Source organism: uncultured Porphyromonas sp. (assembly GCF_938039215.1).
Taxonomy (GTDB): domain Bacteria; phylum Bacteroidota; class Bacteroidia; order Bacteroidales; family Porphyromonadaceae; genus Porphyromonas.
Genome location: NZ_CALHVI010000024.1, coordinates 1 through 44641, shown reverse-complemented (window position 1 = coordinate 44641; position 44641 = coordinate 1). Strand labels below are relative to the sequence as shown.

25 protein-coding genes, 1 tRNA gene and 1 other RNA gene are annotated in these 44641 nt (G+C 57.6%); 16 read left to right on the top strand and 11 right to left on the bottom strand.

What is annotated here, in order from left to right:
- Positions 1–149: 149 nt before the first annotated feature.
- Complete coding sequence (locus Q0336_RS03280; RefSeq protein WP_298525663.1) at positions 150–959, bottom strand: Cof-type HAD-IIB family hydrolase; 810 nt, start codon at positions 957–959, stop codon at positions 150–152.
- A 468-nt stretch (positions 960–1427) separates the two neighbouring features.
- On the opposite strand from Q0336_RS03280, the gene hemL reads away from it, so the two are divergent.
- The 3 genes from hemL to pafA all read left to right on the top strand — a co-directional run bounded on the left by hemL (position 1428) and on the right by pafA (position 5352).
- On the top strand, positions 1428–2723 hold the full coding sequence (gene hemL, locus Q0336_RS03275) for a glutamate-1-semialdehyde 2,1-aminomutase (RefSeq protein WP_298525661.1): 1296 nt from the start codon (positions 1428–1430) through the stop codon (positions 2721–2723).
- Positions 2724–2745: 22 nt separating this feature from the next.
- A complete protein-coding gene (gene prmA, locus Q0336_RS03270; protein ID WP_298525660.1) occupies positions 2746–3618 on the top strand; it encodes a 50S ribosomal protein L11 methyltransferase in 873 nt (290 codons plus the stop codon).
- A 75-nt stretch (positions 3619–3693) separates the two neighbouring features.
- Positions 3694–5352 carry an alkaline phosphatase PafA gene (pafA, locus tag Q0336_RS03265; protein ID WP_298525666.1) on the top strand — a complete coding sequence of 553 codons (1659 nt, stop codon included), beginning with the start codon at positions 3694–3696 and terminating at the stop codon, positions 5350–5352.
- Positions 5353–5604: 252 nt separating this feature from the next.
- Here the strand turns inward: pafA and Q0336_RS03260 are convergent, their stop codons facing one another.
- The 5 genes from Q0336_RS03260 to Q0336_RS03240 all read right to left on the bottom strand — a co-directional run bounded on the left by Q0336_RS03260 (position 5605) and on the right by Q0336_RS03240 (position 16785).
- Positions 5605–8214, bottom strand: a complete 2610-nt coding sequence (locus tag Q0336_RS03260) for a glycoside hydrolase family 2 protein (protein ID WP_298525657.1) — start codon at positions 8212–8214, stop codon at positions 5605–5607.
- Between the two features lie 127 nt (positions 8215–8341).
- Positions 8342–8751, bottom strand: a transfer-messenger RNA (tmRNA) gene (ssrA, locus tag Q0336_RS03255).
- A gap of 370 nt (positions 8752–9121) precedes the next feature.
- Entirely contained in the window at positions 9122–9442 is a 321-nt protein-coding gene (locus Q0336_RS03250; protein ID WP_298525655.1) for a helix-turn-helix transcriptional regulator, read from the bottom strand.
- Between the two features lie 408 nt (positions 9443–9850).
- Positions 9851–15640: an MG2 domain-containing protein gene (locus Q0336_RS03245; protein ID WP_298525652.1), complete on the bottom strand. Its 5790-nt coding sequence runs from the start codon at positions 15638–15640 to the stop codon at positions 9851–9853.
- 83 nt (positions 15641–15723) lie between these two features.
- Entirely contained in the window at positions 15724–16785 is a 1062-nt protein-coding gene (locus tag Q0336_RS03240; RefSeq protein WP_298525649.1) for a hypothetical protein, read from the bottom strand.
- Positions 16786–17130: 345 nt separating this feature from the next.
- On the opposite strand from Q0336_RS03240, the gene hflX reads away from it, so the two are divergent.
- From hflX to nagB, 8 genes are all read left to right on the top strand, one after another.
- The gene (hflX, locus tag Q0336_RS03235; RefSeq protein ID WP_298525646.1) at positions 17131–18360 is read left to right on the top strand and encodes a GTPase HflX; all 1230 of its coding nucleotides are present in this window, start codon (positions 17131–17133) and stop codon (positions 18358–18360) included.
- Between the two features lie 29 nt (positions 18361–18389).
- A complete protein-coding gene (gene hemH, locus Q0336_RS03230; protein WP_298525643.1) occupies positions 18390–19511 on the top strand; it encodes a ferrochelatase in 1122 nt (373 codons plus the stop codon).
- Positions 19512–19517: 6 nt separating this feature from the next.
- A complete protein-coding gene (locus Q0336_RS03225; RefSeq protein ID WP_298525641.1) occupies positions 19518–21590 on the top strand; it encodes an alpha-L-fucosidase in 2073 nt (690 codons plus the stop codon).
- A gap of 9 nt (positions 21591–21599) precedes the next feature.
- On the top strand, positions 21600–22103 hold the full coding sequence (locus Q0336_RS03220; RefSeq protein WP_298525638.1) for a low molecular weight protein-tyrosine-phosphatase: 504 nt from the start codon (positions 21600–21602) through the stop codon (positions 22101–22103).
- 414 nt (positions 22104–22517) lie between these two features.
- Positions 22518–23423 (top strand): diaminopimelate dehydrogenase, encoded by a 906-nt coding sequence (locus tag Q0336_RS03215; protein ID WP_298525635.1) that lies wholly within the window; start codon positions 22518–22520, stop codon positions 23421–23423.
- Between the two features lie 42 nt (positions 23424–23465).
- Positions 23466–24341 carry a prolipoprotein diacylglyceryl transferase gene (lgt, locus tag Q0336_RS03210; protein ID WP_298525632.1) on the top strand — a complete coding sequence of 292 codons (876 nt, stop codon included), beginning with the start codon at positions 23466–23468 and terminating at the stop codon, positions 24339–24341.
- 84 nt (positions 24342–24425) lie between these two features.
- Positions 24426–25628 (top strand): FprA family A-type flavoprotein, encoded by a 1203-nt coding sequence (locus Q0336_RS03205; protein ID WP_298525630.1) that lies wholly within the window; start codon positions 24426–24428, stop codon positions 25626–25628.
- A gap of 41 nt (positions 25629–25669) precedes the next feature.
- Complete coding sequence (gene nagB, locus Q0336_RS03200) at positions 25670–26455, top strand: glucosamine-6-phosphate deaminase (protein WP_298525627.1); 786 nt, start codon at positions 25670–25672, stop codon at positions 26453–26455.
- Between the two features lie 196 nt (positions 26456–26651).
- Here the strand turns inward: nagB and Q0336_RS03195 are convergent, their stop codons facing one another.
- The 5 genes from Q0336_RS03195 to Q0336_RS03175 all read right to left on the bottom strand — a co-directional run bounded on the left by Q0336_RS03195 (position 26652) and on the right by Q0336_RS03175 (position 35993).
- Positions 26652–27914: a class I SAM-dependent methyltransferase gene (locus Q0336_RS03195; protein WP_298525625.1), complete on the bottom strand. Its 1263-nt coding sequence runs from the start codon at positions 27912–27914 to the stop codon at positions 26652–26654.
- A gap of 10 nt (positions 27915–27924) precedes the next feature.
- On the bottom strand, positions 27925–30423 hold the full coding sequence (locus Q0336_RS03190; protein WP_298525620.1) for a DUF4982 domain-containing protein: 2499 nt from the start codon (positions 30421–30423) through the stop codon (positions 27925–27927).
- 395 nt (positions 30424–30818) lie between these two features.
- A tRNA-Cys gene (locus Q0336_RS03185) sits at positions 30819–30889 on the bottom strand.
- 180 nt (positions 30890–31069) lie between these two features.
- Entirely contained in the window at positions 31070–34783 is a 3714-nt protein-coding gene (purL, locus tag Q0336_RS03180) for a phosphoribosylformylglycinamidine synthase (RefSeq protein WP_298525617.1), read from the bottom strand.
- Positions 34784–34979: 196 nt separating this feature from the next.
- Positions 34980–35993: a peptidoglycan DD-metalloendopeptidase family protein gene (locus tag Q0336_RS03175; RefSeq protein WP_298525614.1), complete on the bottom strand. Its 1014-nt coding sequence runs from the start codon at positions 35991–35993 to the stop codon at positions 34980–34982.
- Positions 35994–36590: 597 nt separating this feature from the next.
- On the opposite strand from Q0336_RS03175, the gene Q0336_RS03170 reads away from it, so the two are divergent.
- The 5 genes from Q0336_RS03170 to miaB all read left to right on the top strand — a co-directional run bounded on the left by Q0336_RS03170 (position 36591) and on the right by miaB (position 44470).
- Positions 36591–37184 carry an outer membrane beta-barrel protein gene (locus Q0336_RS03170; RefSeq protein ID WP_298525611.1) on the top strand — a complete coding sequence of 198 codons (594 nt, stop codon included), beginning with the start codon at positions 36591–36593 and terminating at the stop codon, positions 37182–37184.
- Between the two features lie 123 nt (positions 37185–37307).
- On the top strand, positions 37308–38378 hold the full coding sequence (locus Q0336_RS03165) for an aminoglycoside phosphotransferase family protein (protein WP_298525608.1): 1071 nt from the start codon (positions 37308–37310) through the stop codon (positions 38376–38378).
- 522 nt (positions 38379–38900) lie between these two features.
- The gene (locus Q0336_RS03160; RefSeq protein WP_298525605.1) at positions 38901–42206 is read left to right on the top strand and encodes a DUF2723 domain-containing protein; all 3306 of its coding nucleotides are present in this window, start codon (positions 38901–38903) and stop codon (positions 42204–42206) included.
- Positions 42207–42214: 8 nt separating this feature from the next.
- Positions 42215–42847, top strand: coding sequence for a polysaccharide deacetylase family protein (locus Q0336_RS03155; protein WP_298525602.1), 633 nt, complete (start codon positions 42215–42217; stop codon positions 42845–42847).
- 225 nt (positions 42848–43072) lie between these two features.
- Positions 43073–44470, top strand: a complete 1398-nt coding sequence (gene miaB / locus Q0336_RS03150; RefSeq protein ID WP_298525599.1) for a tRNA (N6-isopentenyl adenosine(37)-C2)-methylthiotransferase MiaB — start codon at positions 43073–43075, stop codon at positions 44468–44470.
- Positions 44471–44641: the final 171 nt, after the last annotated feature.

The following is a 44641-nucleotide window of genomic DNA, read 5'->3' as shown; positions in this document are numbered from 1 at the left end:
GAGAGAAAGCTTTATTAGGAGTGGTCAAGGGGGATATATCTTTGGGATATTAGCTAGAGCGGCTATTCGACTCGTGTAGAAATAGCCCGGGCTCAGCGTCTCGATAGAGAGGCTGAGCCCGGGCGGTGTCTTGGGGGAGGGGATGGCAGTTACTTGTCGAAGAAGAGGCGGTCGAGGGCGTAGGCGATGCCGTCTTCGTTGTTGGTCTTGGTGACGAAGTTCGCTTGCTGACGGATGTCTTCGGGGGCATTGCCCATGGCGACACCCATACCGGCCAGCTGGATCATCTCTAGGTCATTGTAGTTGTCACCGATGGCGGTGAGGTCGGCAGGAGTCCTACCGAGGACATCGAGGAGGCGAGCAAGCGAACTGCCCTTATTCACCCCGAGGGGGACGATCTCAAGGAAGTAGTCGCTGGAGCGGAAAGCCCCTACACGATCACCGAGACGCTCCTTGATGGCCGCTTCTAGGGGAATGAGCTTCTCCAGCGGGCCTACGGCAAGGCACTTGGGAAGACGCTCATCGACAGCACCGATGAAGCTACTTACCTTGCGAAGGGGCATGCCCGTGAGGACGACCTCCTTCTCAGCGTAGGGGTCATTCTCCTGCTCGCTGAGGATGCACTCTTCGGTGTAGGTCAGGATGTTCACACCGAACTCCTGAGTCAGCGCATAGACCTCGGGGATGAGATCGTCATCGAGGAGCTGTGAGCTGAGCACGTGACCCGTCGCAGCGTCGATGATCTTCCCGCCGTTGAAGGGCATGAGGTAGCCCTTATTGTCGGCTAGCTGGAGTGCCTCGGCGAACTGTCGGAGGGCAGGGGTAGGGCGACCCGAAGCGAGGATCAGGCGGGTGTCATAGTCGTGCTGGACTCGGAGCAAGGCCTCACGTACGGTGTCGGTCAGTACATGCTCCTTGGTGATCAGCGTCCCATCAATGTCTAGTGCAAGTAGTCTCATCTATTCTATATGTCTGTGTCTTAGTGTAAAGAGAACCGCCCCAAGGGTGGATATGTTGCGCTCGCCTTGGCTCAGCTGGGGGAGGCGGGGCGATGCTTCGGGATGACAAAGATATGCACCTCTCGGGAGAGGGGGATCATAGGGGGACGAAGGGACCCATTCATGGGGTCCTCGGACGACCCATGATGGCTAACTCGGGTGACCCATGAATGGGGTCTTTTTGCGACCTACGGTAGGTCGCCGAAAAAACCTACTGTGGGTCGGTCGACCGACCTACAGTAGGTCGGTGAGGCGATCCACAGTAGGTTTTATTTGGGGGCTCTCTTGGGGTGGCATCCTTCCCCCTTGCTCCGAGGGAGGAGGAGGGAAGGGCGAGGGTGCTTCGGCTTTTTGGTATAACTTTGTAAAAGAGAAACTAATAGAACGGGCGAAGCTCCCTCTCTAGCGCCTTCGTCCAATAGCTACCACATGAGAAGAACCGATACCTCTGAGGCTCTCTTCGAACGAGCCTCCCGCTATATCCCTGGCGGTGTCAATAGCCCCGTGCGTGCCTTCCGTGCCGTCGGGCTCACCCCGCTGTATATCGACCATGGACGTGGTGCTCACGTCTTCGATGCCGACGGCAATGAATACATCGACTACATTAGTTCGTGGGGGCCGCTCCTCTTAGGTCACGCCTTCCCTCCCATCCAGGAAGCCATACGGCAGGAGCTGGAGAAGGGGACGAGCTACGGGGCTTGTAATGCCCGTGAGGTCGAGATGGCCGAACTGATCTGCACGAAGTTCTTCCCCTCGGTCGAGCGGGTGCGTATGGTCAATTCGGGCACGGAGGCGACGATGAGCGCCGTGCGACTAGCCCGAGGCTATACGGGGCGAGATAAGATCATCAAGTTCGAAGGCTGTTACCACGGCCACGCCGATACCTTCCTCATCTCCGCAGGCTCAGGGCTGGCTACCTTCGGCCAGAGCTCCAGCGCCGGAGTCACCGAGCATATCATCGAGGATACGCTCGTGGCTACCTACAACGATATCGAGAGTGTCCGCCGACTCCTCGAGGAATATCGGGGGCAGGTGGCTGCCGTCATCCTCGAGCCGATCATGGGCAATATGGGGCTCATCCCCCCCGCCCCGAGCTTCCTCGAGGAACTAAGACGACTGACCGAGCTGGAGGATGTCCTGCTGATCTTCGACGAGGTGATCAGTGGCTTCCGTGCTGCACGTGGGGGCGCTCAGGAGCTCTATGGTGTGCGCCCCGACCTCACCTGCCTGGGGAAGATCATCGGTGGTGGTCTCCCCGTGGGTGCCTTCGGTGGTAGGGCCGACATCATGGAGCACTTAGCACCTCTGGGCGACGTATATCAGGCAGGGACGCTCTCGGGCAATCCCCTAGCGCTGGCAGCAGGGATCACCATGCTCCAGACCCTAGCTGAGCCCGACTTCTACACCCGACTGGAGGAGAAGGGACAAGCCTTCGAAGCGACCATCCGCCCCATCCTCGACCGCTACGGCGATCGCCTGAGCTACAATCGAGTTGGCTCGCTCTCTACGATCTTCTTCCGCTCTGGGGGAGTGCGCTCCAACGCTGAGGCTAAGGAGGCCGACACGGCTACCTATGCCCGCTACTTCCGTGGGATGATCGAGCGAGGGATCTACCTGCCGCCCTCCCAGTTCGAATGTATCTTCCTCTCCATGGCGCATACTCAGGAGGACTTTGACCGTACGGCTTCGGCCATGGACGAAGTGCTCCGTGAAGTCCTTGGTTAATTCCCTCATAGCATTAGATCCTATGCACTACCTACAGCTGACCATCAGCTACCGATACGATAGCACCAGCTCGGGTCTTAGCGAAGAAGACCTAGCCGACTGGCTCATCTCTGAGCTTGGTACGGTGGGCTTCGATAGCTTCGAGCAAGAGCCCAGCCTCATCCGAGCCTTTGTCCCCCGTGACGAGTACGATGCTACGAGCACGAAGGAAGTACTTGACACCTTCCCCGTGGCGGGCTTTGCCTACACCCTCGACCTCGAGGAACTCCCCGATATCAACTGGAATGAGGAGTGGGAGAAGAACTACTTCCAGCCCATCCTCCTCGGCGAAGGTGCGTGCCTCATCCGAGCACCCTTCCACGCTTCCCAGCCCGAGGTGGGGATGGAGATCATCATCAATCCCAAGATGGCCTTCGGCACAGGCAACCATGAGACGACTTCACTCGTCGGCGAGTGGATCCTCTCGCATTCGGTCGAGGGACTGCGTGTGCTCGACATGGGCTGCGGTACAGGGATCCTCGGGCTCATCGCCCTCAAGCGTGGTGCCCGCCATCTGACGGCGATCGACATCGACCCTTGGGCCTATGCCAATGTCCAAGAGAATGCGACCCTCTCCTCCCTCTCCATCGATGAGATCATCTGTGGCGATGCCTCGGCCCTCGAGGGGAAGGCAGGCTATGATCTGATCCTAGCGAATATCACCCGCAACATCCTGCTGGAGGATATGCCCCGCTACCGTGCTGTCATGCTCCCTGGTGCTAGCCTCGTGCTGAGTGGCTTCTATGAGGAAGATATCCCACTGCTACGTGCCCGAGGAGAAGAACTTGGCCTCACCTTCGTCATGAGCGAGGTGCGCCATCGCTGGAGCCTTGTGGAGCTTCGCCTTCAAGCCTAACCAAAGACAATAGATCCTCTATCAAACAATACACTTATGAAACCAAACAAGTATTTCCGTTCGCTCGCACTTGGCATGCTCGCCCTAGTGACAGCAGGCAGTGCCGTAGCAGCTCCACGCCACGGACGACCACGCATCGTCGTGACGATGATGGTAGACCAGATGACTTGGGATTACCTCTACCGCTATCAGCATCGCTTCGTCGAGGGGGGCTTCAAGCGTCTGATGACGCAGGGCTTCAACTGCGAGAATACACGTATCAATTACCTGCCAGCCTACACCGCCATCGGTCATAGCTCCGTGCACACAGGGAGTGTACCCTCCATCCACGGCATCGCAGGTAATGACTTCTTCAAGGATGGTAAGCCCATCTACTGCACGCAGGATACGACCGTCTCCTCCGTCGGTGCGCCTAATAGCTTCAGCGGACAGATGTCCCCTCGCAACCTGCTCACCACGACTATCGCCGATGAGCTACGTATCGCTACGAACTTCCGCTCCCGCACCATCGGGGTGGCCATCAAGGACCGTGCTTCGATCCTGCCCGCAGGCCATACGACCAACGGTGCCTATTGGCTCGACGACAAGACGGGCAACTTCATCACCAGCACCTACTACCGCTCTGAGCTCCCCGACTGGGTCAAGCGCTTCAATGCCCGTGGTCGTGTCGCTGAGCTCCTCAAGGACGGCTGGAGCACGCTCTATCCGATGAATACCTATCTGGAGAGTACGGCCGATGCTACGGAGTATGAGCAGCCTTGGGACAAGGAAGGGAAGTTCCCCGCTACGCTCCCCCTCAATACCGCTGAGCTCTCTAAGAAGAATGGTCCTGGGGTCATTCGTACCACCCCCTTCGGGAATACCCTCACTTTCGAGATGGCTAAGGCAGCGATCGAAGGCGAAAGCCTAGGTGCTCGCCTCGATGAGACCGACTTCCTAGCTATGAGCCACTCGGCTACGGACTATGTCGGTCACCGCTATGGCACCTTCGCTGTGGAGACCGAGGATACCTACCTGCGCCTAGACAAGGATCTGGCAGACTTCCTGAGCTACCTCGATGGGAAGTTCGGCCGTGATGGTTACCTCTTCGTCTTGACGGCAGACCACGCTGCTGCACACAACCTGACCTTCAACCGTGATCATAAGATCCCAGGGCAGGCCTATCGTAGTGACCAAGCTCGCCAGATCATTGATTCCGCTGCTCGTGCCTTCATCGGGAAGGATGTCAAGGTACTGCAGGCCTATCTGAACTATCAGGCTTTCTTCAACAACGACCGCATCGACTCGCTCGGCATCGACCGTATGGGCCTCCTTCGTGCCGTCAGCAAGGCCCTCCGTGATCGCCTACCAGGGACGGCTTACGCTGTGCCCGCTGAAGAGGTGGCGACAGCTACCATCCCTGAAGCGATCAAGACACGTATCATCAACGGCTACCGCAAGGGTCGTAGCGGGGATATCTTCCTCGTACCCGATCCAGGATGGTACTCACGCTCCAACGGCGCTCTCCCTCAGGGTACGACCCACGGAGTATGGTCGCCCTACGACACGCACATCCCTCTGATCTTCATGGGGCACGGTATCCGTCCAGGGCATCTCTATCGTGAGACCTACATCACCGACATCGCAGCTACGCTGGCTGCCCTGCTGAAGACGCAGTATCCTACGGGCTGTATTGGCTTCCCTATTACCGAAGCCTTCGCTCCTGAGAAGGCACCACAGCCTCGTCGTAAGTAGACCCTATCCCTAAAGCGGAAACTAGAAAGCCACCCCGAGAAGAGGGAACTCTTCTCGGGGTGGCTTCTTTCTTGTGGGGTTATTCCCCTTGGTCTAGGTCATCTAGAGATGGCTCTAGGATAGCCCCAAATAAAACCTACTGTAGGTCGCATGAGCGACCTACAGTAGGTCGGTGAGACGACCCACAGTAGGTTTTTTCGGCGACCTACCGTGGGTCACTTTTTCCCTCCCTCGTGGAGGGCATTCCTTCGGCTAGGGATGGTAGTTGATCGCACGGAGGTAGAGCTTAGGGATGCGCTTGCTGGAGGAAGGAATGCGTCGTGTCGCCTTCACCACGTAGGTCTCACCAGGGAGCACATCGAAGAAGTTCTCCGATAGATGCCAGCCTTCCTCCTCGAGGTCGAGGTAGACATCCTTGAGGAGAAGTCGGCTCTCCAGCGTGATCTGTAGCGTATCACCTACCCAGCCCATCGAGATGGTGGGCTTATCTCCCGAGGCACGGAGATCGGGAAGCTCCAGCTCCTTGGTCTTGACGGCGTAGTCGGTGTACTGCGAGATGAGCGCTCCCGTCTTCTTGTCCCGTAGCTCATAGAGGATATAGCTACTGCGAGCTTCCTCTGGGGTCTGGATGAGCTGCTCCATAGGTAGGGGAAGGGCGATGCTTCCCACAGCACCACGGGCGATCGTCTGCTCGGGGAAGACATGGACACGTAGGATGGCCCCTGAGAACGTACGTACCTCGGCAGAGAGGCGCACTTGTCGATCCTTAGGCAGCGGGTCGTGAGCAATGCGGATCATCCTCTGGGCAGTGTCGGGGACGAGGATGATGGGCTCGAAGGCACGCTTCGCCTCGTACTGAAGACCCTTCCACACGCCGTAGTAGTCGAGGCTCGACCAAGAGACGGCAGGCCAAGCATCGTTGAGCTGCCAGTAGAGGCTACCCATACAGTAGGGGGCAGCGGCACGCTGAGCTCGTATGCCGAGGGCGATACCTCGCCCCTGCATCACCTGAGAGAGATAGACGAAGTCCTCGAAGTCTCGGGGCTCGGGATAGTCCTGACGGATGTAGTGAAGGATCACATCATTGCCGATGCTGCTCTTCTGGTGTCCCTTCATCACAGCACTCTCCAGATCATAGTCTTCGGGCAGGGCAAAGCGTCGGATACTCGAGAGCATCGGGAAGGACTGCACCCCAAACTCGCTCATGAAGCGAGGCATGCGCTCCCGTAGGATCTCGAAGGGCTCACGGCCGTACCATACACCCCAGTAGTGGCTTTCGCCTAGACCCAGTTCCTTGGGTCGCCCCCAGTTCACCGTGTCGGGACTACTCTCTATATAGGAGCGAAGGGGATCCTCCTCTCGGAGGGTCTCGGGTATCAGTTTGCAGAAGAGAGCTTCGTAGTCTCGCCAGAAGCGCTGGTACACTTCGGTGGGGTAGCGCTTAGCCCATCCCCAGTACTTCAGACCCTCACGGATCTCATTATTCCCACACCAAGTAGCGATGCTGGGGTGCTGACGAAGGCGACGGATATTGTAGCGGAGTTCGTGCTCGACATTGCTTAGGAAGGCCTTATCACCAGGGTAGGCGGTGCAGGCGAACATGAAGTCCTGCCAGATGAGGATCCCTCGGGCATCGGCCTCGTCATAGAAGGCTCCTTCCTCGTAGGTACCACCACCCCAGACACGAAGCATGTTGAAGTGCGAACGGGTGATATCCTCGAAGAGTTGCTTGCGATCCCCGTCGGTGCGAGTAGGGAGAAGGAGTGTCCCAGGGATATAGTTCGCTCCCTTGGCGAAGAAGGAGAGTCCATTGACCTTAAAGAAGAAGCTCCGCCCGTCCTTATCCTCCTCACGCACCAGCTCGATCGTGCGGAAGCCTACGTGGAAGCGTGTTTCATCAAGTACGCGTCCCCGAGCTCCACGACGGAGCTCAAAGCGGGCTTCGTAGCGGTAGGGCTTACCAAGACCATTCGGCCACCATAGCTGAAGCTTGGGGAGGGCGTGGAGTCCGCCCTTCGCAGTAGGCTTCACGAAGTCTGCTAAGGGGGCTACTCGGCTGAATACCTTCTTCCCATCTGCATCGTATAGGCTGTAACTGAGGTGGGTAGCCTCACTCCCCGAGATGGCACCCTCGGGGAGACGTACCTCGATGGGCAGTCGGCGCTCGGGGTGATAGGTGATGACGGGGCGTTCGGCGAAGTGGGTCGCTCCTCTCAGAAGCAAGCGCACGGGTCGCCAGATACCGATGGTGATCATGCGTTCGCCCCAGTCCCAGCCGTAGTGGTAAGGTGCCTTGCGGGTGAAGACAGAGAGATGCTTCTCGGCATGATCGTTGTCCGCAGGGTAATTGATCCCTCCTGCAGCGTCGTAGAGGGGGAGGGCTGCTTGGAGCGGGGAGCGGAAGCGTACCTCTAGGGTATTCGATGCCTTCACCCAACGGCGGACATCCACCTCGTGCCCCACGAACATATTTTCCGCCTCGAGGATCTTTGTCCCATTGAGGTAGACGGAGGCATAGGTATCGAGCCCCTCGAAGAGGAGGTGTATCGACGGGCGCTGGAGCTGCTCCGTGGTGAGGGAGAAGGTGCACTGATAGGTCCAGTCACGCTCACCGACCCATTGGATCGAGTCTTCTGCGAGGCGGAAGTAGGGATCGGGTAGCTTGCCGAGGCGAATGAGGTCCTGCTGGACGACCCCAGGCACGCTAGCGGGATAGACTTCGCTCTTCCCTGCCTCGTGGAAGGTCCAACCCTTGCTGAGGGTGAGCGTATCGGAGTGCACAGAGGCTCGGGTATCTATAGACTGCATCGAGAGAAGTGCGAGAGCTCCAGCGAGGAGCCCGTGGAGACGTGATCTAAGCATCTTGAGATGGGTGAGTACGAGTAAGACGAGGGGGAGAAGGTGCTCTCCTAGGGCAAAAGTACCCTTTATAAGCGAAAGGCGACAGAGCTGCTCCTCGGTGGGAGGCTCTGTCGCCTTTTGCTTTCGGGTGTGGAGATGCGGGGAGTCGAACCCCGGTCCAAACACGGAACTAATCTGCTTTCTACATGTTTATCCTCACTTTAGGTTTTCGTGCACCGCCCGCGACTGAGGCTACCATAGGCCGTGCCTTATCCCTCTAAATACACTCCCAAGCCAAGGGCAAGCATTGGGCCAGTCTCCGATTTTCCGGCACCACTATGATCAAGTCGCCTCGGTGAGAAGGGCTACCTGAGTGATGTCTCGTCACAACAGTCTGTCGTCGTGATGAAGCGTCGAACCTACTCTATTCGGTTACGCAGCGAGAGCGTAGTTATTTTCGCCAGTTGAATTTTTGCTCTGTGAGATTAGAGTGCTCACAAGCCTTGCACTACATGCTTACAAACCACTTCTTCATGCTGTCAAAGCCAGGTCATCCCCATACGGTTTGTACGACAAAGATAGTGAAAAGCCCCGAACACTGATGCTCAGCGATCTAGCTCTATATTTCAGACGCTCCTCCCCACAACCCCAGAGGCGACTCACACTGCCGCTTGTGGCTACCCTCTGGAGGAAGCAAAAAACGACCCACGGTAGATCGGTCGACCGACCTACCGTGGGTCGGTGAGGCGACCTACTGTGGGTTTTTCTTGCGACCTACCGTAGGTCGTTTTTGCCCCCCCTCGAAAGTCCCTTGTCTACAGGCGGGGAAGAGGGCTGTTTTTGCCGTGGTGAAGTCACGTCATTCGCCTAGTGCGTAGGGCTTACTTCCACTTCATGTAGAAGTTGGTAGCTTGTCTGAGGAGAACAGCTATACCTTCTTGCTGGCACGACGGCGCTGGGTGAGGGAGAGGTCTTGGAGGCGACGGCCTAGTTCGTCCTCGCCCGCTAGGTGAAGGAGATCATCCTCCAGCTGAAGGGCATAGAGGACACGAGCGTAGATGCCGATAGATACAGAGGGCGAACCCTTCTCGATACGAGCGACCGTGAGAGGCGAACAGGTAGCACGCTCGGCGATCTGAGCCATGCTGAGGTTGCGACGAAGTCGGGCAAGCTTGATCTGCTCTCCCACGATCTGCATCTTCTGCTCTAGTTTGCGGGGAAGCTTCGTCCCCATCGTATTCTTTGCCATAGTATCAACCTATCATATTTTATGCAAATATAGATAATTATAATCTTTATTATATGTATTGATGGTTAAGGATTACGCTTGGGATCTCCTTCGTAAAGGGCAGAGGAGATAGAAGAAAACGAGCGTCAAAGAATGAGGAAGAAGAGCAGATGAGTCTCCTGCCTTTTTGTGCTCGGAGGTAGAGGCTACTTGCAGGAGGTCTAGAGGCTCGTCTACCAGCCTAAGTAAAGGCAACTCAAGACTAAGAATAGGGTGACTTAGGGAGGGGCGAAAAACGACCCACGGTAGATCGGTCGACCGACCTACCGTGGGTCGGTGAGGCGACCTACTGTGGGTTTTTCTTGCGACCTACCGTAGGTCGTTTTTTGGGGTGTCTGAAGGCCTTTGTCTACAGGCAGGGAAGAGGGGCTAGCGGAGGGGCTTGACGGTGACGCTCTGACCAGCGGCGGTGTGCGCCGAGAAGTCGGGGGCGTAGCAGGAGACGACACGAGTGACTGTGCCCGTGAACTGCCCCGCTCGGGCGACATACTGATCGTAGTCGAGTGTGTAAGTGCCTCGGTTAAGGTGGTCGAAGTAGAAGTTTGTGACGGCATCCATCGGTTCGACATAGTAGCCCGTGCCTGCACCCCAAGTATAGCCGGGGCGCTGCTGTACCGGTTCGCAGTAGCCTGGGCGAGGATCGGAGAGCTTCACGAAGTCCATCCCTTGATCAAGAGTAAGGGTGATGCGGGTGCGCAGACGGTCACCCACATGGAGCTCGTGCCCTTCGGAGAGGGGAAGGAGTTGCTCTCGGTCTCCTTGCTCCCTGAGGAGGAAGACCTCACGGGTGAGGCGAAGCTGTTTGCCCCGAGCTTCGACGCGTGCCGTGGGAAGGACATAGGAGGCTGTGGCACTTCCCCAGTAGACACCTGCCTCGGACTGGCTGACACGCAGGAGGGTGTCGGGGCGGGAGCTCGGAGAGAGGGGTAGGGAGAGGTGGATCCGCTGCCCAGAGAGCTGGAGGCTGGGAGCCCCTAGGAGTGGGAGCTCGGCACGTAGCTGGGTGTTGGCGGAAGCCTTCTGAGGGTGGTCGCCGAGGGTAAGGGCGTGTATGGCTTCGGCAGACAGCAGTTCGGAGCTCCACGAAGTTGTCCTCTTCTGGGCGATGATCCAGCGCTTCATCCCGTCGATATGCTCGGTGTCCAGTGGGCTGAGACGGGAGAAGAGTTCGATCGTCTCCACGAGAGCGGGGAGGGTGCGATCAAGCCACGAATAGCTCTCTGACTGCAGGCGAGCGAAGAAGAAGCCCGTCTCATCCTCCTTGAGGTGCTGGCGGAGCGATTCGGCAAGGTCCTTAGCTAGTGCCTTCTGCCCCGCAAGGAGGAGGACAACAGCCGCACGGGGCTTGCTGTCTAGGGGGAGGCGGTGTGCTTCGCTCCGTAGCTTGGCGAGGAAGTAGCGCTCGGCACGCTCACCCTCGGCGGAGAGGCTCTGGAGCTCGTGCTCCTTCGCTAGCGCCGAGAGATAGAGGTAGTCTAGCCCTGTGTGGGGGATGAAGACCTTCTTCTCCCGCTTAGCCTTCTGGATCTGGGCAAGATCCTTCACTGCTTGGGCGTTGAGCGCTCCTATGCCTCGGCGGACCATCGAGCTGAGGCGGAGGCGAATGCCTTGCTCCAGCCCTTCGGTGGCGGAGAGACGAAGGAGGATGCGTAGGACGTACTCGGTGGTGTAGAGGCTACCCTTCATGCCTGGGTACCATGACCATAGGCCGTCGGAGCCCTGTAGGTCACTCAGGCGCTTGAGGAGTTGGTCTGAGGTGGTGGCTTGATCCGAAGCGAGGAGGAAACGGGCGAGCTTCTGCTCCTCTTCCCGCTCGTCCTTGAGGGTCGTAGCCCAAGGAGTTTCGGAGAGGAGGCTATCTCGGCCTAGGAGCTTGCCGTAGCTCGTACCCGTGCTGACGGAGTCCGATGAGGCGAGGACTTCCTCAGCCCAGCTACGTAGCAGGGGATCTTCCGCTAGGCGACGGGCGATCCCTTCGGCATAGAGGGCAGCGGCAGCGGAGAAGGCCGAAGCATCCTTGCTGTAGCCTAAGGTAGGGAGGGCGGTGAGAGCGAGCATCGAGGCTCGTCCCTGCAGGGTGAGGGTGAAGCGTCCTGCCTCGGGAAGTGAGCCATCGGAAGGGAAGAGCGAAGCAAGCGAGATCGTCTCCTCTCCAGCTCGATGTCCCGTGAAGGCCAGCGTCTCGGTGATGCGCTCCCGCTCGGAGAGGACGGGTAGGAGATGCTGCTCCCCATCGGAGGAATGTGCTCCTCGAGCGATGAGGCGAATACCCACGGACTCTAGTCCAGCGTAGCCTGAGAGAGCGACGGTGATGGGGGAGGCGGAGCTGGGGGCGACGCTGAAGTTCACCTCTTGAGTATGGCGGATGGCTTGGGTGGTAGGATCGAAGAGTTCGATAGTGAAGCGCCCCCGTTGCTCCTGCTGTGTCTCGTTGCGGATCTCGGTGACGAGGAGAGGACTGTCGCCCTCACGAAGGAAGCGAGGGAGGGTGGGGCGGATGCTGAACTCTCGGTAGGTCTCTATGGAGCGGGTCGTGCAGAGATTGTCTAGACTCTTATTGTGCGCCATGAGGATCAACCGCCAGCGGGAGAGGCGCTCAGGGGAACGGAAGGTCCAGCTGACACGACCCTTCCCGTCGGTCGTGAGGCGTGGCAGGTAGAAGGCATTCTCCGAGAAGTCTTGGCGGAGCTTGACTTGGGGAGGAGTCTCGTCCGGTGAGTCGGAAGCCTCGGCGAAATCAAGGCTTTTCCTTTTCGCTCCAGCGGAGAGAAGTCTGGGGTTCGGCACTGAAGCTACTACGACCCTCATCGTCATTGTTTCCGCTCTACTTCCGTAGAGTGAGGATTCGATGTAGAATAGTCCGTCCTCGAGAGCTAGGTCCTCTTCATCCTGACCTCCCTTGTCCTTCGGGAGGTAGGGTGATAGGAAGCGCCCTTGTCCCTTATCCTGCTGCCAGAGCTGGAACCAAGGTGACTGGGGCAGGAGACCACGGGTGCTGAGCGAGAGGTCGCTACCGTAGGTGCCGAGGAGTCCACGGCTTCGGGTGTCGGAGAGACGTAGGGCAGGCTCCCACAGGGCGAGACTGCCGAAGGCCTCCAGCGAAGCATCGTACATCCAGAGGGCGACTGCCGTGCTGTCGGCGGGCTTACCATCGGGGCGGCGGAGGGTGAAGCTCCAGGTCTCCTCTTCTCCGGCACGTAGGCGATCACGGAAGCTCTCCCAAGAGACCTGTAGCTCCTTATGGGGCTGGACACGGTGAAGGGTAGTGGTCTCCTCGAGGAGACGACCACTCTGTACGGTGTAGAGGCGTAGGGTGACCTCTTCGGGCTCTATCTCGAGCTTCGAGAGGTCAATAGGGAGGGACTGGATCACGCCCGCTGATGGGCGGAGCATCCCCGAAGCGATAGGTCCACTCTGACTATAGGCGTGGTAGAAGACATAGGCGTCCTGTAGGCTCGTCGCCCAGTAGACGATGGGTTGCTGCTGTCTGCTGTAGGTGCCGTCGCCTGCGGAGAGTAGGAGGGGTGTACGGAGATCTGCTATCCTCTTGTCTCGTCCAGAGTCGAAGAGATAGAAGGCCGCCTCCCCTTCGTAGGAGAGGGAATCTCTGTAGCGAGTGGAGTAGGAGAGTTCGTAGCGTCCCGAGGGGGAGGAGCGTAGAGCGGAGGCGAGGTTGACGGCGCTATCTATTGGGGTGGTACCCTCAAGCAAGGTCTTCCCCTTCTGCTTGATCTGGTAGCTGACCAGCTGTGGTTCTGCTCCTTCCTTAAGGCTGGGGCTGGTGAAGGTGAGGGTAGCCTTCCCGCTTTGCTTATCGATGAACTGGGACAACTTTACCTCTAATTCCCCGACGGTATGACCTAAGGGGATGCTTAGGTGGGCTTCGTGGGTCTCACCCGTGACATCCGTAGCCGTCACCGAGAGCGTATAGCGGTACCAAGGGAAGAAGAGCTTCTCTTCTCGCTCTAGAGGCACTCTGGGATCCTCGGGAAGGGGTATAGCGAGTGTGAAGCGACCTGAGGCATCTGTCATCACGACGGAGTCAAGCTGACTCTCCGAAGGGTCTGAGTCTGCACTCTTCGACTCTAGGCTCCAGAGATGCATGAGCCTCTGTAGCTGGTAGCGGATACGAGCGCCAGCGACGGGGCTTCCGCTGAGGGTGCGGACGGAGCCGGTGATGGGTAGGGTGCTCCCGAAGGTGAAGGGCGGTTTGGGAGCGTCGAGCGTCAGTTCGATCTCAGGACGCTTGTACTCGAAGACCGAGAAGATGAGGAGCTTCGAGCCACTATCCTCCGTAGAGCCTCTGGGGGTCCGTACCTCTAGTAGTGCTGTATACGTACCTGTCAGTCCGCCTGTGGGGAGCTGTAGGTCGGCGGTGAAGCGTCCGTAGCTGTCGGTCTCTACCTCAAGGGTCTTAATGGTGGTGTGGGTCACATCCCAGATGGTGATCCTTAGGGGAAGATGGGGGGCTACCTTCGCCTCCTCGGCGTGGGGACGTAGGGTGGAGAGGACTCCGTAGAAGTGCACGGTCTGCCCTGGTCGGTAGGCAGGGCGATCGGTGATGAAGTACCCTTCGTTGGTGTAGAGCGCCTTGAGGTCAAGGAGGCGACTTCTACCCTCACTGAGGTAGGCATAGTCCTGTGCTATGAGGGGATCTTCTGCCGAGGCGAGGGAGTAGGAGCGATCGCCGGGGAGGAGGGGGTAGCGCCCTGTAGCGTCGCTCTTGACCTTGGTGGGGGTAGAGCCCTTTGTCTCGTCGCGGTAGACGAGGAAGGAGGTGTCGGAGAGGGGTGCACCCGTGAGGGCGTGGAGCCACTGATGGCACTCCTTATTGTCCTCGAAGAGCCATAGGTAGACGTAGTTCGTACGCAGGAGGTCATGTGTGTGGGTAAGGCTCTTCGTCGAAGCCTCGGGTGATAGTTCGTAGTCGATGACTACCCTGTAGTTGCCTACATCGGGCGTGTGGAGGGTGATGGTTTGGTTGGCTTCACCTCGGCCAAGGCTATCGAGGTCGAAGGTGACGACCTTCGTCTCTATGGGCTTCATTCCTGCGGTGATCTTCCACTCCTTCTCCTCAGGGCGACGGATCTTAGGAGCCCTGTAGAGGCGGATGGTGGCACGGGTGACGAGGTAGGGCTTGGATAGGCGGATTGGGATCTCTGTGCTGGCGATGAGTTGCTGGGGCACATGCTCGTCGATCGAGGCGCTGCGCTGCTCTTCGATCCAGCTACGTAGGGCACGTCGAGACCCTTCGCTCAGCTTCGTCCCTTCCCTCAGTATGGTCTCGAGGAAGCGAGCCTGACGGAGCTGACGGTAGGGATAGAAGCCATAGAGCCAGAAGGTATAATTATTGAGTTCGGGGTAGCTCCTATACTTCTGTACGAAGGCGGAGAGTAGACGTGCCTGCTCCTCGGGTTTGATCTTCTTCCTCTGCTCTGAGAGGAGCTGGCTGAGGGCTTCCTGCTCTACGAGGCTTCGGAAGTAGACGCTACTTCCCTGCTCAGCTATGGGGGTGAGAGCCTTGAGCACTTGGCGCTTGATCTCCCTTCGCTCAGGGGTGGTGATCTCCCGAAGGATCTGGATCAGTTGGGTGCCGAGGGTCTCTTCTCCTGTCACGCCCCCCGAGGTGGAGAAGAGCGCTTTGTAGGGGTGTAAGGGGGCACTGAGCACCTGTCCTTCGGCGAGGACTTCTCTGATGAGTCGGGTGTAGAAGGCGGTGTACTGAGCCTCCTCCCACTTCTCAGGATCGATGGGGTCGGTCTGGGTGGCGATGACCTCGCCTCGCCGGTAGTAGGAGCGATCATGCTCCTGATAGTAGTCGATGGTGAAGAGGGCGAGTACTACCTGATCGCTGGGGGAGAGCCAAGGCTTCTTGCGTAGCTCATCGAGCGTCTTGTAGGCGGTCTGAGGGCTCTCGGGATCGAGGAGGAGCTGCTTCTTCCACAGGGTGCTATACCCTTGGAGTAGAAGGGTGATGTTCTGCTTCTTCTCCCCTAGCTGGATGAGGTCTTGAGCGGCCTTGATCGCATCCTGAGGGCGGTCCTTCTTATCACTTTGCTGGAGCTTCATCTGGGTCTGTTTCGGCGTGGTCGTCTCCCGTCGCTGTGCCCCTAGGGGGAGGCTTAGACCGAGGGCGAGGAGCAGGATATATCGGTACATGATCGGGGTGTCAAGGGGGTGAATGGATCTGCTTCGTTCCAGCAAAGGTGGGGGTGAGGAGGGGCTCGGTGTCCCCTCCCACCCTAGTCGGCTCGGATGAGACGGACAGGACGACGGAGGCTAAGATCAGTGCTGGGCATCCATCGGGGGAGGAAGAGGTTCATCGTCGCGAGGACGAAGGCCTCCGTCGTACCACGACCCCAGTAGTCGCCTACTTCGGGCTGTCGGGAGTAGCGCCCATCGATACCGTAAGTGGCACCGACGATGGGGAGGTCAAGCGTACGATCTTCCCAGAGGAACTCCGACAGGTAGCTTCCTACCCAGGTGGGGAAGAGCTGTTCGTCGTGGTGAGGCCCTAGGTAGCGAGCCTTGATGCGGAGCACGGGTACGGGGCGCTGAGGGATGAGCTCATAGACGAAGACGCTCAGCTGGCTATTGTCTTGAGCGTAGGTGCTCCCTCGCTGCTCGCTCCTTGCGAAGCGGATAGCGGTCATGAAGGGTGAGCTCGGCCAGTACTTGAAGGTCGAGCTGTAGATCTTGGTCTTCCCTCCGATGGTCATCTCTTCGTCGATGGTGAGCGATGTGACTTCTCGTGAGAGGAGTCTCTGGAGCTTGCTGATGGGGATGAGCCCTTCTATCTCATGCTGGGTAGGGAGGCGATAGGTGTGACCCTGATAGGAGATCTTCATCTCTGTGGCCTCGTCGTAGGAGAAGAGACCCGAGAGGATCTTGGGGCTACCCACGAGGCTAGCGCCGTCGCTGGCTACATTGTGCGGGGCGAAAAGGTGGACAGGCCAAGGCTCTCCGTCGCCCGAGATAGCGACACGGAACCACAGGTTGTCCTTCGTCTCTGGATGTCTGAAGTGAAGGAGAGCCATCCCCTGCTGACGGCCATGGACTTCGAAGCCCTGAGGGGTGGCACGTACCTCAGCTACCTGAGGGTGACTATTCTCCAGGAGCTTGTAGCCCGAGTATTTCTCAGCACGGATCGTCACGGTCTCTGAGACTCGGATGGGTTGCTTCTGGAGGAATTCGAGGGTCCCGTAGTCGTAGGGCTCGGGGCGGGGTGTTTCTTCGATCTTGCCACAAGCTCCTAGGAGAAGTAGGAGGGCGACGAGGAGCGAGAGGGGGCGTAAGGCGTTCATCTGGAGATGAGGGTGAGGTGGGTACTTCAATTAGGTAGGGGCGGGGAGGTGTCTTCCCCTATGTCCCGATGAAGCAAATGTACGAAAGAATGGGCAAAGCTCAAGGCCTCTAAATGAGTACTTTCTGGGCTTGTCTAGAGCGGGCTTTGGAGGAGGTAAAAAGGACTCTACGGTAGGTCGCCGAAAAAACCTACTGTGGGTCGCAAGGACGACCTACCGTGGGTCGGTGAGGCGACCCACAGTAGGTTTTCGGAGCGGTCTATTTGGAGGTGTCCAGAAGCTGCTCGGCGAGGCTCTCCCCTCGGCGGTGGATATTCCTCGTATTATCGTATTTTTGTCCAGATTATGAGAGAGTTTATCATTACCGAAGCCAAATCCGAGGAAGCAGTCCTCGTAGGGCTCATCACCAAAACTCAGAACGAAGAGCAGGCCAAGGAGTATCTCGACGAACTGGACTTCCTCTCCCGTACTGCTGGGGTCAACCCCGTCAAGCGCTTCATCCAGCGACTGGAGCAGGCGCATTCGGTGACCTTCGTCGGCAAGGGCAAGCTGGAGGAGATCCGTCAGTATGTCGAGGAGCATGAGATCGGTCTGGTCATCTTCGACGACGAACTTAGTCCCAAGCAGCTGCGTAATATCGAGCAGACCCTCAAGGTCAAGATCCTCGACCGTACCAGCCTCATCCTAGATATCTTCGCCTCACGAGCTACCACGGCCTACGCCAAGACGCAGGTCGAGCTAGCGCAGTATCGCTATATGCTCCCCCGTCTTACCCGCCTGTGGACGCACCTAGAGCGTCAGCGTGGGGGTGTGGGGATGCGTGGCCCTGGTGAGACGCAGCTCGAGACCGACCGACGCATCATCCAGGATCGCATCGCCCATCTCAAGGCAGAGCTCAAGGTCATCGACCGCCAGATGTCCATGCAGCGCAAGAATCGTGGTAAGCTCGTGCGTGTCGCCCTCGTTGGCTATACCAACGTCGGGAAGTCCACGCTGATGAATGTGCTCGCCAAGAGTGAGGTCTTCGCTGAGAACAAGCTCTTCGCCACCCTCGATACGACCGTGCGTAAGGTCATCGTCCACAACCTCCCCTTCCTCCTCTCCGACACCGTGGGCTTCATCCGCAAACTCCCCACGGAGCTCATCGAGTCCTTCAAGAGTACGCTCGACGAAGTGCGTGAGGCAGACCTCCTACTCCACGTGGTGGATATAGCGCACCCCAACTTCGAGGAGCATATCGATGTCGTGACCTCTACCCTCAGGGAGATCTCTGCGGGTCAGGAGCAGCCGACGATCTTGGTCTTCAACAAGATCGATGCCTTCACCTTCGAAGAGCGAGATGAGGATGACCTCGGCGAACGTACCCGACGCAATATCAGCCGTGAGGAGCTCGAGCAGACTTGGATGGCTAAGCTGGGAGAAGCTGGCTGTATCTTCATCTCCGCCAAGACTGGCGAAGGGGTCGACGAACTGAAGCAGCTTCTCTACGACCGCGTCAAGGAGATCCATGTCCAGCGCTTCCCCTACAATGACTTCCTCTTCCAGGACTACCACGATCTGGAGTCCGAAGACTAAGCCTCCCTCGATACCTTCCTATCCAACCTATGACTTCAGCTCGCCCCGCCCTCTACGGAGCGCACTATACCTCCCGACGGGCTGTGCTCGTCCTCAATCTCGGTTCGCCCGATTCGCCCGAGGTCAAGGATGTAGCCAGCTATCTGCACGACTTCCTCACGGATCGTCGTGTCGTCGGCCTCAGTAGACATATTCGCCACTTCCTCGTCGATCGGATCATCATCCCTCGGCGTGCCCCTCGGTCGGCAGAGAACTACCGTACTATCTGGGACGAAGAGGGGAAGACCTTCCCGCTCATCGCCCATACAGCATCCATCGCAGATCAGCTCTCTCGCCAGCGTGAGTGCCCCGTCGCTGTGGGCATGCGCTACGGCAACCCCTCGACTGCTGAGGCGCTCTCTGCTCTAGCGGCCTTGCCATCGGTAGAGGAGCTCGTCATCGCTCCCCTCTACCCGCACTATGCGCAGAGCAGCTATGAGACAGCCGTGGCCTTCGTGCTTACAGAGCTGGAGCGTCTGAAGCTTCGCCCGCTGAAGCTCAGTCTCCTGCCAGCCTTCTACGACGCACCGGAATATCGCTCTGTGCTAGCCGATCATGTGCGAGAGCACCTGCCCGAGCACTTCGATCGTCTGGTGGTGTCGATGCATGGCATACCTACTTCGCATCTGCATAAGGCTTGTAGAGCCAAGAACGGACATACGAGCCATTGCCTCGATCGGCAGGCGTGGCACAAGGAGCATGGTGAGGAGGATTGCTACCGCTTGCATAGCGAGGCGACCCGCCATGCCTTAGCAGAAGACCTCAGCCTCCCACAGCGACAGGTCGAGCTGGTGTACCAGTCTCGTCTGGGCTTCCACCCGTGGCTCCAGCCCTATATGAGCCGTCGTGTAGAGCAGTTCGCCGCCGAGGGTGTAGAGCGTCTAGTCGTAGTCTGTCCGGGCTTTGTCTGCGATTGTCTGGAGACGATCCAAGAGATAGATGACTACTACCGAGGACGCTTCCTCGCCACAGGAGGGAAGCACTTCTCCTACATCCCTTGTCTGAATAGCTCACCAGCATTTGTCAGCGCACTGAGCACCCTCGTTGATAAGACCTTCGCTGATCCGAGCTGTCGGATCGGTACCCCCATACCTACTAAGTATCAGTACTAATCGTTTATGAAGATCCTACGTACCCTCCTCGCTGGTGGCGCTCTTGCCCTCCTAGGGACTTTGCCCTCCGAGGCGCAGTCCAAGGAGCCAGCACCCGTCCTGCCCCTGCCGACCAAGGCACAGCAAGCTTGGCACGAACTAGAGACCTATGCTTTCATTCACTTCGGCCTGAATACCTACAACGACCTAGAGTGGGGCTATGGTAATACCCCAGCGAAGACCTTCAATCCACCCATCCTCGATGTCGAGCAGTGGGTCACCACGCTCAAGCGTGCAGGTATGAAGGGAGTGATCCTCACGGCCAAGCATCATGATGGCTTCTGTCTATGGCCAACGGAGACGACCGACTATTCGATCAAGAACAGTCCTTACAAGGGTGGTCAGGGAGACCTCGTCAAGGAGCTTAGCGATGCTTGCCACCGTCATGGCCTGCAGTTCGGGCTCTACCTCTCCCCCTGGGACCGCAATAACAAGAACTATGGCTTCCCTGCCTATCAAGAGACCTTCCACAAGCAGATCCAAGAGCTGACGACCCGCTACGGCAAGCTCTTCGAGTACTGGTTCGATGGGGCGAACGGCGGTACGGGCTGGTACGGCGGTGCAGACTCTGCCCGTAGTATCGACCCTAATAGCTACTACCGCTATGAGGAAGCAGCGAAGATGCTTCGACAGAACAACAAGGACATCATGATCTTTGGTGGCACGGTGCCCACCATACGCTGGATCGGCAATGAGTCCGGTTGGGCTGGGGAGACGAACTGGGCAGCCTACGATCCTTCACGTGAGAAGCACTACACCGAAGCCCAGTGGGGACATCGGGATGCGACCCAGTGGCTTCCTGGAGAAGTGGACGTAAGTATCCGCCCAGGATGGTTCTATCACCATCGAGAAGACCACCAGGTGCGCTCGGTGGCGAACCTCGTGAACCTCTACTATCAGAGTGTCGGTCGTGGTGCTAACCTCCTTCTGAACTGCCCCATCAATCTCGATGGGAAGATCCCCGCTGTCGACTCGGCTCGCCTCATCGCTTGGCATGACCATCTGAAGACCTCCTTCCAGAAGGATCTGCTTCGTGGCATCGTCCCTGCGGTGACGAACCAGCGTTCGGGCAAGACCTTCCTCCCCCAGCATCTCACCGATGGCTCACTGAAGACCTACTGGGCGGGTGCTGATGGTACGAAGACGGCTCAGCTGACCTTCCGCTTCCCTCGTCAGACGGAGCTCAATACCGTAGCTCTGCAGGAGTACATCGCCCTCGGCCAGAGAGTCGAGCGCTTCCGCATCGAGGTGGCTGATGCCTCGGGACGCTTCGCTCCTGTCTCGACGACCGATACGCTGACGACCATCGGCTACAAGCGTCTTATCCGCTTTGCACCCGTCAAGACCTCTGCTCTTCGCATCACCATCGAAGAGGCACGTGGCCCTGTCTGCCTCTCCAATATCTCGGCTTATCTAGCGCCCGAAGTGCTGGAGGCTCCCGTCGTGCGTCGTGATGCCGAGGATACGGTCTCTATCCGTACGCTGGCGGCCAATGCTAAGCTCGAGTATGCCCTGCTGAAGGAGGGACAAGATGCGAGCCGTGCCGTATGGCAGGCCTATACCGAGCCCTTCTACGCTCCAGGTGATCACATCACCATCCTCGCCCGAGTCTCTACGCCCATCAACAAGGAGAAGCCTATGACGACCTTCCATTCGGGCTATTCGATGAAGGAGGTACATGTGCCAGGCCTCAACGAAGAGCAGCGTCAGCATCTCTTCGATGGCAACGGCTACACGCATGTGGCTCTCGGCGCTGGTGCTCGCTCGCTGGCCCTAGAGTTCGACGCTCCCCGCCTCATCCATCGCCTCGTCTATACCCCCTCGCAGCATCGTGATGTGCAGGGGCATATCCAGCGCTACGAGCTCTACCTCGATGGGGAGAAGGTGGCTGAAGGCGAGTTCGCTAATATCCGCAATAACCCCATTCCCGTAGCGATCACCCTCCCCGAAGCGAAGGAGGGGAAGACGCTCCGCCTCGTCGTGACGAAGACCGTCGAGGATGCTAAGGATGTGCTCCTCGGAGACCTAGCCATCGACTAAAAACGTCCTATGCGCCAGACTCCCATCCTCCAGCCCGTCAGTGGGCGACCCGTGCGGGTGCTCTTCGTCTGTCTCGGCAATATCTGTCGAAGCCCTTCGGCTGAAGGGGTCTTCCGTCACCTAGTGATGGAGGCAGGGCAGGATGAAGCTTTCGAGATCGACTCCGCTGGTATCATCGGGCATCACGAGGGCGAACTTCCCGACGGGCGTATGCGTGCTCATGCCGCTCGCCGTGGCTACGATCTGACCAGCCGCTCCCGTCCGATCAGCTACGAAGACTTCTTCCACTTCGACTACATCATCGGGATGGACGAGTCGAATCGTGAGCGTCTGCTGGAGAAGGCTCCGACAGCCGAACTGGCCGAGAAGGTCTCCCTCCTGACGGACTGGGCACCCGATGCGTCGAAGGACCACGTCCCCGATCCCTACTACGGCGGGGCAGAAGGCTTCGAGCATGTACTTGACCTGCTGGAGCACTGCCTTCCCCAGCTACAGCGCCAGCTCCTTCCCTAGCGGGGAAGGGTCTTACGCATCAGCCCCATACGAATAGAGCGCCCCGAACTTCGATAGAGAAGTTCGGGGCGCTTTTTGTTTGCTCTTTTTGATCGTATGGAGGACAGGGGTAGGGAAGGGGTAAAAACAAACCTACGGTGGATCGCCTTTGCGACCTACCGTGGGTCGCTTCGACGACCTACCGTAGGTCGTCACGGCGACCTACGGTAGGTTTTTTTAGCGTCGTTTGGAGGCCTTCTCCAAAGCCTCTTGGCAAGCGGGCTGGCGAGGGGTCGGCTCGTTGGGCCGAAAACCATCATTTCCTCGCCCTGAACTTCACCCCCAATCTTCGCCCCCGATGCAGGGTATTTAGTATCTTTGTATAATTAAGTGATATGTTCACGCTCACCTCTATTTACCAAGGCAAAAGAAACAATGTCTGAGACAAAAAAAATACGAGCCGCCGTCGTCGGCTATGGGAACATCGGGCACTATGCCATCCAAGCTCTGGAGGCAGCTCCCGACTTCGAGATCGCTGGGGTCGTACGCCGTGATCCATCCAATGTCCCCTATGAGCTTCGCCCCTATCGTGTGGTGGGAAGCATCAAGGAGCTGGACGAGGTCGATGTAGCCCTGCTCTGCACACCTACCCGCCTGGTCGAAGTGACAGCCCAAGAGATCCTTGCCCTAGGGATCCATACCGTGGACAGCTTCGACATCCATACGATGATCCTGCCTCTGCGTGAGGCGCTAGGCAAGACGGCTCGTGAGCACGGCGCTGTCTCCGTCATCGCTGCAGGCTGGGATCCAGGGAGCGACTCCGTAGTGCGCACCCTCATGGAAGCTATTGTCCCCAAGGGCATCACCTATACGAACTTCGGCCCTGGTATGAGCATGGGGCACACCGTCGCCGTGAAGGCCATCGCTGGGGTGCACCGAGCCCTCTCGATGACCATCCCTACAGGGACGGGCATCCACCGACGTATGGTCTATATCGAGCTCGAGCCTGGCTACAAGGCCGAGGAAGTGATCCAAGCCATCAAGACCGATGACTACTTCGCTCACGACGAGACCCACGTCACCGTCGTCGATGATGTAGACCAGCTGATCGACATGGGCCACGGTGTCCACATGACTCGCAAGGGAGTCTCGGGGCAGACGCAGAATCAGCTCCTGGAGTTCAACATGAAGATCAACAATCCCGCCCTCACGGCGCAGATCCTTGTGGCAGCCGCACGTGCTACCCGCCGTCTCACCCCAGGGTGCTATACGATGCAGGAGATCCCCGTCATCGATCTCCTCCCTGGAGAGCGTGAGCAGTGGATCGGTAAGCTCTGCTAATCCCCCTTCACCCCCTCTCAAGCTATCAACCTTCGCTCGCCTATGCTAAGCGCCATCACTTGGGACGTAGATCCCGTTATCTTTGAGGTCTTCGGACGAGGTATCCGCTGGTACGGCCTCCTCTTCGCTCTCGGGCTCCTTATCCTAGGCCCTATGGTCGAGGAGCGCATCTGGAAGCGGGAGAAGCTCCCCGTCGAGTGGATGAACTCCCTCTACATCTATGTCGTCATCGGGACGGTCGTCGGAGCTCGCCTCGGGCATGTCCTCTTCTACAATCCTTCCTATTATCTGGCTAATCCCGCCGAGATCCTCAAGGTCTGGGAGGGAGGGCTCGCCAGCCATGGAGGGAGCATAGGTGTGATCCTCGCCGTCTGGCTCTACTCCAAGCGTGTGACTAAGAAGTCCGTCCTCTGGGCTCTGGACCGTCTGGCTGTGCCTACAGGGCTAGCGGCGGCACTTATTCGCCTAGGGAACCTGATGAATAGTGAGATCTTCGGTCGTCCGACTGATGCGCCTTGGGGCTTCATCTTCCCCCGTGCTTCGGAGTTCGCAGGCTACGCTGAGCGAGGCCTAGCGATCCCAGCTTGTCACCCGACACAGATCTACGAGGCACTGGCCTATCTCTTGGTCTTCGCCTTCTGCTGCTACCTCTATTGGTGCCGAGATGCAGCCCGCCGATACTCGGGACTCATCGTAGGCTATTTCCTCGTCGGAGTCTTTGGCTCTCGCTTCTTCATCGAGAGCATCAAGAACGTGCAGGAGGCTTGGGAGCAACAGCTCGTCGCCAGCTGGGGGATGAACATGGGACAGCTCCTGAGCATCCCCTTCGTCCTCGGTGGTCTTGCCCTAGTCATCCAAGCTTATCGTCATCCCCTAGAGCCTAATGCGGCTTCTTCCCCCGCAACGGCTAAACCCTAGTACACCCGCTCTACCCGTGGGAGCACCGATCCTTTCAGGTCAGCCCCACTGCAAGAGCCATCTCATATTACACTCTACTCTACTATGTACCAAGTACCACAGATCACCAGCTCCATCTACTACGTCGGGGTCAACGACCGCATGAAGGAGCGCTTTGAGAATGTCTGGTCGATCCCTTCGGGGGTGGCCTACAACGCTTACCTCATCCTCGACGAGCAGACCACCCTCATCGATACGGTGGATGTCTGCTATTCGGATGTCTTCTTCCACAAGCTGGATATCTTGCTCGAGGGCCGTCCCCTAGACTACCTTATCATCAACCACATGGAGCCCGACCACGGTGGCTCTATTGGCCTGCTGCGCCAGCGCTACCCCAATATGCAGATCGTCGGGAATAAGAAGACCTTCGAGATGCTCCGTGGCTTCCACGGGATCACGACGGGACTTCATGAGGTCAAGAGCGGTGATGCCCTGCGTATCGGTAAGCATGAGTTCTCCTTCCTCATGGCACCCATGGTACATTGGCCCGAGGTGATGTTCACCTACGAGCAGACGAACCGTGTGCTCTTCTCCGCCGATGCCTTCGGCTCCTTCGGTGCGCTGAGTGGGCACATCCTCGATAGCTATATCGATGACCGCAAGGCCTATCTCGAGGAGATGACCCGCTACTACGCTTGTGTCATCGGTAAGTATGGGCCTTTCGTCAAGAAGGCACTGGCGAACATGGACAAGCAAGGGCTGGATGTCGACTTCGTCTGCCCTGCTCACGGGGTCGTCTGGACGAAGGCTGGCTTCGCCGAAGCACGCGAGCTCTATGACCGCCTCTCCTCTGATGCTTCCGAGGAAGGGGTCGTCATCCTCTACGGTTCGATGTACGGCAATACCGAGCAGCTCGCTGATGTCATCGCCCAGAGCCTCGCTGCTTCGGGTGTCAAGCACATTGTCTGCCACAATGTGACTAAGAGTGATCCTTCGGTGATCCTCAGGGATGTCTTCCGCTACCGAGGTCTTATCATCGGAAGCCCCACCTACTGCGGTGAACTCTTCTCGCCCATCGAGAACCTCATGAACCTCATCCGCATCCGTGATGTCAAGGCTCGCCTCTATGCTGCCTTCGCTTCACACACGTGGGCTCCTGCCGCCCTCAAGCGCCTCCTTCCCTTCGCCGAAGAGATGAAATGGGAAGCTGTCGGCGAAGGTGTCGAGATGAAGATGGCGGACCTCCCCTCCATCCTCTCCGCTGCTTGGTCGCTAGGCACTGCGATGGCTGAGCGTCTGAAAGCTTAGCCTATACAGATCGTATTTTATCAACTAAACCAGCTAATAGTATGCGTCTTATTATTCAGCCCGACTACACGGGTATCTCTCAGTGGGCTGCGGACTATGTCGTCCGCAAGATCCAGTCTGCCCAGCCTACTGCTCAGAAGCCATTCGTCCTTGGTCTGCCTACGGGTTCTTCTCCCATGGGTATGTACCGTGCTCTGGTGGCAGCCCATCAAGCCGGGCGTGTGTCCTTCGAGCATGTCGTCACGTTCAACATGGACGAGTATGTCGGCATCCCCGAAGATCACTCCGAGAGCTACCATACCTTCATGTGGAAGAACTTCTTCAACCACATCGACATCAAGAAGGAGAATGTGCATATCCTCAACGGTAATGCTCCTGACCTCGAAGCCGAATGTGCTGCCTACGAAGCTGCGATCAAGCAGGTGGGTGGTATCGATCTCTTCCTCGGAGGGATCGGTCCTGATGGGCACATTGCCTTCAATGAGCCAGGTTCTTCACTAGCTTCTCGTACCCGAATGAAGACGCTCACGACGGATACGATCATCGCCAATAGCCGCTTCTTCGACGGCGATGTGAACAAGGTGCCTAAGACTGCACTGACCGTAGGGGTCGGTACCGTGATGGATGCCCGTGAAGTGCTGATCCTCGTCAATGGTCACGGTAAGGCTCGTGCCCTCCAGCAGGCTGTCGAAGGAGCGGTCAACCAGATGTGGACGATCACCGCTCTGCAGCTCCATCCTAAAGGGATCATCGTCTGTGACGAAGCCGCTTGTATCGAGCTGAAGGTCGGTACCTACAACTACTTCAAGGATATCGAGCGCCTCTAAGAATAAGGCCTTCCTTCCCAACTAAGAAACGGGTCATCCCCCTGCCTCAGCATCGAGTTGGGCAGGGGGATGACCCGTTTTGTATGCGCTAGTTCCCTTGCTTTAGATACGAAGATCGTAAGGCTTTAGGAGGGCTAGTTCTCTTGCATAATAGTAGGTGGGAGTTCCTCTTGATAGGCGGTGATTGCCTCGCCCATTAGAGGCGGTGACAGAGGACGAGGAGGTGTGCTCCGTCGGAAGCTGTCAGGGCAAGTAGGGTCTTCGATCCGCCGTCCTTCAGGCGAAGACGGGAGCGTAGGGCTTCGGGGCGCAGAGGGAAGTTCCGGCAGGTGATCTCTGCCTGCTGGATCCCCCGACCTATGGCCTTCAGCTGAGAGGAGGCAAAGGGATAGACTCGCTCGACCTCAAAGACTCTCCCAGGGAACTTCCCCTCGGGGAGCTGGTCCGAAGTATAGAGGTGTGTATTGGGATGGAGCGCTTCAAGGGCATAGGCTCTCCCGATACTTCGGAAGAGTCCCGTCTTCATGAGTGCTGCATGAGGCTCGAAGAGATAGCGGAGGGGAGCACGAGCGTAATGCGTCTCTTCCTGCTCTTCCTGTGCTAAGGCACGAGCGAGGGCAAACTCTGGGATGGACTCATTCGGACGAAGATCTTGTGCGATGATCGTGACTTCCTCGGGCTGGGGCTTTGCCTTCGCTTGCTCTAGGTCGATGAGTAGGAGCAGCTCCTTAGCCTCGCCTCGGACAGAGACGACGTGAAGCTCCTTAACCCCAGGGATGGAGCGAAGGGTATGCACCACATCGAGCATCGGGGAGAGCTTGACGAGGAGTCTAGGGAAGTGGGGGAGATGAAGCTCCTCCACAAGCGCATGAAGCTGGGGAAGGAGTTGGTGTAGATCAGGTTCGCAGTCCTCGATGGCATAGACGCGACGTGCGGTGTCCTGCCCCTCCCGGCGAGCGGGGTCGAGGAAGATAAGGCTAGGCTGGTAGGTGGCAAGAAGTCCCTCAAGCTGAGGGAGCGATTCGCCCTCGATGATGACGAGCTCTTGGGTGGGAAGGAGGCGAGGGAGATTGAAGCGAGCAGCAGCGACGAGCTCTGCTTGACGCTCGACATAGACGGCCCTCTTCGCTTGGGATGCAAGGGCGGTGAAGTCCACTCCGAAGCCTCCTGTCATATCCAGAAGGACATCCGTTTGCTGGACGAAGCGCTGCTTGTAGCGGGCCGCTTCTTCGCTGGAGCATTGCTCGAGGGCGAGGGGGGTGGGCAGGAAGACCCCAGCTGTATGCCAGCTGGGGAGCTTCCTGGAGAGTGACGGCTCGGAGGCGAGCTGTAGGGAGAGGTAGTGGCGCTCTTCTCGGGTGAGTGATCCCTTGCCGAGGAGGATACGCTCGGGGGGAGTCCCTCGGTAGGTGGCTTGTAGCTCAAGGATATGAGCGATGAAGCTAGGGGAGAGCGACACGGGGCGGAGGTTACTTGACCTGAATGCGGATGCTTGCCGAGGGCAGACCCTTGGCCGACACGGTCAGCACTGCTTCTCCAGCATGCTCTGCACTCTGAATGAGGGCTACGAGCTGACCGCTGAAGACATGGTGTCGGGGTAGGTGGAAGGCATCGAGCGAAGCAGGATTGCCCGAAGCTGCAGCACGGAAGGAGCCAGCACCCGTGACCTTGAAGTTGAGGAGGCGACCATCGTCGGGGACGAGGTTACCGTCCTTGTCGACGACACGCACGGTGACGAAGGAGATATCCTTGCCATCGGGGGCGATGGTGGTGCGGTCAGCGATGAGCTCAAGGTGATGGGGACGACCTGCCGTGCGGACGATCTGGGTGGCGACAGCCTTACCCGCTTCGTCGTAGGCGACGACCTTCACTTCTCCTGGTTCGTACTTCGTATCCATCCACATTAGGCGGTAGCGCTTCTGGCGAGTGAAGGCCTTCTGGCTGTCTTCGTTCTCAGTATCCTCGATCTTGATGGATAGATCCTTGCGCTGGCGGCCTTGGCTCTTACCGTTGATGAAGAGCTCTGCCTCGGGGTAGTTGGTGTAGACGAAGATAGGGGTTACCTCGCCTTCACGACCAGGCCAAGTCCAGTGGGGAAGGATGTGGAGCGTCTCTGCATCCTTCTTCCAGTGGCTGCGGTAGAGGTAGAAGCGGTCCTTGGGAAGACCTGCGAGGTCTACCGCTCCGAAGAGCGAAGAGTGGCTAGGCCAATCACTATAGTAGGGAGTGGGTTCGCCGAGGTAGTCGATGCCCGTCCAGATGAATTCGCCCATGCTCCAGTCATGATCCTCTTGACGGATGAAGTCATCCTCGGGGAGGTTGCTCCACCCGCAGTGCTCGACATCGTAGCCTGAGGACTGATGGTCGGGGTACTTCGCCATGCTCTTGCGCACGACGGGGAACTTATATACCCCACGAGAGCTGACCGTCGAGCAGGTCTCTGAGCCGAGGAGGAAGCCCTGTGGCAGGACCTTGTGAGCCGAGTCGTAGAGGAAGGGGCGGTAGTTGAAGCCTGGGATGTCGAGGGTCGTAGCCATGCCGCTCTTGAGGACACCCAGTGGGTTGTCCATCCCGTTGGTCACGGGGCGAGTGGGGTCTTCGCGGTGGCAGATCTCCTGCAGGCGATAGGCGAGCTTAGCCCCATCGAGCGAAGGTTGCTCGGGGACTTCATTCCCGATGCTCCACATGATGACCGAGGGGCTGTTGCGGAACTGATGCAGGAGGTTCACCAGATCACGCTCGTGCCACTCGTTGAAGTCAAGGTTGTAGCCGTTGGGCACCTTAGCCTGCGCCCAGCAGTCGAAGCTCTCTGCCATCAGAGGCATACCCATCTCATCACAGAGACGGACGAACTCTGGGGCGGGCATGTTGTGCGAGGTGCGGATGGCATTGACCCCCATGTCCTGCATGGTGCGGATCTGACGGCGCATGGCGGCTTCGTTCACAGCTGCGCCGAGAGGACCGAGGTCGTGGTGCAGGCAAGCGCCTTGGAACTTCAGCTTGCGCCCGTTGAGGTAGAAGCCATCGCCTGCCTTCAGTTCGATGGAGCGGATCCCGAAGGTCGTCGTGTCTCGGTCGAGTACACGTCCGCCATCGCTTAGCTCGACGACATACTTGTAGAGGTGAGGCTGGTTGATGTCCCAGAGCTGGGGGCTCTGGAGCTCGAAGCCCGTATGGCAGAGGTGTTCAGCACTAGAGCTCTGGATCTCCTCTTCGCACTGTGCGACGACCTTGCCAGCAGGGGAGAGGAGCTGGGTCGTCACCTGTAGAGGACGGCCAGCGAGCGAGCTCATCCCTGCGATGCGTGTACGGACATCCACATAGGCGTGGCTTGCCTTGGCTGTGGGGGTCTGGATCTGTGTGCCCCAGAGAGGGACGTAGACGGGGGAGGTGATGGTGAGGTGCACGTTGCGGTAGAGCCCTGCGCCAGGGTACCAGCGGCTACTCTCGTGCTTATTCTCCAGACGCACAGCGAGCGTATTAGCTTCTCCTGGGCGCACGAAGGAGGTGATATCAAAGGCGAAGGTGTTGTAGCCATAGGGCCAGTAGCCTACCTCCTTACCATTGACATAGACACGGGCGTGGCTCATCGCCCCATCGAAGCGGAGGAATACACGGCGGTCGCCTAGATCGCTGGGGATCTCAAGGCTGCGGCGGTACCAGCCTGCGCCTACGAAGGGCAGTCCACCTGTACGGCCAGCATGCTCCATAGCTTCCTTCTGCCCATCCTGAGCGATGGCCAGATGCTGCTTGTCGTTGTCGAAGCTGAAGGGGCCGTAGATCGCCCAGTCATGAGGGACGACGACACGGCTCCACTTGCTGTCGTTGAAGGTCGGGGAAGAGAATTGGGTTTGATCTTCTCGGGTGAAACGCCAGCCTTTCTCAAGGAGACGCTCAGAGCGTTGAGCCTGCAGGGGGAGGCTAAGGGCAGCACCCAATGCGAGGGCGCATGCGAATAGTCGCTTCATTCGGTTGAGTCTCAATAGTTGTATGTGAAGTGAGCTTCGATCATACGGGGTATGATCTTTTCCCAAAGATACGCAAAATGCGCCTTATCAGCCCCTTTCGCCCTTCTTCAGACAAAGGTTCAGCCCGAATAGAGGAGGGTAAATCAGCCCGCTTGGGATGGGCTCTCTAGAGGGACGAAAAACGACCCACGGTAGGTCGCCGATAAAACCTACTGTGGGTCGTCTCACCGACCTACCGTGGGTCGTCGAGGCGACCTACAGTAGGTCTTATTTTGGGGGTATCCTAGCCCCTCTCGGATGAGCCCCTAGGACGGGCTCGGGAAGCGGGGTAGTGAAGGGCTCGGGGGTAACAAAAAAGCACCGAAGTCTACTAGGAGACTTCGGTGCTTTTCTTGAGGTTCCTGGCGGAATCGAACCGCCGTAAACGGTTTTGCAGACCGGTGCCTAACCACTCGGCCAAGGAACCCTGTGTTGTGGTTTGCGCTTGCAAAGTAACGAAAAACCTTTTACATACGCAATTACATCCTTTTTACTGACCGAAAAGCCTTACTTAGGATCGTCTGAATGCCCCGTAATGAAGCGAGCCCCCACCCAGCACTAAGCTGGGTGGGGGCTCGCAGTATATCCTGTATTTTCGGGGGGGCGCTTAGGCGTGCTTCACGCACCAATCATAGGCATTGCGGAAGGCCTTCATCCATGGAGTGATCTCATGCTCCGCACGTAGCTCCTCGGGGTAATAAGCACACTGCCAAGGGAAGATGGCTCGCTCGGGGTGAGGCATCAGTGCCAGATGGCGGCCATCCTCACTGCAGAGCCCTGCGATGGCATCGGGCGACCCGTTGGGGTTCGCAGGATAAGCATCGTAGGCATAGCGTGCGATGACGTGGTAGCGGTCGGGAGCGTAGGGGAGTTCGAACTTCCCTTCACCATGTGCTACCCACGCTCCGAGGCTCGTACCTGCTAGATCGTGGAGCATCACCGAGTGATTCTCTGGGATCGTGAGCATAGAGAATGCGCTCTCGAACTTGTGCGAATCGTTGTGCGCCATCTTGTGCTTCAGCTCGTGCTCGGGGTAGAGCAGCTCAAGCTCAGCCATGAGCTGACAGCCGTTGCAGATCCCGAGACTCAGCGTGTCGGGGCGAGCATAGAAGCGCTCAAGGGTGGCCTTCGCCTGCTCGTTGTAGAGGATGCCAGCTGCCCAGCCCTTAGCCGAGCCCAGCACGTCGGAGTTGGAGAAGCCTCCGCAGAAGACGATGAACTGGACATCATCCAGTGTCTCCCTGCCCGATATGAGGTCGGTGAGGTGGACATCCTTGACTTCAAAGCCAGCGAGGTGGAGGGTATAAGCCATCTCACGCTCACCATTGGTCCCCTTGTCACGGAGGATCGCTGCTCTCACGGGTGCCTTGGTCGTGCGGTTGGGATCGAGACCGAGGTCGGCCAGCTTGCCTGTGAAGCCTTCGGGATAGCGGAACTGGAGGGGCTGCTTCTTATAGTTCGTGAAGCGCTCCTTAGCCAGCTCTTCGCCACTCTGATACTTGTCCATGAGGTAGGAGGAGCGATACCAGAGATCACGCTTCGCATCGATGTCGAGCAAGAGGAGCGTTTGCTTGCCTCGGTGGAAGGAGAGCTGACGACCCGTGGCTTTGGGCACGGCGATACGAGCGAAACCAATGCTGGCATCTCGTAGGACAGCTTCGAGTGCTTCGGGATCGGAAGTCTGCACGAGTACCCCAGGGTTCTCAGCGAAGAGCAGCTTCACAAGATCCTCTTCGGGGAAGGCCGAGAGATCTACAGAGAGACCGCCCGAGACATTGGGGAAGCACATCTCCAGCAGGGCAGTGACAAGCCCGCCAGCAGAGATGTCGTGACCTGCGACCAGCACCCCACGCTGGAGGAGCTCTTGGATCGCCGTGAAGGCTTCACGGAAGTATTCGGGCTCTTCGATACGGGGAGTTTCATCCCCGAGTCTACCGAGTGCTTGTGCCAGAGCTGATCCACCGAGGGCCAGGGGCGCAAAGCTGAAGTCGATATGATAGACAGGGTATTCGGGGCGAGGAAGGAGTACGGGCGAAAGGATCTTCTTCACATCGGAGACCTCTCCGATAGCGCTGATGATCACAGTGCCTGGGCTCAGTACCTTCGAGCCATCAGGATACTTCTGTGTCATCGAGAGCGAGTCCTTACCCGTGGGGATGTTGATCCCAAGGGAGATGGCGAGATCTGAGGCAGCTTCGACTGCATCATAGAGGCGAGCATCTTCGCCTTCATTACGGCAGGGCCACATCCAGTTAGCGCTGAGGGATACCCCTTCGAGACCGTAGGTGAGCGGAGCGAAGACGATGTTTGTCAGAGCTTCGGCTATGGCAAGTTGGCTACCAGCTACGGGATCTACGAGAGCGGCAGCTGGGGCATGTCCGATAGAAGTCGCTATACCCGATCCACCACGGAAGTCCACAGCCATCGCACCGCAGTCACTCAAAGGAAGCTGAATAGCCCCTTGGCACTGCTGGCGAGCGACGCGCCCCGTGACGGAGCGGTCGACCTTGTTGGTGAGCCAGTCCTTACATGCGACACCTTCCTGCTGGAGGACTGCATCGAGGTAGCTTTCGACCTGCTGTGCATCGTAGCTGAGAGGAGCATGCTTGCGCTCTACATGCTTATCGACCATATAGGTCTTAGGCGCTGAGCCAAACATATCCGACAGAGCTAGGTCAATGGGCTTAGCTCCTTCGGCATCCTCGAAGGTCAGGTGCATATCGTCCGTCGTGCGCCCGACGACATACATTGGAGCACGCTCACGCTCAGCGATGCGGGCGATGCGCTCTACAGCTTCCTCCTTCACGAGGAGACCCATGCGCTCCTGACTCTCGTTGCCGATGATCTCCTTGGCTGATAGCGTCTCGTCGCCAATAGGGAAGGTAGAGAGGTCGAAGTGACCGCCCGTCGTCTCTACGAGCTCCGAGAGGCAGTTGAGGTGGCCACCTGCGCCGTGGTCATGGATGGAGATGATGGGATTGTCGTCGCTCTCCGAGAGGGTGCGGATGACATTCTCCACACGCTTCTGCATCTCAGGATTGGAGCGCTGCACGGCGTTGAGCTCGATGGCTCCAGCGTACTGACCGGTATTGACGGAGCTGACGGCACCGCCACCCATGCCGATACGGTAGTTGTCACCACCGAGGAGGATGACCTTTTCGTTGGGCTCGGGCTCACCCTTCTGTGCATCGCTACGGCGGGCATAGCCTATCCCGCCAGCGAGCATGATGACCTTGTCGAAGCCATAGGTGTTGGTATCTGCTTCGTCGGGTTGGTGCTCGAAGGTAAGTACCGAACCACAGATCAGGGGCTGCCCGAACTTATTCCCGAAGTCACTAGCCCCATTGGAAGCCTTGGTTAGGATCTGACGAGGCGACTGGTATAGCCAAGGGCGAGCTTCAGTATGCTTCTCCCAAGAGCGACCTGCCTCGGTGCGTGGGTAGCTGGTCATGTAGACGGCTGTCCCTGCCAAGGGGACACTGGCACGACCACCCGCCATACGGTCACGGATCTCACCACCGGTACCTGTGGCTGCCCCATTGAAGGGCTCGACGGTCGTGGGGAAGTTGTGCGTCTCTGCCTTGAGGCTAAGGACGCTGTCGATGTGCTTACGGACGAAGTAATCAGGCTTGTCCCCAGAGGCGGGAGCGAACTGCTCCAAGTCGCTTGGCCCGTCGATGAAGGCGACATTGTCCTTGTAGGCCGAGACGAGGTGATTGGGATTAGCAGCGCTGGTGTCCTTGATCATGGAGAAGAGGCTACGCTCTTGCTCCTCACCGTCGAGGACGAAGGTCCCACCGAAGATCTTGTGTCGGCAGTGCTCACTATTGACCTGCGAGAAGCCAAAGAGTTCGCTGTCCGTCAAGGGTCGGCCTAGTCGCTGGCTAAGCGCTTCGAGGTAGCTGATCTCTTCTTCGCTCAGAGCTAGACCGTGGGTCTCATTGTAGGAGCGTAGGTCGGTGATCTCTTCGATGGGCTGAGCGGTGAGAGCCGTGGTGAAGACATCGGAGTCAAGTCCTTCGTAGAGGGCCTGAAGCATGGGGTCAAAGGTCGCATCTGGACCTGCTACTTCGTTGAACTCCTCGATGCGGGTGACGGTAGAGATGTTCATGTTCTTCACGATCTCTACGGCATTGGTGCTCCAAGGGGTGACGAGTTCCCGACGGGTACCGACGAAGAAGCCCGAGAGCTGCGACTCGCTGAGCGGAGCTGCACCACTGAAGAGCCAAGAGAGGCGGCTGAGGGTTTCGCTGGAGAGGGTAGAAGTGCTCTCTACGACATAGAGCGTGGAGCTACTAGGCTTCCTGAAAAACGTAATCATTCGTAGGCTATGTAGTTGTCTGTAAGGGGTGATCCGTGACAAGGACTCAAGGGGGAGGTGCTCAGGGCTCCTCCCCAGCCCGAATCTCTAGTGCAAAGGTACGTAAAAAGACCAGGCTTCACCGCCTAGATCTCTAGAGAGTCTGAGCGGTGAAGCCTGGATGTAATGTGGGTGCATATCCCTTCGGTTGTCGAGGCTAGCTTGGGATGCGGATGGTGCGTCCCGTGGAGAGCTTAGCTCGAGAAGAGAGGCCGTTGGTGCGGCAGAGCTTGCTCACAGAGACACCATACTGAGAGGCGATCGTGCGGAGCGTGTCACCCTTCTTGATGCGGTGCGTCTTGAACTGCTCTTCGTTCGCCTCACCGCTCTTCTTAGGCTTAGCTACGGCGTTGGCCACAGCTACGGAGCGGGGTGTGCGATAGGCCCCCTTGACGAAGGCGAAGACATCGAAGCGAGGTACACCCGCCTGGAAGTCGAAGAGGTCGGAGGGGTCGATAGGGATCCCCATGAAGCGAGCCTCGAAGTGGAGGTGAGGCCCTGTGGAGCGCCCTGTACTCCCGCCGAGACCTACGGGGTCTCCAGCTCGGACGATGGTGCCCTCACGGACGATCGAGCGGCTCATGTGGCCATAGACCGTCTCGAGGCCATTGGGGTGACGGATCACGACATAGTTGCCGTAGCCTCTACCTTCGTAGGACTTGATACGCACCTTGCCTGAGAAGGCTGCTCGGACGGTGTCTCCGGTGTTTAGCTTAAGGTCTACCCCGTAGTGCATACGCCCGAAGCTGTGGCGGAAGCCATAGTTGGAGGTCACTTGACGGGTGGAGATAGGCATCACGAACTCTTGGAGATCGATATCCTGACGATCGGGGATATTTACCGACATCCCAGCGAAGGGATTGACGTAGCTTCCCCAGGACGATTCTCCGTAGATCTCAGAGGCGGGGTCTTCTAGATCCTCCTGCTGTTTCTTGGCCTGAAGGTCAGCTTCACGGCGCTTCTTTTCCTTGGAGAGTCGGCTTTTGATCTCGAGTCGGTCGGCCAGAAGCAGATGCTCCCCACTCAAGGGGTTTGTCTGCTGACCGGCTGTCGTGCGTGTCTCCTTCTTTGGTGTCTGTGCCTTCCCTTGTGGACCTGCAGCCCAGGCGGGGAGTGTAGTGGCGACGAGACACAGAGATGCGCATAACAGTCGCATTCTTTTACTTGTCATACCAGCTTTTGATACTTGGATTAAATGTTGCTCTATTACGAGGTGCAGGAGCGCGCCTCCTGCAGTGGTTTGTTTGGACGAGACCTACCAAACCAACGAATGCAAAGGTAGTCAAATACTTAGAAACGCAAGAGCTGCACACTAGAGCCCTCCGTGTGCATGCCCTTGGTTTCCCCTTCGGGTAAGCCTCGTCCTTTATGATAGGGACGTAGTTCTAACGCATGATCCTCTCTGCTGAGTATCGCCCCTTATTATAATAGGGGAGATGCTTCTGAAGGGTCTCAGGAGACAAAGATGCCCTCTCGCAAGAGCCCAAGAAAAACCTACGGTAGGTCGGTCGACCGACCTACCGTAGGTCGTCGATGCGACCCACAGTGGGTTTTTAGAGCGACCTACCGTAGGTCGGAATTGGGGGGCTCGAGATCCCGCTAATAATGCGGGTCTGTGATAAGGGCTAATTCGAGGGCAGAAGTCTCCGATGATGCACCTTAATTTGACCTGGGGAAATACCGATATATGGTTTTTATGTCAAAATGTGTAACTTTAACCCTCGGCTACGGGCTAATCTCGTAGCGTACACCTAAAGAAAGAACGAATATGAAGAAGCTAATTTTCGCCGCCTTCGCACTCGTTGCAGGCGTGCTCTCAGCTCAAGCTCAGATCGCTATCCATCCTCGTGTAGAAGTCGCAGGGAACTTCGCTCGCTCGGTCATCACTAAGGCTGATGGCGGTACACTCGATGGTCTCAAGGTACGTCCAGGCTTCCGTGCTAGCGTCGCTGCCGAAATCGACCTCGCTGCAGGCGTATATATCGCACCTGGGGTTACCTTCCGTCAGGAAGGGGCTAAGTACTCCAATACGTCTCTCGGGCTCAACTATCTGAGCGTACCCGTAGACCTGGGTATCCGTGCAGGCTTTGGTGACAACCTCGCTGTATCTGTCGAAGCTGGTCCTTCCTTCTCCTATGGTATCTCTTCTGTATCTGATGTCAAGGGGGCAATCGATGCCTTCAAGAGCGGCGACCGCAAGCGTTTCGACGTTGGTTTCAATGCTTCTGCTGCACTCGAGTACAGTAAGCTCTACCTCCGTGTTGGTACCGAACTTGGTCTGGTGAACTCCCTCAAGGATGCTGTCCAGAAGGCAAGCAATAAGAACTCTTCCTTCTTCATCGGGGTCGGCTATCGCTTCTAAACCCGAATAGGGACTCGCTCTCTAGCGGGTGACCATGGCCATCCCCGCTGTAGCCTCAGTGCTGCAGCGGGGATGGCCTTTTTAGTGTATCTTTGCGACTATCAATCGAATAGTTTACTTCACATGGAGCAAATCATTAGCAAGTTTGTACCCCTTAGTGACATCGGGGAGGTACAGCCCTTTGGCAACGGCCACATCAACGATACCTACGTCATCTCTGACCGCTCTGGCGAGCGTCGCTGGATCCTACAGCGAGTCAATCACCACGTCTTCCCTCGTATCGAGGTGCTGCAGCGCAATGTCGGCATCGTCTCCGACACCCTTCGCCAGCGCCTAGAGGCCGACGGTGATCCCGAGTGCGATCGTAAGTATCTTCATTTCTTCCCCTTGCTGGATGATCCTACGAAGAACTATTACTACGACGGTGAGAACTACTGGCGACTCTGTCGCTTCATCCCCGAGAGCATGAGCCTCTCGACGCTGAGCCCCAAGGCTGCCTATCATGCTGGTGAGGCTTTCGGTCAGTTCGAGGAGATCCTCTCCGTCATCCCCGAAGGGGTACTCGGGGAGACGATTGAGAACTTCCACAGCATGCCCTTCCGTCTGGAGCAGCTCCGTGAGGCGATCGAGAAGGACCCTTGCGGTCGTGTCGCCTCCGTCCGTGATATCATCGAGGAGATCGACCGCCGTCGAGATACCATGCTCGTGCAGGAGAAGCTCTACGCTGAGGGTAAGCTCCCCAAGCGCACCATCCACTGCGATACCAAGGTGGATAATGTCCTCTTCGATAAGTCGGGTGTCGTGCTCTGCGTCGTCGACTGGGATACGGTGATGCCAGGCTTCATCCTGAGCGATGTCGGGGACTTCATCCGTACGGGTGTCAACTTCGCCCCCGAAGATGAGGCTGATCTCTCGAAGATCGGTGTCAATATGGAGATCTATAAGGCCTTTGTCGAAGGGTATCTCTCGACGGCTGGGAAGTTCCTTACTCCTACCGAGCGTAGCCTCATCGCTTACGGCGGTCGTCTGATGACTTACATGCAGACGGTGCGCTTCCTCGTGGACTACATCAATGGGGATACCTACTTCAAGATCCACTTCCCCGAGCACAACCTCCAGCGTACACGTGCTCAGCTCCGCTACCTCCAGTGCCTCGAAGAGAAGGCCGAAGAAATGGAAGCACTCCTAGCCTAGGCTAAACTCATACCTTATATATAGTGTGGCTACAGACTCCCCTCAGAAGGGGCAGGTCTGTAGCCACTTCTTTTTCTCTAAGGTCGTGGAGGGAGAAGTTCGCTTGTCTAGCCCGCTCTAGAGGCGGCTCTCTGAAGGCCCCTCGAGCAACCTACTGTGGGTCGCCTCGACGACCTACGGTAGGTCGGTCGACCGACCCACAGTAGGTTTTATTGGCGACCTACGGTAGGTCGTTTTTTACCCCTTCGCAAGTTTGCTTAAGGGCGGGTTCTGGCTAAGGTCTCAGACTTCGTGGCGAGGGCTCTCGGGATAGGGTGGTGAGGCGGGGGCTTTCTCCTGCCTCTAGCTCTTCGGATACACCCTCCGTAAATGGGGCTGATGAGCGGGGAAGTAGAGCCTTCACCCGCCCTTGGCTAGCTCCGCCCCGCAGGGTGTCGCCTTATATCGCTATCTTTGCAACTAATATAGCCCACTACGCTCTGTCGTAGAGACGTAGCTCAGGGAGCTTAAACGTAGCAGTACATGAATTGGAAGCAATTTAATCGAGCCAATAACCTCCTCGGTTGGGCGGTCTTCGTGATCGCTACCTTGACTTACCTCCTGACCATCGGTCCCTCAGCAAGCCTCTGGGACTGTGCGGAGTTCATCGCATGTGACTACAAGCTGGAGATCGGTCACCCTCCCGGTGCCCCCTTCTACATGCTGGTCTACAATGTAATCTCTCACCTCGGGGGAAGCCCAGAGCGTGCCGCCGTCTTGACCAATGCCACGAGTGCAGTACTCAGTGGGCTTACTATCCTCTTCCTCTTTTGGACGATCACGCACATGGTGCGTCGTGTCCTTAGCCCGAAGGCGCACCTCGGTGAGCAGGGTCTTGATCCCGTCGGCGAGGTGATGACTCTAGGGCAGGGCGTGGCTATCCTCGGGTCGGGACTCGTGGGTAGCTTGGTCTACACCTTCTCGGATTCCTTCTGGTTCAGCGCTGTGGAGGCTGAGGTTTATGCCTTCAGTTCGCTCTTCACGGCGGTGGTCTTCTGGTTGATCTTTAAGTGGGAAGAGCGCAGTAAGTACGAGCGCTCCGACCGCTGGCTCATCCTCATCGCCTACCTGATGGGGCTGAGTATCGGCGTACACCTACTGAACCTCCTTTGCCTGCCTGCGATGGCGCTCGTCTACTACTTCCGTCGTGCTAAGACACCGACGCTCAAGGGTAGTGTGCTCTCGCTCGTCGCATCGTTTGCCCTCGTGGGACTGATGATGTACGGCGTGGTGCAGGGTGTGCCCAAGCTGGCAGGTAAGTGGGATATGTTCTTCGTCAACAGTCTAGGCCTGAGCTACAATCAGGGAGTGTACATCTATCTGGCTATCCTCGTCGGCATCCTCATCTGGGGTGTGTATGAGACCGAGCTGGCCCTGAAGGATGAGAAGCATCTAGGATCCCATCGCTTCCGCCTCTCCATCGTGCTCTCCCTCATCTTCATGGGGCTGCCACTCATCGGAGATGGTATCATTGCCTTCCTGATCGCCGCTGCGATCGGCTCCTTCTTCTATTGGTACAAGGGTCTCACGGCTCGTGCGGTGCATACCGTACAGATGTGCCTCGTGGCTATCGCTATGGGCTTCTCCTCCTATGGAGTGATCCTGGTGCGTGCCGTGGCAGATCCGCCGATGAACGAGAATGCTCCCGCTGATGCCTTCTCCCTCCGCTACTACCTCGCTCGTGAGCAGTACGGCTCTGCGCCCCTCTTCTATGGGCCTACTTTTGCCTCCGAATATAAGGTCGGCTCGGATGGTCGCCCTGTCTTCAAGGACAAGGAGCCTACCTACGGCCGTATCCATAAGGACAACCCCTCTGACCCCGATAAGTACGTCGTCCGTGCCAAGGAAGATGAGCCCGAATACGAAAGCTCGGGCATGATGCTTTTCCCCCGTGTCTATGAGCGTAGACACGCCCAGATGTACAATACGTGGATGGGTCGTGCGGCAGATGATATGACCATCCCTTCGTTTGGGGACAATATCACCTACTTCCTCAACTACCAGCTCACCTACATGTACTGGCGCTACTTCATGTGGAACTTCGCCGGACGACAGAACGACCTGCAGGGTGATGGTAGCCTCCTACGTGGAGGGGCGATCACAGGGATCTCCTTCATCGACTCCTTCTTCTATGGAGATAGCTCCGCTTACCCAGAGGATATGACCGCCAACAAGGGGCACAATGTCTACTATGCCCTTCCTCTTCTCTTGGGGCTCCTCGGTCTCTTCTTCCAGATCGGACAGGGGAAGCGTGGGGTAGAGAGCTTCTGGGTCACCTTCATGCTCTTCTTCATGACGGGGATCGCCATCGTGCTTTACCTCAACCAGTACCCAGGGCAGCCCCGTGAACGTGACTATGCTTATGTCGGCTCCTTCTATGCCTTCGCCATCTGGATCGGCTTTGGGGTGGCAGCCATCGCTACGCTCGCTACTCGTCTGATGACTAAGCCTGCCGATCGCAAGAAGACCTCTGATGACGAAGCCCCCGCCCTCGTCTCTGCTACCGCTGCTGGTGTAGTGACGCTGGTGGCTCTACTCGTGCCTCTGCAGATGGCAGGACAGAACTGGGACGACCATGACCGCTCTGGGCGCACCGTCGCCAGTGACATGGGACGCAACTACCTCGAGAGCTGCGAACCCAATGCGATCCTCTTCTGCTATGGGGACAATGATACCTTCCCGCTCTGGTACGCTCAGGAGGTCGAAGGGATCCGTACCGACATTCGTACGGTCAATCTCTCTTACCTCTCTGGCGACTGGTACATCGATCAGATGAAGAAGCAGGCATACGAAGGAAAGCCCGTACCCCTTGGGCTCCTACCTAAGTCCTATTACTACTATACGAACTACGCCCTGATCGACCCGAATAATCCCAACGAGGCGACCGTCCAGCAGGCCTTCTCCAAGCTGGAGACCCGAGGCCCTAGCTCTCCTGGTATCGTTCCTACGGCGAACCTCGTTCTCCCCGTAGACTCGGCTGCCGTAGCTCAGCGCCTAGCTAAGAGCTTCCCCGATCTCGTGCAGTACATCACCCCCCAGCTCTCCCTCTCTCAGGCAGGCCGTCAGTATGCAGATATCGGTGGGCTCTCGGTGCTGGATCTCTTGGCATCGAACAATTGGGAGCGTCCCATCTACTGGGCCATCACCTCGCCACGCAATGCCTTCAACGGGATGACCGCTAGCATGGTGCAGACGGGTATGGCTTCGCAGCTCCTTCCTCTAGCGCCCCGTGTCGATAGCGCTGGTCGTACCCTCGACTACGGTATCGGCAATCTGGATCGCATGTATGAGACGGTGATGACGAAGTTCCGCTGGTGTGGGGCTGATAAGCCTGGTACCTACTTCGATGAGAATGCTCGTGGGATCGTCTCGACCCTGCGCAACCAGATCTTCACCCCGCTAGCTGTCGGCTATCTGGAGCGTGGAGACAAGGCGAAGGCTCAAGCTATCCTCCGCAAGTGTATGAGTGTCATCCTCGAGGAGAATGTCCCCTACGAGACGAGTGCTCTTTACTTCGCCGATGCGCTCTATCGTGCAGAGATGAAGAAGGAGGCGGATCACGTCCTTCAGGCGATCGCTCGTCGCAGCCTCAGTACGCTGGCTTGGGCGGTACAGCTCTCCCCTGAGAAGTTCGACGAAGTCTCTCGTCATGGCGACCTGCAGGATGCTTATACGGCGATCTCGTATGCACTGGACTTCTCCAAGATGTATCAGTCTGATGCGCTCAAGGCGTACGAAGGTCAGATTGCTGCTCTTCTGCGTCGTCTAGGAGTAGCCCCTCAAGAGTAAGACCGAGGATGGTCGAGCGTCTTCTCTGTCGTGTACCCATGTGGTACCGCATGCTTGTCCCCGGAGCACGCTGGCGTATCCCAGCGATCACGGGGAAGAGTATCTACCTTACGTTTGATGATGGTCCGATACCCGAGGTCACGCCTTGGGTGCTGGACCAACTCGATGAGCTCGGGGTGCGGGCTACCTTCTTCTGTGTTGCAGACAATGTGCGTCGCTATCCAGAGCTCTTCGAGGAGATCAAGCGAAGAGGTCATGCCGTGGGCAATCATACCTATCATCATATCCAAGGGATCTTCCACTCCACGAGTGAGTATATGCGCGATGTGTATGCTGCTCATGAGTTGATCCATTCGCGCTACTTCCGTCCGCCCCATGGGCATCTGCGCTTTGCGCAGAATAGGGAGCTCAGCCACAGCTTTGAGATCGTGATGTGGGATGTCGTCACACGAGACTACAACCCTAAGCTTAGCCCCGAGACGATCATCGGCTACGTGCAGCGCTATGCACGCAACGGGTCGATCATCGTCTTCCATGACTCGCTCAAGGCCGAGAAGAATATGCGCATAGCCATGCCTGAGGCTGTGCGCTGGCTACAGCAAGAGGGTTACCACTTCCTGCGCATCGGTGATGCGCCCTAGCATTCGTATGTATTATTGTGGAGGGATGGATCGAGTAAGGTCTTTGGTTTGGTGCTAAAAAAAGCGGAGCTGACTTCCCAGCCAGCTCCAACCTATTAACCAAAACCTTAACTATGAAAAATCTTACATTTTCATTGCAAATATAAGGATAAATTATTTCCTGCAATACGCTCTGCTAAGATTTATCCCACCCCTCCCCATCACTTAAACCTCCCCTATACTTTCATGAGCAAGACCGAGCATTCCTCTAGCTCTCCTTCCTCTTCCTCCCCCCGCCGTGTCTATATCGAGACCTACGGCTGTCAGATGAACGTCGCCGATAGCGAGGTCGTCGCTTCGATCATGCAGATGGATGGTTTCCACCTGACCGAAGATCCAGAGCTGGCCGATGCTATCTTCCTCAATACCTGTTCGGTGCGAGACAATGCCGAGCAGAAGGTCCTTAATCGCATCGCCTACTACCACTCGATCCGTCGCAAGAAGCGCCGCCGCATCATCATCGGGGTCCTAGGCTGTATGGCCGAGCGAGCTAAGGGCGAACTGATCGAGAAGCACCACGTCGATCTCGTCGTCGGGCCCGATAGCTACCTTGACTTGCCTAACCTCGTCGGTGCCGTAGAGCGTGGTGAGAAGGCGATCAACGTCGAACTCTCCACCACCGAGACCTACAAGGATGTCCTTCCGCTGAAGATCGGCGGGATCAACCTCTCGGGCTTTGTGTCGATCATGCGTGGCTGCAATAACTTCTGCTCCTACTGCATCGTGCCCTACACCCGGGGTCGTGAGCGCAGCCGTGAGCTAGCGAGTATTATCCGTGAGGTGAAGGACCTCGAGGAGAAGGGCTATCGTGAGATCACGCTTCTTGGGCAGAATGTGAACTCCTATCGTTTCGAGGGCGACGGTCGTGTCTATGACTTCGGTGACCTCTTGGAGCAGGTGGCACTAGCGGTGCCCAAGATCCGCATCCGCTTCACTTCGCCTCACCCCAAGGATATGGATGACAAGGCGATCGCTGTGATGGCCAAGTATCCGAACATCTGTAAGCACATTCACCTCCCCTCCCAGTCGGGCAATGACCGCATCCTCAAGCTCATGAAGCGCAACTATACACGTGAGTGGTATCTGGAGCGTGTGGCCGCCATCCGTCGGGTGATGCCTGACTGCGCCATCACGTCGGATATCTTCTGTGGCTTCCATGATGAGAGCGAGGAGGACTTCCAGGACACGCTGAGCCTGATGCGTGAGGTGGGCTACGACAATTCCTTCCTCTTCAAGTACTCCGAGCGCCCTGGTACCTATGCCGCCAAGTACCTCGAGGATAATATCCCCGAGGATGTGAAGATCCGTCGCCTCGAGGAGATGATCGCCCTGCAGACCCAGCTATCGCTGGAGAGCAACCTCCGTGATGTGGGCAAGACCTTCGAGGTCTTGATCGAAGGCTTTAGCAAGCGTTCCCGAGAGCAGCTCTTTGGCCGTAGTCAGCAGAATAAGGTCGTGGTCTTCGACAAGCAAGGCTACCGTGTCGGGCAGTATGTCGAGGTGCGTATCGAGTCCGCCACAGCTGCGACACTCATCGGTAAGCCCGTGCGTCCTGCAGAGGGCTACGTCCCCGAGTCGCACTAGCCGACTCCTTATATATAAGTATAGAGGAGGTCGCATGATCCTGCAGGATCGTGCGACCTCTTCTTTTTGTGCCCTCCACTCCTCGTCGGAGCACGCTGATCGGATAGCCCCCAAATAAAACCTACTGTGGGTCGCCTTGACGACCTACCGTAGGTCGGTCGACCGACCCAC

Coding starts and splice junctions, on each gene's coding strand:
- Q0336_RS03280 (WP_298525663.1), bottom strand. CDS start 959: ATGAGACTACTTGCACTAGACATTGATGGGACGCTGATCACCAAGGAG.
- hemL (WP_298525661.1), top strand. CDS start 1,428: ATGAGAAGAACCGATACCTCTGAGGCTCTCTTCGAACGAGCCTCCCGC.
- prmA (WP_298525660.1), top strand. CDS start 2,746: ATGCACTACCTACAGCTGACCATCAGCTACCGATACGATAGCACCAGC.
- pafA (WP_298525666.1), top strand. CDS start 3,694: ATGCTCGCCCTAGTGACAGCAGGCAGTGCCGTAGCAGCTCCACGCCAC.
- Q0336_RS03260 (WP_298525657.1), bottom strand. CDS start 8,214: ATGCTTAGATCACGTCTCCACGGGCTCCTCGCTGGAGCTCTCGCACTT.
- Q0336_RS03250 (WP_298525655.1), bottom strand. CDS start 9,442: ATGGCAAAGAATACGATGGGGACGAAGCTTCCCCGCAAACTAGAGCAG.
- Q0336_RS03245 (WP_298525652.1), bottom strand. CDS start 15,640: ATGTACCGATATATCCTGCTCCTCGCCCTCGGTCTAAGCCTCCCCCTA.
- Q0336_RS03240 (WP_298525649.1), bottom strand. CDS start 16,785: ATGAACGCCTTACGCCCCCTCTCGCTCCTCGTCGCCCTCCTACTTCTC.
- hflX (WP_298525646.1), top strand. CDS start 17,131: ATGAGAGAGTTTATCATTACCGAAGCCAAATCCGAGGAAGCAGTCCTC.
- hemH (WP_298525643.1), top strand. CDS start 18,390: ATGACTTCAGCTCGCCCCGCCCTCTACGGAGCGCACTATACCTCCCGA.
- Q0336_RS03225 (WP_298525641.1), top strand. CDS start 19,518: ATGAAGATCCTACGTACCCTCCTCGCTGGTGGCGCTCTTGCCCTCCTA.
- Q0336_RS03220 (WP_298525638.1), top strand. CDS start 21,600: ATGCGCCAGACTCCCATCCTCCAGCCCGTCAGTGGGCGACCCGTGCGG.
- Q0336_RS03215 (WP_298525635.1), top strand. CDS start 22,518: ATGTCTGAGACAAAAAAAATACGAGCCGCCGTCGTCGGCTATGGGAAC.
- lgt (WP_298525632.1), top strand. CDS start 23,466: ATGCTAAGCGCCATCACTTGGGACGTAGATCCCGTTATCTTTGAGGTC.
- Q0336_RS03205 (WP_298525630.1), top strand. CDS start 24,426: ATGTACCAAGTACCACAGATCACCAGCTCCATCTACTACGTCGGGGTC.
- nagB (WP_298525627.1), top strand. CDS start 25,670: ATGCGTCTTATTATTCAGCCCGACTACACGGGTATCTCTCAGTGGGCT.
- Q0336_RS03190 (WP_298525620.1), bottom strand. CDS start 30,423: ATGAAGCGACTATTCGCATGCGCCCTCGCATTGGGTGCTGCCCTTAGC.
- purL (WP_298525617.1), bottom strand. CDS start 34,783: ATGATTACGTTTTTCAGGAAGCCTAGTAGCTCCACGCTCTATGTCGTA.
- Q0336_RS03175 (WP_298525614.1), bottom strand. CDS start 35,993: ATGACAAGTAAAAGAATGCGACTGTTATGCGCATCTCTGTGTCTCGTC.
- Q0336_RS03170 (WP_298525611.1), top strand. CDS start 36,591: ATGAAGAAGCTAATTTTCGCCGCCTTCGCACTCGTTGCAGGCGTGCTC.
- Q0336_RS03165 (WP_298525608.1), top strand. CDS start 37,308: ATGGAGCAAATCATTAGCAAGTTTGTACCCCTTAGTGACATCGGGGAG.
- Q0336_RS03160 (WP_298525605.1), top strand. CDS start 38,901: ATGAATTGGAAGCAATTTAATCGAGCCAATAACCTCCTCGGTTGGGCG.
- Q0336_RS03155 (WP_298525602.1), top strand. CDS start 42,215: ATGGTCGAGCGTCTTCTCTGTCGTGTACCCATGTGGTACCGCATGCTT.
- miaB (WP_298525599.1), top strand. CDS start 43,073: ATGAGCAAGACCGAGCATTCCTCTAGCTCTCCTTCCTCTTCCTCCCCC.